Here is a 57,671-nt window from a genome sequence, read left to right on the forward strand (position 1 = left end):
TGCCTGAGGATTTTCTCCTACTGAACGATAGCTCAGGCCGGAACGGAACTTAGTAAAGAAGATAATCGAAAGCGGGATGGCAAGATACGCAAGATATGCGAGAAGAGACTGCCTAAAGAAAATCTTTCCGATAAAAGGAATATCGCTCAAGAACGGAATGGCAATAATGGGCATTGAAGCACCCTGGACAAGTCCTGAACTATCGCCAAAGATAATCTTATATGCAAACATCGCGATGCCGGGTGTAAGAATATTGATCGCCATGCCCACAACTACCTGGTTCACGCAGAGCGTAACGGTACAGAAGGCATAAATCAGATTTACAAGCACTCCTGAACATGCTCCGAACAAAACACCAAGCCAAAGATTGCCGCTCTTATATGCGACGACAAAGCCAATAAAGGCGCCGATGGTCATAAGACCATCAAGACCAATATTTACAAGACCTGCACGCTCAGAATAAAGCTCACCAAGAGCCACCAGCAGAAGTGGTACGCACATTCTTACTGAGGCAGCAAAAATATCAGGAAGTGCAGCAATAAGAGCATCCATTATGCCTCCACCTCCGCTTTCTTAGAATCGTTACTTTTCTCGTCTGTCATCTTTCCCGTAATTGCAGGAAGAAGGACAGCCTTAATCTTGGGCAGCTTCAGCATAGCAATACCAGAAACCGCAAAGATAATGATAAGAGCGCGAATAATCTCGGTAATGGCAGTAGGTACCATAATGCCAACCTGCATGGAAGTAGCTCCGGTAGTAAGCATTCCAAAGAAAAGCGCAACTACCATAGAGCCTATAGGATTAAGTTGGGCAATAAGCGCAATAGCTACGCCATCAAAGCCAACTCCCACTCCAAAACCGGCGAGCAGACGGTACTGCTTACCTAAAATCTCGACAGATCCTCCAAGGCCGGCAATGGCACCGGAAATGATGAAGGAGAGCACCATGAGTTTGCCAACCGAAAAACCATTCACGCGAGATGCAATGGGGTTAATACCAACCGCACGGATCTTAAAGCCAAACGAGGTCTTGAAAATGACATACCAAAGGAAAAATGCAAGAAGAATTGCCAAAATGACACCTACATGAAATTTGGCAATACGGGGCAGTTGTGCGCTATCGGGAATAGGAAGTGTCTCGGGGTTGTCTCCGCCACGGAAAGGCCCCGTATAAACCCAACTCATAAACAAGACGGCCACATAGTTCAACATGATTGACGTAATCATCTCGTTGAGGCCTCGAGTTATTTTCATGATACCAGGAAGCAAGCCCCAGATGCCCCCAACCACAATTCCCACGAGAAGTGCGACAACGATGGCCACTATGCCTTCAAGATGAAAACCAAGAACCGTCATAATGGCACACGTAGCACCCATGACAAACTGGCCTTCTCCTCCCAAGTTAAAAACACCGCACTTGTATGCAAAGGCAGCGCACAATGAGGTAAAGATCAAGGGGCATGCACTCATGAGTGTCTGTGCAATACGTGACTTACTTCCCACAGAACCTGAGAACAAAAGCGCATATCCTTTAATAGGATTTTTTCCCAAGCACGCAATGATAATGGCACCGATTATGAGCGCCAAAATAATGGAAATAACCGGAACGAGCGCAGAAATAAGATGCTCTCTGTTGGTTCCCCCAAAAACGCTAAACGTTTTCTTACTCACGAGACTGTCCTCCTGTCTGGCCTGCCATAGCAAGAGAGATTTCTTTGACAGGTGGATTATCACCGGGATAGATTCCCATAATTTCGCCCTCAAAAAGAACAACGATTCTGTCAGATAGCTTCAAGACCTCGTCAAAGTCCGCACTAATAAGCAACACCGCACAACCCGCATCACGTTGCGCAATAATCGAATCATGCACAAACTCGGTAGCCCCAATATCCAAACCACGTGTTGGATACACTGCAACCATAAGCTTGGGATTTCCGTCAAGCTCACGGGCAAGAATAACCTTTTGCTGATTGCCGCCTGAAAGACTGCGGGCAGACTGATTTACGGAGACGCAGCGAATATCGTTCTTCTCACGCATATTTTCTGCATATTCCTGAATCTTATCGGTTCTCAGCCATGCACCATGACCAAAGGAAAAGCGCTTTGATGTAGTCTGCTTAAGAATCAGGTTGTCGGCAATAGACATGTCTCCCACAAGACCCATTCTGTTACGGTCCTCCGGGATGTTTGCCATTCCAAAATCGATGAAATCTTGCGGCGAGAAAAGCGCAACTTTACCCTCTGTTGTCTCTACCTCACCACTCTCAGGAGCAACAAGACCGGTAATTACCTGTGCAAGCTGAGATTGGCCATTTCCGTCAATACCTGCTACGCCTAATACCTCTCCTGCATGGATGGTTAAAGACACGTCCTTAAGACCTCCATGCTTGATTTCTGGATGGAGCGCCACGTGTGTCAAGGTCATGATTGGCTGATCGGAGCTGGTGTGTTTTTCGTAATAGCTTTCCGTAAACTCTCGGCCAATCATAAGATCGGCAAGTTCTTGTTCGGTCGTATCGTTGATATTCACCGTTGCAATGGAACGTCCGGCACGAAGCACGGTTATGCTGTCAGAAATGCGCATAACCTCACGCATTTTATGAGAGATGAAGATAATGGATTTACCTTCAGCCGTCAGGGAGTTCATGATATCAAAGAGACCTTCGACTTCAATGTCAGTAAGTACGGCGGTTGGTTCGTCAAGAATGAGGAGGTTGGCACCGCGATACAAAACCTTGAGAATCTCAATTCTTTGCTGTTCGCCAATGGACATCTCGGAGACCTTTGCGTCAAGGTTAACCTCAAGGCCATAGCGAGCAGCTAAAGCTTCAATGTCTTTCTTGTCTTGCTCTTTTTGCATAATAGGAGACGCGTGCACCTTGGTTCCAAGAATGACATTTTCCAGCCCTGTCATGGCCTCTATTAGCATGAAGTGCTGGTGCACCATGCCAATTCCCTGCTCAACCGCGTCACGGGGAGAGTCTATCTTGACTTCCTTCCCGTGCATGAAAATCTTTCCCGCAGAAGGAGTATATAGGCCCATAAGGCAGTTCATAAGTGTTGACTTGCCCGCGCCGTTTTCTCCTAAAAGGGTATGCACCTCCCCTTCTTGGATAGACAGGCTGACATCGCGGTTTGCATAAAATGAGCCAAACCGTTTGTCAACGCCTTCCATCCTGAGAAGCTCTCCCATACCGTACCTCCTCTTTTAACGCATATCGATCAGGTCACACTGCAATGTATGAACATCATGAAAACACGCGAAGCGCGTCTCACCTTTTATCACTTTTGAGCTTTTGGCTTACGGTAGTACGAATCTTCCAGGGGCAGCTTGGTGCGCATAACGTGATCCAGCGCATAGTAGGCATTCGCAACAGCAGGCGCCGTTGGAATCGTTGCAATTTCACCGATACCCTTGCCGCCATAGGCGACCGGCAGCAAGTGTTCCTTCTCAACGTAGATTGCCTCAATATGCGGGATATCAGGCGCATGGAAGAGTCCGAGTGTGGCGTATCGAGACTTGGGCACGCAGTCCTGGAGTTTGAAATCCTCCGTAGTCGCGTAGCCAAGAGACATCAAAACGCCGCCTTCAATTTGACCCTGGATAGCAATCGGGTTGATAACCTTTCCGGAATCGTGGGCCGCGTAGACGTCAGTTACTTTGCCTTCATCGTCAAGCACAACGCAGTTGGTGGCAAAGGCATAGCAGATGTGGCTCTTCGGGTTGGGCTTATCGGCGCCGAGCTTGTCGGTAGGCTCAAAATACACGTAGCGAAATTCATGACCTTCAAGCTGCTGCAGTCCGGCAACGGGATCTTGTGGATAGATGCCTCCACCTGCAACCAGCGCCTTTCCGTCCGCATAGCCGACACCTTCATAGGGGCGGCCATCGGAATAGACAATAGTCTTACCATCGCCGTTTGCCTCAACAGGCTCAGCAGACACTTCTTTACCGGCTTCCAGATCTAAAAGAGCGTCACGCAGCAGAAACGCCACACCACGGACGGCTTCACCGGTAACCACAGTCTGGCGCGAACCGGAGGTGGTACCCGAGTCAGGGGCATTTTCCGTGGAGCATTCGCCATTGACGATGACTGATTTGGGAAGCCCTGTCGCTTCCGCTACGTCCTGCAAAAAGACCGTATTGCAGCCTTGACCGATGTCAGAGGTAGCAGAATACACGACGACCTTGCCATTTTCAATGCGGATGTTTGCGCGTCCCGCGTCAGGCAGTCCGACGCCAACGCCTGAGTTTTTCATGGCACACGCGAGACCAGCATGGTCTTTATGTGCCTCATATACGTCTTTGACCGCCAGAAGCGTCTCTTTGAGAGCCGTTGACTGATCGCAAATCTGCCCGTTGGGGAGTACGTCTCCGGGGGCGACGGCGTTGCGCCAACGCATTTCCCACGGAGTGATGCCTACCTTTTCAGCGAGAAGATCAATAAGTTCTTCGAGGGCAAACTCGGTCTGGCAGACGCCGAAACCGCGGAATGCGCCAGCCGGCGGATTATTGGTGTAATAGCCAAAACCGCGGATATCGGTATTTTGGTATTTATAAGGGCCGACCGCATGTGTACAGGCGCGCTCAAGTACGGGGCCACAGAGTGACGCGTAAGCGCCGGTATCAAAATTGACTTCACAGTCAAGACCGGTCAGATGACCTTCGGCATCGCAGCCAAGGGTAAAATCAGCCTCCATGGCATGGCGCTTCGGATGAAAGGCTAAGGATTCGTTTCGGGTAAACTTGCACTTCACCGTTCTGTGGAACTTGTAAGCGGCAAGCGCTGAAATGTGCTGGACCGTAACGTCTTCCTTGCCGCCAAAGCCGCCACCCACAAGCATGGTCTCGACTACAACGCGATTGGGCGTCTTATCCCACCCAAACATATGCGCAACCTCTTTGCGCGTATCGTAGGCGCCTTGGTCAGTGGAAAGAATCTTCACGCCATCTTTATAGGGAAAGGCGACGGCGCATTCAGGTTCAAGAAACGCGTGCTCGGTAAAGGGTGTCGAGAAGTGCCTGGTAACCGTAAAGGCGGAATTTTTGAGCGCCTCTTTGGCATCGCCGCGCGTAATATGGCGGCTTTGGCACAGATTGGTGTCGGCTTCCTCATGAACGAGCGGCGCTCCCTCAGCGCGAGCCTCATAGATATCACGTACCACGGGAAGCTCTTCATACTCAACCTTGACCAGCTTTTTTGCAGCTTCAAGGGTCTTCTCGTCTTCCGCGACAACCATACAGATAGCGTCGCCCATATCGCGCGTAAGCGAACCCTCGGCAATAAAGACATCCCAGTCCTGCTGGATATGGCCGACCTTATTGACCGGCACATCCTCCGCCTTGAGAACGCCAAGAACACCAGGAAGGGCTTCCGCGGCGGCGGTGTCTATCTTAATCACACGCGCACGGGGATACTTTGAGCGGACACACGATCCGTATACCATGTCGGGGTACTCAACATCAGTGACATCATCGGGATATTTACCGTAACCGAGTACCTTGGGACGAACGTCTACACGAAACGCCTTGGAGCCGACGCCGTAATTATCGCCCCGCTCAAGGTCAGGATCGATTTCCTCTTCACCGCGAAGAATACGCGCGGCTTTCAGAATGCCTTCGATAATTTTCTTGTAGCCCGTGCAGCGGCAGATATTGTTTTTGATTGCCTCTTTGACCTCATCCTCAGACGGATCAGGGTTGCGGCGTATTAGAGCCGCACCACTCATAACCATACCGGGAATACAAAAACCGCACTGGACCGCGCCGACAGAGCCAAAAGCGTATACAAAGGCTTCCTGCTCTTCATGGGAAAGACCCTCGACAGTCTCTATAACCTTGCCGTTTGCCCGTTTTGTGTTCATAACGCAGCCGCGCGTGGCAACACCATCGATAACAACCGTACAAGTGCCGCAAGCCCCTTGCGAACAGCCGTCTTTAACGGACAACAGATGCAGATCATCGCGGAGAAAACGGAGCAGCGACTTGCTTTCAGTCGTAGTAACCGTTTCGCCGTTCACCGTAAAGGTGTACTGCTCAACCTCTTCAGCCATGTACCTCTCCTTACGCGCCCGGGAGAATGTTGTGTGTCGTACCCCGAGCCCGTTTACCAAGAAATCATCTCACAGCGCAATGCCATCAGACAGCTATTACACTAAAACAAAAATTTAGCCTACCTAACAGCTTTTCGGTGACCGTATGCAAGTAAGCGGTTAGCGAGAAAAACGTATCTTCTCGCTAACTATACTTACTCGCTATGCTCGCCTTCTCTCCTGCTCCCCTCTATACATTCAGGAGATACCGGTAATCATCTCTGACTGTTACCACCATCTTGCGGATATGTTCCGGAAGACCACAGGCCTCATCATCAACATTGTAAATTCCCACGCCGCCGTCAAGACGAATCAGGAAGCCGTCTTCAGTCGGAAGGAAGCCCTCATTTTCAGAATTGTCAAAATCTTCACGGCTCCAGAAGGCAGTGAATTTGTCCTTATAGGGGCGGCCCTCAGAATACGGACAGAAGACAGCGCAATTACCACATTCATTACACATGCCGTCAACGTGAATGATTTGCTGCTGGCGCAGGCCCAAAACTTTGATTGCAACGTTTGCGCGGTTCGGGCACACCTCAACGCAGGCTTCACACACCGAAGGACATGAGAGGCAGCGGGACTGATCGCATGAGGCGGGATCTCCGCAGAGCTGCCCGCGCTTGCCAAAGATCTTGGCGACATCTTCCTCAAGATTGGAGTTCTCTTTACCCGAGAAATTGAAGCCTGCTATGGCAACAGCCACAGTCATGGCGTCGGCGATGCCTTTCACCACCGTTGCGGGACCGCGGCGGCCATCGCCAACAGCAAACACATGGTCAACGGAGGTCTGAAGGTTTCCGTCAACAACAGGACGACTCTTCTCGTCAAGGGCGATGCCGGAAGCGGTATACAAGCTGGAGTCAATCTGCTCTCCCACGGCTGTAATCACTGCGGTTGCGGGAACCGTAGTGAATTCGCCGGTACCCTCAGGACGGCGGCGACCAGATTCGTCAGGCGCGCCGAGTTTCATAATCTCACACGTCAGTTTCGCGTCAGCAAAATCTCCCGGGGCGAGAAGTTCCATGAACTCTACGCCGTCGTCGAGAGCCATTTGAAGCTCTTCCTCGTCAGCCGGCATATAGCGCTTAGTGCGGCGGTACACAAGACGCACGTTTTGAACGCCTGCCACGCGCTTCGCCGCACGGGCAACATCCATGGCCGTGTTACCGGCTCCGATAACAACAACGTCGGTGCCAAGATCAACAGACGCCGGATCGCTCTTGAATTGCTCGAGGAACTCAAGGGCGTCAAGGGCCTCACCGGACTTCAGTGTCTTGCGGCCGGGAGCCCATGCTCCAATGGCTACGACCACATCGGTATAGCCTTCAGAAAGCAAGGTGTTGACATCCTTGATTTCGACGCCTGTTGTAAAAGCGGCGCCGTATGCCTGGCAAAGTTTCACATCGTTGTCGATTGCCGCCTCAGAGATGCGGAAATTGGGAATGACGTGGCGTACAATGCCTCCGAGCTTGTTCGTACGCTCAAAGACAGTGACCTTGACACCCGCGCGCGATAAAAACGACGCTGCGGCAAGACCGGCCGGACCGGCACCAACGACAGCAACGTTCTTGCCTTCGACTGCGCCGCGGGATGCGAGCGTTGGAAGAACCTCCGCCAGGCCCTTCTCGGCAGCGGTCAGTTTGCAGCCGCGAATATGGACATGCTCGTCAACATAGTTGCGCATACAGGAATTAGTGCAGGTATGCGGGCAGATGGTACCCGTAATGAACGGCAGCGCGTTGCGCTCAAGAATAATGTAAAGCGCGTCAGCGTAACGGCCTTCATCGACCGCCTTAAGATAGCCGGGGATATCCTGATGGATAGGACAGGAATCGCGGCAGGGCGCAATGAAGCAGTCAGTTAAGGGCAGCTTACCGCGCACATGGCGATCAGGCTGAGGCTTGATTTCCTTGTGATAGCGCGCGTCTTTAAGCGACCGCTCAAGCAGCGCAGCGACTTTCTCGGCATCAACGCCAGAAAATGGCCTGGTATCGCCATCGGTAAAGAGCCTGGCAATCTGTGTCATGCGCTCATAGCCGCCCGGCTTCAAAATGGTGGTTGCCATGGTAACGGGCCAAATGCCGGTATCCACCAGCTCCCTAATGTTGTTGTAATCCGCTCCGCCGGAATACGAAATACGAAGCTTGCCGTCAAACTGCTCGGCTATACGCTTCGCCAGGGACAAAGAGAGCGTCCAGAGGGAACGGCCGGACATGTACATCTCTTCGCTGGGAAGTTCGCCGCGGGTAACGTCCACTGGGAACGTATTGGTCAGCTTGACGCCAAACTCAACGCCGCTTTCCTCGCACAGCTTCATGAGACGCTCAAGCATGGGTACCGCATCGTCCCACTGCAAATCCTCGAGGAAGTGGTGATCATCAAAGGCGATGTAGTCGAAGCCCAAAGCGTCAAGCGTCTTGCGAGCGTAGTCATACCCCAAAAGTGTGGGATTGCACTTGATAAACGTGTTGAGACCCTTCTCGGTAATGAGATAGGTAGCAATGCGCTCAATTTCATCCGGCGGGCAGCCGTGAAGCGTAGACTCGGTAATGGAATCAGAAATACGCGCCGGAATGGAATCAATGAAGGTAGCATCAACGTTACGGAAGCGACCAATATTGGCTTTTGCCCAAGCGATTGCCTCCTTGAAAACGGGTGTCTCGGAGGCGTCCTTCATGTCATTGATGTACTTATCTACCTTGGGTGTCTTTATGCCCTCAAGGTCATAGCCGACAGACATGTTAAAGACGAAGCCATCAGGATCTCCCAGACCAAGCTCACGGGCAAGGATATGGCAGATGACCCAGGCTTTGACGTATTCATCGAACGCCTGGGGTACCGTGAGCTCCGTAGACCACTCGCAGTTGTATCCCTCGTCTGACGCGAGGATGCAAGGTTTATTGACACAGGCGGAAAGCTCTTCGCCATCCATCTTCTGAACCGTCTTGAGCTCAAAGAAGCGGGCGCCGGTAACGTAGGACGCTACGATGTTTTGCGCGAGCTGCGTATTTGGCCCTGCGGCAGGTCCAAACGGAGTCTCAATCTTCTCCCTGAAGATGGGACGGGCGGCCCCTGTCGTCTTGGCGAAAGCACGCTCACCAAAAATAGTCTTTTGAGCCTCGTACTCGCCGAGAATCCAATTCATCAGATGGTCAAATCTCATGGGACGCATAATGTCGCTCATTTGGTTTCCTCTCCTTATAACCAATGTGAGTTATAGTCCCCGCACTTATGGCGTCCGCGGGCGACGCCCTACCCTCTTGTCATGCAAACACATGTGTCGAGAAGCGCTTCTCAAAAGCACTTCTCGCCATACCCTACCTTAGTACTGGCGATTGTTGAGAGCTCCCCAGAGCTTCTTCGCCTCAACCATGGTCCAGTTGTTAATCTTGTCTTCGTCATACGCTACAAATTCGCGGTCCTTGTAAAGAACCTTGCCGTTGACAATGGTGGTGCGGCAGTTCTTGCCCTCAAAGCCAAAGAGCATATGACCGTCGATGTTCTCGTCGGAGAACGGCGTGAACGGCTTGTAGTCAAAGATTGCGATGTCAGCAGCGGCGCCAGACGCAAGTTTGCCTAAGGGCTTGCCGTTGGACTTTACAGAGAAGTACTTTTCCGCCATCTTGACGTTATTCTTAAAGAGCATAGTCATAGCCTCAACCCAGCCAACATTTGGCATACAGGCGTTGTGGCGCTGGATGGGCAAAAGAACCTTGAGCGATTCCAACATATCGTGCGTGTAGGCATCTGTACCCAGGCAAACGTTGATGTTGCGCTTGAAGAATTCGAGTACCGGAGCGCAGCCAACCGCATTGCCCATATTGGATTCCGGATTGTTAACGATGCTGGTATTGGTGGCGGCAAGAATATCCATATCGGCGGGAGTTACATGAATGCAGTGTCCAAGCATGGTCTTCTCGCCCAAAAGTCCGTGATCGAGCAGGCGATGCACGGCGGTAGTGCCGTAGTTCAACGCGGAATCATAGACGTCGTCCATGCCTTCACAGACGTGAATATGAAAGCCAGTCAGGCCGTTGTTGGCCTCAACCATCTTGTCCAGCGTCTCATCGGAGAGCGTAAAGAGCGCATGGCCACCAAACATAGCAGCGATCATATCATCGTCTTCAGCTTCTGCCCATGTGGCGAATGCAACGTTTTCGGCGATAGCCTCATCGCACTTGGTCTGCCCGTCGCGGTCTGACGTCTCATAGCAAAGACACGCGCGGATGCCGAGTTCCTGAGCAACGTCCTTGATGGCAAAAAGCGAACCCGGAATCTCGTAGAAGCTGGCGTGGTGGTCAAAAATAGTTGTAACGCCATTGCGCAGCGAATCAAGAATAGTTGCATACGCGCAGGCGCGAGTACCGTCAAGCGTAAGATGACGGTCGATGTTCCACCATTGCTGCTCGAGATTTTCAAGGAAGTTATGAGGGTTGCAGCCTGTAATGGCAAGACCGCGGGCCAGGCCGGAATAAATGTGGGTGTGACAGTTGATAAGACCCGGCATAATAACGCCGCCATGCGCGTCAAGCTTCTCCGCGTTGGGATACGCGGCTTCGAGCTTCGCGCGCGTGTCAACGGCAACGATCTTCTCGCCCTCGATTGCGACAGCGCCGTCTTCAACGTAAGGATTTGCCTTGTCGCGCGTAATAACACGACCGTTCACAATAAGCAGCATAGGAACCCCTTTGCCACGTGCCGCAGATCAGCTACGGCTTATAAAATGACGGATGTGCCCTCTCCGGCGCTCCGTTCGGACATATCTAAAGGGAGTCCGACTGCCCCATCCCGCAGAGCGTCCAGATGCTCCTGCAGGCATTTTGCAAACAGTTAGTTATTAAACCTAACTTTTAATTAGTCTTCATATTCTCACAGTTTTTTTGTATGTAAAAGAATTATCGGTGTACGGTCATTTATCTGGGTAAGCGGTCTTGTTAAACGCATTGCTTCGCAAAAAGCGCAAAATGCTAGGATATAGATTGCTCTGTGAAACAGATAGTGCTTACAAGGAGTATTCGGATATGAACAATCAGCAGATTGAATTTCTAAAGCGCCTGGCTCACGGCATAGCCCTGCAATTCGGCCCTGATTGCGAGGTTGTCGTTCATGACCTGCGCTCCGATGACCCTGCCAGCACTATTGTTGCGATTGAGAATGGTCATATCACCGGTCGCAAGATTGGCGACGGCCCCTCAAACGTAGTGCTCAAGGCACTTCACTCCGATTCCGGGAAACTCCATGATTCTTACTCCTACCTTACTAAGACCGAAGATGGCAAGATTCTCAAATCTACTACCATCTACCTGCGCGACGATGACAATAAGCCCATTGCAATCTTTGCCATTAACTATGACATCGCGCTCTTCTCGGCAATGGAAGAAGCTTTGCACGCGTTTACCACACACAGTGACCCTTCCGATGCAGCTCCGCAAACCATTCCGCATAACGTTACCGATCTTTTGGATGAGCTCATTGATCAAAGCGTCCGCTTAGTCGGCCGTCCGCGCGCACTGATGACAAAAGACGACAAAATCAAGGCGATTCGTTTTCTGAACGACTCTGGCGCCTTCCTTATCACGAAATCAGGACAGAAAGTCTGTTCCTACTTTGGCATCTCAAAATATACGCTCTACAGCTACCTTGACGAGGCAAAAAACCAGGACTAGATTGAGGTATATATTGGGGCGATTACCTGAAAATTTACCTGAAACGGCACGACTTACCGCTCAGTTGATAGCCATCGAAAGCACTGATCCCGGTACCTATGAGGCGGCTATCGAAGGCTTCATTAAGCAGTGGATTATTAAACACTGCTCGTTCAAGCTTGCAGGACATTCTTTTCCTCTGATACAAGAACTTGAAGCCCTTCCCGGCCGCACCTGTCTGCGCGCGATACTCCCTGCCACCTGTGCCGATGGCGATACCGATAGCCGGCCTGCCGGTGACAAAACCTCCCCTGCCGCCTGCAGCGTAGCTTCTGATAGTGAGTCTCTTTCCCCTTCCTACCTCACGTTCATTTGCCATATGGACACCGTGACCGACGGGGACAGCTGGGATCCTGAAACGCCCGCGTTCACGCCCGTTTACAAAAGCGGTCTCCTCTACGGTCGCGGCTCATGCGACATGAAAGGCGGCCTCGCCTGTGCGCTTCTCGCCTTCCGCGACGCGTGCCAAGCCGCCGCTCGCACAGGCTCGCTTCCTAAAAAATCTCTCTCCGTCATCTTTACCGTTGACGAAGAGGCCGATATGCGCGGTGTTGAACATGCCATCGATGCCGGCTGGCTTGGCGAGAAGGGCTGGGTGCTTGATGCCGAGCCCACCAACAACTGCATCCGCGGCTCGCACAAGGGACGCACCTGGTTCAAAATCACAGTCGATGGCATCACCGCACATGCCAGCACACCGTGGGAAGGCGCTGATGCCATTGCGGCTCTGGCCGTAGTAATCGACGAGATTCGCACGGGCATACAGGCGCTGCCCAACCATCCTGAACTGGGCCGCTCAACGGTTACGTTTGGACAGGTCAAGGGAGGATATCAACCCTATGTTGTTCCCGACAAGGCAGAGCTCTGGATTGATATGCGCCTGGTGCCGCCCGCGAACACTAGAATCGCCGAAGAGATAGTTCAAGCCGCGTTGTCGAGCGCGGAGGAACAGGTGCCCGGCGTACATGCCCACTACGACATCACCGGTAACCGACCACCCGTAGTACTTCCCGCTGAGTCAGAGCTTCTCGCCGCAGTGCGTTCCTGCGCTCAGGCATGTGGAACACCGGCGGGGCTTGCTGTCTTCACGGGCTACACAGATACGGCTGTTATAGCGTCTACATGCAAAAACACTGACTGTCTGTCATACGGACCGGGTGAGCTCGAACGAGCCCACAAACCCAACGAATACGTTCCTGTCGCCGATCTTGAGCGCGTGTATCATGTGTTCAGGGAGCTGACGTCAAGACTATCTGATGACACGACTGCAAGCGACTAAGGCTTTTTCCGTTTGCACAACAAGCCCCTCTCGCCAATAAGACGAGAAGGGCTTCGCAGTACTCTGAAACAATGCTACCTGTCACATTGCCATAAAAGACGGCCTCTCCATTATCCTAGCAAGAAGACTCTACATTGCCATCGTAGGTGCGGTGTAGACGCGAGCGGCATTTTCACGGTCAAGATCAAAGAGGTTCTTGGCATCGCCGCCAAAAAGCTCGACGGCCTTGATTTGGTCGGACGCGTTTGCCTCCTCTTCACCCTGCTCTTCAACGTACCAATCGAGCAGTTTCATCGTGCGGTAATCGTTAACGCTCTGCGCAACGGCATAGCACTCGTTAATGCTTGCCGTGATGTACTGCTCATGCTCAAGAGCGGCCTTAAGCGGTTCAATGATTTCCGTAAAGGTAAGATCCGGCTGAGCAATCGCCTCCATCTTGGGCATCCAGTCGTTGTCAAGCAGATAGCGGCGCAGGATACGAGCGTGCGCCACCTCTTCCTGAGACTGGATGACATACCAATTCGCAAACCCCTTGAGTCCTTTGTCCTCAAAGAAATCAGCAAAGGTCAGATAGAGATAGGCAGAGTAAAACTCCTTGTTGATTTGCTTGTTAAGAATCTCTCCAACTTTAGCGTCAAGTGCCATCATACGCCCCTTTCAAAGGTAGTTGTTCTGGCGAGAAGTGCTTGTATTCGGCTCGCCATTCGTTGTATACGGTACCCGCGCCGCACTGATTTAGACAGCTCGGCACACACCTAATCGCGCGTAAGTTTGCGGCGAAGGCGATGCGGGCGGGATGCCTCGGGACCCAGGCGCTTCTCGCGATCAGCTTGATAGGACTCAAAGTTACCCTCAAACCAATGCCAGCGGCCCGGATTTTCGTCGTCTCCCTCCCACGCCAAGATATGCGTGGCAACGCGATCCAAAAACCAACGGTCATGGCTGGTAACCACCGAGCAGCCCGGGAAACGCTCAAGAGCGGCCTCCAGGCTTTCCAACGTTTCGATATCAAGGTCATTCGTAGGCTCATCGAGCAACAGCAAGTTTCCTCCCTGCTTCAGCGTAAGAGCAAGGTTAAGACGGTTCCTCTCGCCACCCGAAAGCACGCCAGCACGTTTTTGCTGATCGGAACCTTTGAAGCCAAAACTTGCCACATACGCGCGGCTGGGAATTTCAGTAGTTCCTATCTTGACGAAATCGTTGCCATCGGAAACCACTTCCCAGAGAGTCTTATTGGGATCAATGCCGGAACGCAGCTGGTCAACGTAGGAGAGTTTGACAGACTCCCCCATTTCAAGCGCGCCTGAATCTACGGATTCCTCTTTAACGATCATCTTAAACAACGTTGATTTGCCTACGCCGTTGGGGCCAATCACGCCAACAATGCCGTTACGCGGCAGACTGAACGAGAGATCGTCGATAAGCATACGCTCGCCGAAAGCCTTATGCACGTGGCTGGCCTCCAAAACTTTTTGGCCAAGACGTGGACCGACGGGAATCTGAATCTCAGTAAAATCAAGTTTCTTTGACGCGCGGGCTTCTGCTTCCATCTGCTCATACCGATCAAGGCGAGCGCGGCTCTTGGTTTGGCGAGCCTTCGGAGATGAGCGAATCCAATCCAACTCAGAGCGCATCTTTTTGGCGCGTTTGGCATCTTGCTGGTTTTGAGCCTCAAGCCGCGCGGCTTTATGCTCCAGGTACGTTGAATAGTTACCCTCATATGGATAGAGCTGTCCCCGGTCAACCTCACAGATCCACTCCGCAACATCATCGAGGAAGTAACGGTCGTGCGTAACCGCCATAACGGCGCCAGGATAATCATGCAGGAACTTTTCAAGCCACAGCACAGACTCCGCATCCAAATGGTTCGTCGGCTCATCTAAAAGCAACAGGTCAGGAGCCTCAAGCAGTAGACGACACAGCGCCACACGACGGCGTTCCCCGCCGGAAAGATGCGTCACCGGAGCGTCCGGATCCGGACACTGTAGCGCGTCCATCGCCTGCGACAGCCGGCTGTCCAGATCCCAACCGTTAGCAGCGTCAATCTCTGTCTGCAGCTTCCCCATCTCAGCCATTAGCGCATCGAAATCTGCATCAGGATCAGCCATTTCTTCACCGATAGCGTTAAAGCGGGCGATTTTGGCGAGAAGGTCTCCAAACGCCTGCTCGATGTTTTCCTTGACGGTCTTATCTTCGTCAAGCGGCGGCTCCTGCTGAAGAAGCCCCACCGTAAAGCCCGGGGTAAGCCGAGCCTCTCCATTGGAGACCGTTTCAAGCCCCGCGATAACTTTGAGCAGCGTAGACTTACCCATGCCATTAGGACCGACAACGCCAATCTTGGCACCGGGATATACGCCTACGGTAACGTCATCGAGGATGACCTTGTCTCCAACTGCTTTACGTGCCTGGTACATCTGGTACACAAACTCTGCCATAGCATAGTTCCTTCGGTCAATGCCCCACGGTCCAAGCATAGGCGCTGGTGGCGAGAAGCCCATACAGAGCCACGGACGTCAAACGGGCGGACGGATTTCTCGCCCTATTATCGCATGAAGAAACAGGCGAGCAGAGAAAAGAAGAATAGAAAAAACGTCTCGCAGACCACGGGTCCAGAAGAACTATCATTGCAGTGAGTTTTGAGACATAAGGGGTGTCTCAGCGGAGAGAAACATGAGGGATACCTCGTGTTGGAAGGAGTGTATCGATGGCACGCATTTTTATCAGTCCGAGCAAGTATGTTCAGGGACCCGGGGAACTTACTAAGCTGGGAACCTACACCAAAGCCTACGGAACAACCGCTTTGGTAATCATTACTTCCGGCGGACTTAAACGTTCCGGCAACGTTATCGCCAAGAGCTTTGAAGACGCTGGAGTGGAACTTCATTACGACAATTTCAACGGAGAATGCTCGCAAGTTGAAATTGACCGTCTGATTGAGGTCCTTAAGTCTTGCGGCGCTGATATCGTAGTCGGCGTTGGCGGCGGCAAAATTTTCGATACCGCAAAAGCCGTCGCCGCAGCAAAGGATCTTCCTGTGGTTATCGTTCCGACCATTGCCGCGACAGACGCTCCTTGCTCAGCGCTTTCAGTCATTTACACCGAAGAGGGACAGTTCAAGGAATATCAATTCTTTAAACAAAATCCCAACCTCGTGCTCATGGACACTGAGGTGATTGCCAAGAGCCCCGTGCGCCTGACCGTCTCCGGCATGGGCGACGCGCTTGCCACCTTTTTTGAGGCTCGCGCCTGTCAGCGTTCCGACGCGGGCACCTGCGCTGGCGGCAAAGTGACAAGCGCCGCGATGGCATTGGCAACGCTTTGCTATGAAACCCTCATGGACGAAGGCATCAAAGCCAAGCTCGCACTTGAAGCCGGCGCTTGTACGGAAGCTGTCGAGAAAATCATCGAAGCAAACACGCTGCTTTCTGGCCTTGGTTTTGAATCAGCAGGTCTTGCGGGCGCTCATGCCATTCATAACGGCCTGACCGCTATGAGCGAAACACACGCTATGTACCATGGCGAAAAAGTTGCTTTTGGCACCCTGACACAGCTGGTCCTTGAAAATGCCGAGGAGCTCTACGATGTGCTCGACTTCTGCGTTGAAGTCGGCCTGCCCATTACTTTCAAGCAGCTTGGCGTAACAGACGTCACCTATGAGCGTGTCCTCGAAGTAGCTACGCTCGCCTGCGCCGAAAACGATACGCTCCACAATATGCCTTTTGAAGTCACGCCCGAAAAAGTTGCAAATGCCCTGCTGGCTGCTGACGCTTATGGCCGTGCGGCATTGGAGGCGTAGCCGCTGAATTTTAGTTATCGGAAATAGAGAACCGCGTTCGTTAAGACGCACGCTCATTAAAGTACACGTTTGTTAAAGCGCACGTTCGCTCAAGCACACGCTTGTCAAACTGCGCGCTGTTGTGATTGTGTTGTGATTGGTAACCCGAGCCTCTGGTTGTGTACACCCCACAACCGGAGGCTCAACTTTCTGAAATCTAGCAGCTGAGTTTATTGATCTTTCGGTCGTAAGTCAGAAGACCGTTGACTTCCTCTTCAACATCAGAAAGCTGCGTATAGATATATCCGGCAAGTCCTTCTCCCTGCAAAGATTCCGCTTTTGCAAGCTCTTGCTGAACCGCCGCTTTCCACTCATCAGCGGTAGCAAAATTACCGTAACCGTACGCATGGTTGAGCGAGGAGTGTCCGGCGACCATCTGCGCAAGCCCGCCAAATTCGGAAATCACAACAGCGCGACCATCGCCGGGTTTTTGGCCATGACCCGCGTTTGACGTATGCCTACCCCGCCAGCCCGCGCCAAGCGGCCGAAAGTAATTATGAATGCTGAGAACGTCACCGCAGCCCTGATCATACCAGCCGCTTACAGCATCAATGGGTCGTGTCGCATCGAGCGCACGAACGGATTCGACCGCTGTTTTCGCATCAAATTGCCCCCAGCCTTCATTGAAGAGCGTCCAGACTGCAACCGAAGGATGCCCGTCAAGAAGTCTGACCATCGCATGGCAGGCCGCAGTCCATTCTTGCTGATAGTTAGCATCGGCGGCAGACAGCGCTTCTTGATGACGTTTCGTCCTGTCTTGAAAACGCGCCCAGGTAAAACTAAACAGCGTCGGTTTTTGACTCGTATGCCAGGAGCTGTACGAATTTCCCCCAGAAACGCAATCCTGCCATACCAGCATCCCAAGCCGGTCGCAATGGTAGTACCAACGCTCACATTCAATCTTGATGTGCTTACGCAAGGTATTGAAGCCAGCCGCACGCATAGCCTGTATGTCGTAGAGAAGCGCGACGTCGGACGGAGCCGTCATGAGTCCGTCAGGCCAGTACCCTTGATCGAGCACGCCTTTTATAAAGAACGGTTTGCCGTTCAGGTGAATCCGCGAGACTCCATTGGCATCAGCCTCTACTTTGACCGTACGAAACGCGCAATAGCTTCGGACAATATCCACAGCGCTGCCAACATGCAGCGCGACAAGAGCCTCGTAGATATAGGGGGCCTCATGTGACCACAGACGCGGCTCGTCTATGTGCAGCCTTGCGCAAATCTCTCCATTCTTTTCTATTGGAAGTGTTGTCTCTAGGACATTTCTCCCGTCGGCGTCAAAAAGCGTCAACTCCAGCGTGGCGTTGTCGAATAGCCTGCTGTTTGATAGCGCACTGTTTTCAAGATGGACGGAACTTCTCGCATGCAGATCAATATAGCCGTTCATGTCTCCTTGTAAGGTCAGCTCTTCAAGATGAGCCGCCGGCACCGTCTCGCACCAGACGCTTTGCCAGATACCGCTCTGTGCCGTATACCAAATATCACCGCGCGAAAGCATTTGTTTGCCGCGCAGTTGCGTGCCAGTATCGCTAGGATCATAGACGCAGACAGCAATCTCAGCTCTTTCTCGCGTATCGAGAAGATCGGTAATGTCATACGAAAATGGCAAGTAGCCTCCCGTATGCGTTCCAGCAAGCCGTTCATTGACAAAGCAGGCGCATCTCCAGTCAACAGCCTCAAAATGAAGAATGAGCCGCTGTTCAGGCGCCAATTTTGGAAACTCCACCACACGCTTATACCAAAGAAGCTCATCAGGATGCAGGGTGCGACCAACGCCCGAAAGAGGCGCTTCAGGCGAGAAGGGCACCACAATCTCCCCATCCCAACGCGAAGGAATCGTTTCCTGCGCCAGCCCTTCAACATCAGACGCTCCGCTGAACGGCACCATCACATAGTTCCACACGCCGTTCAGCACCACAATATTGTCGCGCTTCATGCGCGGACGCGGATGTTCGGAAAGCACCTCCGATGGGTTAAGTGCTTCTCCCCATACGGTCATAAGAGCGTTGAGCGTTTCTTCCGTATGCTTTTTTGGTGCGCTTGCCAGAACACGGCGAATATCAAGCATCGTATCTCCTAATTCTCTGAGAACAACAAACACTCGCACTCTGTCAGCCATCCGCAATCAGCAGTCTGCAGCCGCTTACAGCAACCTGAAACGGACCGCTCACAGCCAGTGAAAGCCTTCTTTCAGCTTTGGATGCTTGCCTTATGTATACCACTAAGCGCCATCTATAAGGTACTCACCTATAAGCACTCGCGAGAAGAAATACATGAGAGCTTCACAAGTAAAGACAAAGTTCACAATCTCCCATATACTATAAAAGATTACTCGTTTCACAACCGCTTCAGTGCACACGACATTGTTTTAGCAGTAGTCGTCCGTGTCCGCCAAGAAAAGATATAAATTGGCATTTTATCCACATTGAACGACGTATCACATCGCTTAAAGGATGGTTCTTACGTGAAGGAAACAGATAAAGAAACAGCTACAACAAACAACTATGTACCACATATAGCAAAGGTTCCTGAAAAAACCGATACGTCATTGCCAATAGGATGCACTAAACGCGGTTTTATCGCCTCGCTCACCATCTTGCTCACAATCGCCCTTCTTACCGTCATGATCTTATCTATGACGCTTGGACAATACCAGATGAGTCCACAAGAAATTGTAAGCGCATTGATTCATCACTTTCTTGGTATAAAGCTTGAAGGTTTTGCAAACGTACATGAAACGGTCATTCTGTCCGTGCGCTTTCCTCGCGTTATTGCAGCCACTTTCATTGGATCAGCGCTTGCCGCTGCAGGCGCTTCTTATCAGGGACTTTTTCGAAATCCCATGGTCTCCCCCGACTTACTGGGCGCATCATCAGGAGCTGCTTTTGGAGCGGCAATAGCGCTACTGCTTGGAGCCAGTGATATCGGTGTACAGCTTTCCGCGTTTGCCTGGGGTTTGATAGCTGTCGGACTTTCATATTCTGTCAGCAACGCAGTAAGCCGAGGACAAAATATTATTTTGTCCCTTGTGCTCACTGGCATGATTGTAAGCAGCATGTTTTCGGCATTCATTTCCATCATAAAATATGTGGCAGATCCTGATACAAAACTACCATCAATAACGTATTGGCTCCTAGGAGGCCTAACTGGTATCCATACAAACAATTTACCTCTATTATTGCTTCCTATCTTTTTGGGACTCGTGCCCATCCTTCTTTTTCGTTATAGACTTAATGTTCTTTCATTCGGCGAAGAAGAGGCTCGGGCTTTAGGGGTCAATACAAAACTGATACGCCTTATATATGTTGTCTGTGCAACGCTCGTTACATCAGCTTCTGTTGCCGCAGCCGGCATGGTCGGATGGGTCGGCTTGGTCATCCCGCATCTTGCCCGTTTCATTGTAGGGCCGAATTACAAGGTTCTCATGCCTATCTCAATTTTGATTGGTGGATTATTTCTGCTCGTCGTGGATAACGTCTCACGCATCTTTTTTTCCGTAGAGGTTCCTTTAGGTATCCTCACCGCTACGATTGGAGCGCCTTTCTTTTTGTATTTGCTAACCAAAGGAAAGAAGACTTGGACATGATATTTGCCGGCACTCATATGGACTGTGGATATGGAAAAATTCGTATCCTTCATGACATCTCGCTCAACGCCACGTCAGGTCAAGTCTTTTGTCTGCTTGGACCTAACGGCGTAGGTAAGACCACCCTGTTCAAAACTATGCTGGGCTTTCTTCCTCTAATGGCGGGATCCATCACTATAGACGGAGAAGATATTACTTCCTGGTCAGACAGACGCAAAGCTCAAGCCATCGGATATGTTCCCCAAGTACATACGCCACCATTCCCTTTTACCGTTATTGACGTCGTCACCATGGGACGCACCGCACACTTGAGCCCAGTGGCATCACCGAGCAAAAATGATACTAAAATTGCCAAAGAGGCCCTTAAAGAACTTGGCATCTCATATCTCTCTGATAAGATTTACACCGAAATCTCGAGCGGCGAAAGACAGATGGTACTTGTAGCACGTGCCCTCGCTCAACAGCCTAAAATCCTTATCATGGATGAACCGACAGCCAACCTTGACTTTGGAAACCAAGTGCGTGTACTCGAGCAAATAAATCGCCTGGCAGCACAGGGGCTAGTTGTTATTATGACCACACACTTTCCTGACCACGCATTTCTCTGCCCTGGTACTGTAGGACTTTTAGAACACGATCGCTTTACCGTCGGAACTGCTAAAGAAGTGGTTACTGAAGAAAGACTTCAGCGAGCCTATGCCGTTGATGTCAGAATCGTTCACCACACGTATCTGGACATAGGTTTGCTGCACAGCTGCATCCCCGTTGTCAGCGGCATCCCAAAAAGCAAGATTGCCGAATATGCAGGCTCTATAACACGATAATCTCATCAGCCTGCAGGCAGATGGAATTATAGAAGGTTAGGCACTACAAGGTATGAAAGGAACAGTTGTATGGATGAGAAAAGGATTGATCAGGAAAGAATTGAGCAGGAAGGCAGGTTGAGAAAGAGTTTCTCGCACAAGGGTTTCTCGCGCAGAACGTTCATGGGCTTGTCAACAGTATTCGGCTCATCACTGCTGCTGACAACGATGGCCGGCTGTAACCAAAAATCCGAAACTTCAACGGCAGATACGCAGGAAGCCAACAAGGAAGCGCCAAAGGATCGCACTTACGTTGATGATGCCGATCGTAGTGTCACCATTCCGGCAACAGTTGAGCGCGTATACTGCGCTATTCCAACCGCACAGGCCGCAGTAGTAGCTCTGACTCCTGAAAAGCTTGTTGGCTGGGTCAACGAAGTCTCCGATGCCGCCAAGAAATACCTGCCCGAAAGCACCCATAATCTGCCCGTTCTTGGAGGTTGGATGGGTCAGGTACAAACAGCTAACATAGAAGCAATTATCAATGCCAAGCCAGATTTGATCCTCTATTGCTATGGCACAAGCACTGTAAACGAAGATACGTCCACATACGTTAACGCTGCCGATACGATTCAAAATGACACAGGTATTCCCGTCTACGTCTTTAAAGGCAATTTGAATCTAATCCCCGAGAAATATCGCACTCTGGGAGAGATTCTCGGCGTTTCCGACCGCGGAGAACAGCTTGCCGCATACGCCGAGCAAAAGCTCAAGGCCGTTGGGGATGCAGTAGCCAAAGTTCCTGGTGACAAGGTTGTTACTTGCTATTATGCCGAAGGCAAGGGCGGTCTTGCTACCGATCCGTCAGGCAGTATGCACACGGAAGTCATCGATTATTGCAATGTTAAAAATGTTGCCGTTGTAGATGGATTCATGGGTGCCAAAGGCCAGGGCATGATTGAGGTTTCCATGGAGAGTGTTATCAAATGGAATCCTCAAATGATTCTGGTTTCCGGTACAAAACCCGACAACTATGAGCTCATCAAAACCAGCCCGTCGTGGCAAGATATTGATGCAGTTAAAAACGGTGCCGTCTATCAAACGCCTATCATACCCTTTGGCTGGTTTGACCGTCCTCCCAATATGACTCGTATCATGGGTATACAGTGGTTTGCTAACCTGGTATATCCGGATTATTACACCGCAAACGTCCGAACGGACATGAAAGAGTACTTCAAGCTGTTCTACAACGCCACTATTACTGACGATGATGTAGACACGATCTTGGCCCCTAATCCAAAGCTGGCATAACATGCAGTCGGAAAACATACTGGGTGATCAAGAGTATTGGAATAAACGAGCGGCAACTTTTTCATGTGGATCAGACGAAGCCTACAAGCAGCGCTTTTCTGAGCTTCTTTCTCTTGAGCCAGGTCAATCCATACTTGATATGGGCTGCGCAACCGGGACTTTTGCCATCCCCTTTGGAAGGAAAGGACACAGTGTCCACGCATGCGATTTCGCAAAAGAAATGCTCGAAATCCTCGATAAGCGCGCAGCTGCTGAGAATCTTCCTGTCACTTCGCATCTTCTGGCTTGGGACGATGACTGGCAGTCAACAGGCCTTGGTGAGAAGAGCGTTGATGTTGCTATTGCATCACGCTCCCTCGGCTTCAAGAATAAGCACGAACGCATTCAAAAACTTGATGCCGTAGCGCGTCATAAGGCTGCAATCACCGTTTCCGCAAGCGTTTTGCCCTCTCGAGAGCCCCAGCTGCTCACGCATTTAGGACGTGAAATCCCACAGTCCGGCGAGGTATCCGAACTAGTAACTCTTCTTATTACTATGGGAAGACTCCCCGTAGTATCCTATATGCTTACGCTCCGTCCTATGATTTTTTTGACATTGGCAGACGGGGCCGCTGAGCTGCGCAAAATGGCAGGACCCGAACCATTCAACGTGCGTGAGCAGACACTATTTGACGCCTTTGTCGCCAGGCACTTCAGACACATGCAAAATACCGACCCTAAAAGCCAGATAGCTGACGGCTGGGAGCTTGACTATCCGCTTCCTGTAATATGGGCCTTTATCGGGTGGCGCACTGACGGTAAGGTTTGGCTGTAACGCACAATGAACTATCAAAACATCTGAGGAGTGCATATGGGCAAGAAGATTATGACGGGGTTTCCCACAAGAGAGAAAGCTTTAACAGACTTCTTTCAGGAATGGGAACCAAAAAGAGCGGAAGAACTTGTCAGTCTCAATGACTGTATAGGACGCGTTCTGACCCGTAATCTTTTTTCGTCTGTCACATTGCCCGTATGTCGCTCCTCAGCCTGCGACGGAATCGCAGTCCGTTCGTCGGATTTTACAAATGGGCTACCCGACACTACCTCTTGGCAGCCGAACGTCAACTATATACGAGCCGACACAGGGGATGATTTTCCGGATACCTATGACGCGGTCATCATGATCGAGCAAGCACATATACAATCAGACGGTTCGGTCATACTTGATAAAGACATTCAGGTCTTCCCTGGCTCAAATGTAAATCCGGCAGGGTCAACTATTTCTACCGGACAGCCTCTCTTGTCTGCCGGCCATCTCATACGCCCCACTGATGCAGCAGCCCTATGCATGGGAGGCATCTCCGTTGTTCCTGTTAGAAAAAAGCCGCTGGTGGCATTCATTCCCACTGGCAGCGAACTTGTCACGGCAGGCATGCGTCCGCGACGAGGAGAAATGATAGAATCAAATGCGATTATGGTTACGCACATGCTTGAGCAATACGGTGCCGAAACCTTAGCCTTCCCCATCGTACGCGATGATCCGTCAGCACTTGAAGCTGCCTTCACCGAAGCATTAAACATCGCCGATGTTGTGGTTATCAACGGAGGCTCCGCTGTTGGAAGCGAAGATTTCAATGTTCGCATGATTGAAACATACGGGCAGGTCATACACCACTACATTGCTGCAGCACCTGGACGCCCTCTTATGATGGCCGTCGCAGACGGAAAACCGGTCATTGATCTTCCTGGTCCTATGATTGCCGCATTCTATGGCACTACCTGGTGTCTGCAGGCTATTGTCAAACGTATATTAGATATTCCCATGTCCAAGCGGCAAACAATAACAGCTACCACAGCAACACCGGCCGGTGCGCATCCTTCTATTGCTATGTTACAGCGCTGGAATGTCACCCGCACCGATACAGGATACAAAGCTTATTATTGCAATTTTCAAAAAGGAGAAACGGAGGCTGCACTCACATCAAATGCTTTACGCATTTCACCGCTTGGCGAAAAAAGCCTTGAGGTAGGACAGCAGATTGAGCTTGAATTGCTTGAAGGAACCGAATTTCTTGTTTCTGAGACTACAACACTACCATCCGGCTTTGCCTTGCCCTTTGACGATGAGGCACAAGCAGTGGGGCCTCACACGGCAGTTGGACTACGTGCATCAATGAACACCGGCGCGCAAACGACCGAAATACCTGCAAACGCGGGTGAGGTTGGTGACTTCTCTGCTGTACGGATTACCAATGCCATACAGTTTTCTGATAACCGAAGCTGAGCATCACTTGAGAGCAAGAGGAGCCGGTCTTACATAGTACGTAAAAGCATGATTGTACACGGCAGTGACAAAAGTCATAAGCAGGTTGCATGTAACGTTTCCACTTCTCCAAATGAGATAACAACGGTGCATTTACTTGCTGTCAATCCAAAGCCGCAGATTCAGTCCTACCTATACCAAGACGGGAATGTCTCGCGACATTCCCGTCTTGCTTCGTACGCTGTCGAAAAGCGATTACTCGCTTAATATTACCTAGGAGCGTTTAAGATCCATCTCATCTAGGGGCATTTGCTATGAGCGCTTGCGCAGAACAGCACCGGTAGCGATGGTGCCGGAGGCAACGGCTGCAAAACCAAGCGCTGCCGAAAGAGTAGCCGGATCAGACATGTCAGGAATAATGCTCTTCTTGCCTGACTTTGCCTTCTTACTCGACTTGCTACCTTCGTTAGTCTTGTTTTGCTGCTGGTCGCCACTCTGATTGTTTCCCTGGTTGTTGTTCTGATTGTCAGGCTGAACCGCCGCTTTAGTAACCTTGAGCGTTCCTGAAACATAGGTGAAATCGTAGTCGCCAGCAGCTCCTCCCACCGGAGTCAGCTCATGATCACCGACACTTACATCAGAAGCAGTAAGTGTGGGAGCAGTATAGTTGTATGCTGTCTCAGGCGTCTCACCATTAACGAAACCGGTAACGTTAAGCTTAAGTTCAGGCGTCTTTCCTTCTGTAATGGTCTCACCGTCATACGCAGCGGTCAGGTGCGCCTTACGAATGGTCCAACTGGCTGTCTTAGTGCTGGTCGTACCATCTTCCCATGTATAGTTAACGGGGTCGATAAGATCCATTACAACGTTATACGTACCGGCATGTGTTGCGGCGACGGTTCCATTGATAGCCACATTGAGATGAGCAGAAATGTCATAGCCGCTGTGCTCCTGCCCGTCATAATCGTAATGTGTAGCCGTAGGAACGGCAACGGTGCCCTTCTCGACATCCATCATCATAGGAATCGTAAAGTCATAGGAGGAGCCGTTTTTGATAGTCGCACGAACCACACGATTCTTCTGAGCAGTCGTCGGTGTACCGGAAATGGTAGCCGTACTCTTGCGTGCAGCGGCATCATTTTCCATCGGACTCAGTGTCAAACCGTCCGGGAGATTGTCCATCGTAAACGTATCGTAGCCCTTAGAAGAGACTGCCCATGGAATGGTAACAGTCTCATGATAAGCCGCACCAGCCTTAGCGGGAGAAATCTTATTTGAGGGCAAAGTAATTCCGGCGGAATTGTCGGAATTTTGGAATCTCGTGTTTTCAATGTTAAGAACGCCGTCATCGGTGGTAGTCAGATCAAGCTGAACAACGGTGGAATTCTTGACGGTGGAGGTTCCTTTGTTGTCAAGGCCCTTGTAGAACGTAACATTATCAAAGGTCACGTTTGCCCCTGCCTCAACGGTCACCTCTCCCTCAAAAATCATGTTCGATACGGTTCCGTTAAAGCCGGCGGGAAATACCACACGCGTACCTTTTGCGATATAGCTGCTGTATGGCTGCACGCGCGTACCATCGCCAAGATAGCTGCTGGTATACGTGCTGGTAACGTTAGTAACGGTAGTAGGGAACACAAAGTCTTTCTCGGTTGACGAGCTGCCGCCGACAGTGACTCTTGACGTAGTGAACTTCCAAGTAGACGCCGCGTCCATTGCCGACTTATTATTCCTGTAAATTGACTGGAGACTGCTGGACCCGTAACCGGACAGCCAGTCGCTGATTTCAAACGAACCGTCCGCCAAAGCCTTTGTGGCAAATGGCGAAAAGAACAGGCAGCAGACAACAACTGCCATCGCAATGGCAAGTGAGGTGTGCAGCCTCTTCAGTGCGTGCATTTTGTGCATACATTCACTCCTAACCTTGACTCTTTGGTGTCGATTGCAGGCAGGCCTGCAAGACCTGAACAGAGCCACGTATTCTTACCGTTTTTGAGCGGTAGTATCGTATCAGATAAGTTAACTGAGGAAAACTAAAAAGAAAAGAAATTTTAAACGTCAGTGTTCAGAGTATTGTTTTCATTAAAAGACTAATGATGGCGTGTTCCTATAAGGCACAATTATGTTCTCAGCGAGGGCGGAGAGGCTTCCAAGACAGAAGCAACAAAGGCTGCTCTCATAGGCCTTCGTACCATAATTAGAATTTACGCGCCGGGAGAAGAAGAGACAGATAGAGCTCTTGAATCAACTTGGAGCGATTTTGAAGATGCTTTGCTCTATCAGACAGCGCTAAGCCTAAAAGCTCGATGCATCATCACCAGAAACACGAGAGACTTTATCCTTAGTTCACTTCCCGTACGCACCTGCCGACAATTTTTTTCCTGGATGGAGCAGAAGAACCATCTTGCCTACGAAGAGCTCATGTTTTAGTGTGGCTCCATTGCTGCGCCCTCATTGTTGAGGCTCCGTTAATGCGCCTTCGCACCTGTACTACGAGGCCCCCCTATGACGAGGGGATCGTTTTGACTATAAAGACAAAATAGATGAGATGAAACACCCAAACACACAACAATACGACACAGCCGATTACGATGCCTTTGAGCCCCATGAGTATCAAACCGATGCTCATGAGCAAGGTAACCGTACTCATAATGCGAATCTTGGCCTTTTTGGTCATACCGCGACCCGCCGTATAATCAGCAAGATTATCCCGGTACAGCTTTGTACCGACAAACCATGTATTGAGTCTCTCGGAACTTCTCGCAAAGCAAAAAGCCGCAAGAAGTAAGAAAGGCACCGAAGGAATAAAAGGCAGGACGGCGCCTACTGCGCCAAGCGCGACGCTGACGCACCCGACTATGATATACAGAATTTTTTTGATATTCATGCGTTTTTGCCAATCGTTTCTACTAATCGTTAACTCAGTTATCTCTCTCTTTTTGATGTCAGCACATGACGAATCGCCATGATTGGATGGTGAAAAAGCATGCGCGGTCCGGAAAACTTCATGACTTCTCTAATCTTTTCCCGCATCTCGGGCCGATAACAATGCACCTTGCAATTCGAGCAAAACGTCTTTGTTTCCATAAAAGGACACCTGTCGATTTGCTGGCGAGCATAACGGTCCAGCTCGGCACATTCAGCGCAGAGGACAGAAGTGTCCGCACGATGCCCCTTCAAAAAGCCGCCGCACTTCTTGCCACCGTGTTTCTTGCGACAGTAAAGCGAAATCATGAGCGAAACTATGTTCTTTTCCCGCTCGCATTTGGCGTCCACGCAGCCGCCATCTGTCCCTTTGGACATCCGATTCGGCCCCGAATGCTTCTCGTCCGCTTTCTTGTCAGAGGTATTCCTTGCCTGCATCAGCTTGTTCTCCCGTGCTCAACGGAATAGACCGTATCTGCAATGCCCATGGTTGAAGCGCGATGCGATACCAATACGACAGTCCTGCCCAACCTTTCCTCGTGAAGCGCCTTCAGGATCACCGCCTCATTGAGACTATCAAGGTTGCTCGTCGGCTCGTCAAGCAGCATAAACGGAGCATCATGGAGAAACGCGCGCGCAAGCCCCAAACGTTGTCGCTCGCCGCCGGAAAGCGTATCTCCCAACTCTCCCACCGGCGTATCGTAGGCCGCCGGCAACGACATGATGAAATCATGAACAGACGCTTTTTTGCAGGCGGCAATAATTTCATCGTCAGTAGCGTCAAGCCTTGCAAGGCGTACGTTATTACGGATTGAGTCGTGAAACAGATAGGTGTCCTGCGTGACGAAACTCTCCATATCTCGCAGGTTCGAGGTATTAATCTCATTCACGTTTGTATGAGAAATCTGAATGCTCCCCTGCTGAACCTCCCAGAAGCGCATAAAAAGCTTAAGTAATGTTGATTTGCCGCTTCCGCTTTTTCCTACAATGCCAACAACCTTGTTGGAAGGCACTTCAACGGAAAGTCTGTCAAGGATTCTCTCTTCCCCGTAAGCAAAGGTGACCTGCTCTGCCGCAACGCCGTCAAACTCCACCAAAGCCTTGCCCTTGATCTCCTCCACAACAGGCTCTTCTTCAAGAATGGCGAGTACGCGACTACCGGCTGCAAGGGTGCTTTGCAAGGTCGCTCCCAACGCCGACAGTGCTACAACAGGGCCAAAGGAACTCATCAAAGCCAGCGTAGCTATCAAACATCCCTCAAAGCTGCACAACGATGCGGACAATGCCAGCATGGCGAGGTCAAAGAGAAGGATAACGCTGTTTGTCACCGCGCTGTTGCGTCCGGCTATCCGCTTCAGCTGCTCCTGATTTTGAGCAAGCGCATCAGTCATGCGGTTCATTTCTGACAGGCGAACGCCGCCGCGCCCGTACTGAATGGTTTCAGAGAGGCCGCGAAGGCCATCAAGCACAAATGACGACAGCTCTCCGGATTTACGACGAAACTCTAAGCCCTTGTCGCCACTGAGTTTTGCCGTCGCCACTGGAATAACGACTCCTATCGTGCTATATGCGACAGCTGCCAAAACTCCAAGCACAACGTGGAACGAACCGATAAACACCACCATGATGAGACTGAATACGCAGGCGATACAAACCGGCGAAATGGTATGCGCGTAAAACACTTCAAGAAGCTCAATATCCGAGGTAATAATGCTGATCAGATTACCTTTATCTCTGCCCTCAAGCTTTGCAGGACAGAGCCTTCTCAGAGCGCTGAATACCTTGTCGCGAATAAGCGCAAGCAGCTTAAAGGCAATAAAATGATTGCAGGCCTGCTCCGCGTAACGCAACAATCCGCGAGCTACCGCGAAAACACCCAGGCAGATGAAGATTCCCGTCAAGGAGAGTTCCGCGCCAAACGGCAGCGCAACTTCCTGCTGCAGCGCAGCCAGAACCGCGTAACCTCCGAATATCGTGATGCAAGCGGCGAACAGGTGACCGATAACACCCATACAAACAGCCGCCACCATATACCCTGCAAGCGGTTTAACAAGGCCGATAAGCGACGCCATTACCGCAAGGCCTTTCCTGCTGCTACCCTCATGCCTTCCGTCCTGTTTCATGCGGCGTCACCCCCTTGCGCATAACGCTCAAGCTCTTGTTGAGCGCCCCAAAGCCTCGCGTATGTTCCCTCTTTAGCGAGAAGATCCTCGTGGACACCCTCTTCAACAACGCTCCCTTGATCGAGAACGTAGATCTTATCTGCGTCCGTAACGTTCGCGAGTCGATGAGAAATCAGAATGACCGTCTTTTTCTTCGCCAGCGCATGGATCTGAGCTATGATGTCATTCTCGCTTTCAACATCTATGTTTGACGTCGCTTCGTCAAAGATATAGACGGGACTGTCATGCAAAAGAGCCCTTGCGAGCGCCAGCCGCTGCCGCTGTCCTCCGGAGAGGTTGGAGGCCATCTCGTCAAGTTTCATATCGAGGCCCTTCTCGCTTTGTAAAAATCCCGCGAGATTGACCTGTTCAAGAACGCGCCAAAACGTCTCATCCTGAGCGGTCGAACATGCCATCAGAAGATTATCGCGGACCGTGCCTTTGAAGAGGTAACTTTGATGACCAACATACGTAACGCTTTGCATAAGGCTCGCTTCAGAAATTTCAGTCAAAGACCTGTCGCCAAAAAGCACCGCTCCCTCATAGCCTTTATTGCGACCCATAAGGATGGAGGCGATGGTGGATTTTCCGCAGCCCGATTCGCCGACCAGCGCCGTAAAGCTCCCTTTTGGAAAAGCCATATCAATGCCGTGGAGAATCTCACGCTCCGACTCGTAGGAATAGTGAACATCCCTGCAGGTAATCGTAGCGCCTGTGGGAACTTCGCCTGTTTTTGCTTCCGCCTCGGGAAGATCAAGCAAGCGAAAAATCTTCTCGGAAGCCGCCATGCCATTCATGGCAATATGGAAGAAACTGCCCAGCATTCGCATGGGTAAAAAGAAATCTGCCGCCAAAAGGATAATCAACAGGCAACCCGCCAAATCAACGGCGCCCGCCTGAAATTGCGTCACGGCAAGGCCAACACCAAGCGCCGCGCCGCCATATGCAATAAGGTCCATTACGGTAATGGAGTTCAGCTGCATGGTCAGCACTTTCATGGTGATACGCCTGAACTGTTCAGCCTGTTCGTTCATCTCGTTGTGCTTGAACTCATCGGCTTGATAGATTTTTGCGGTGGTCAAACCCTGCAAATTCTCCAAAAACGTATCGCCAAGAGCGGTATATCGACCCCAATATTTTGCCAGCAATTTCTTCGCAAAGCGCTGCACCGCTACGATGGTGAGCGGAATGAGCGGCACACAGATAAGTAAGACCGCAGCGGATGGCAAATTTACAAAGCCAAGTGCCACAAAGAGTGTCAGTGGAGCAAGCAGGGCATAGAAAAATTGCGGAAGGTACTGACCAAAATAGGTTTCAAGCTGGTCAACACCCTCGACAGCCACCTGAACAACTTCGCTGGTCTGCACCTGCTCGTTATAGGAGCTGCCCAGCCTGAGTAGTTTTTTGTAGATGTTCTCCCGCAGAATTTTTTTGACCGATTTTGAACTGAGGTATGCCATACGGCTTGATATGACGCTACACACAAAACGCACGATAACAGCAATCGCAGCTATAACCGCCACAAAGATTACCTGGTTCTGGCTGAGTGTCTTTTCATATAGACTCTGCAGCAGATGAGCTATCTCCCACATCATGACGATGTTTGCCAAAAGAGAGATCCACTGCAAGGCAACGTGTGCGGCAATATATTTCTTACTTTCGCCGATCATGGCGATAAGTCGCTTATTAAACATCCAAACAAGGCTTCCAATGAGAGTTTACAGTTTCTAACTCTCTATTGTAGGTATCGTCGCTAAAAAAGCTACCTTGAACAGGATGGCAACCTTTCGCGCTCCGGGGACTTCTCGCCCTCTTTTTGGCGATTTTCCTCTTTTGGCGGTTTCCTATTCTCTTTTCAGTAGTTTTCTGTCCTCTTCCAGCGGTTTATTGCTCTCTACAGTTGCAGGTGCACAAAGATAGCGCGCTTTTTGTCGTCACAGACCTTCATGGCAATTCTGGTATACAGCTTCAATTTCTTGCCAAGAAGCTGTCGAGCCTCCGTGTAAAATACCCGCTCATCAAGAAGACGCATGCCAACCTTGTGAGCGAATTCTTGAGCGTCATTGATATAAAAACAAATTTCCGCCGACACGTTGCCCGTCTTTTTCACATACCGATTAGCATACTTGGCGCCAACTTCGTTGGTGGAGTCAAAAATAATCTCGCTGTCCGGAAGATGTCTACTCAGAGCCTGAATGAACGATGTGTTTTTCTCCTCTGAGAAGTATTGAAATACACCGGAGACGATGATGAGTAGTGGCACCGTTGTGTCAATCTTATGTATCCAGCTCAGCTCAAACATATCACCAGCAATAACAACCTCGTTTGGCAGCGGTTCAAGAAAAGCCTCTCTCAATTCAACGGTCTCGGGCAGATCAACCTCATAAAACATAACTTTCGGCAGATTAAGCCTTGCTGCCATAGTTTCAAGCCCCGCGCCAAGATTGATAATGCCGCAGCCTTCGGGATGCTCTGACACAAACGTGCGCACTACCCTGTCAAGCACATGATAACGAGCTACCGACGCGATCATCGCATATTCCGAAGATTTTTTTCTGATTCGATTGAGCGCTTCAGGAGGAATCTTCTTCCCTACCTCGACAGCCTTCTCGTCACAAAAGAACTCAGGAAAATGCTCAGTGACATAGATTCTGGCAACCAGAGGAATATAGGTCGTATCCGCAACGCCTTGTAGATTTTGCATTTTGTGCCCCATACCATTCCGTGAAACCCTTAGTGTCATGCCCTAAGCGCTGTATATTTTCAGCCTGTCCCAGACCACCTTTATGCGGTCAGACCACCCTTATACGGTTGCAATTTCCTTATAAAACTCTACGGCGCCTCGGATTTCTTCCGCATTTGGATGACCTTTTCCCTTTCCGCCTATCAACTTCAAGGGACCAAAGGTGTCAAATCCAATACATCCGTATTCGCCCAGAATCTCCGCATGCTTCTCTTCCGCGATCTTTCGTATGCTATTGGTGTGAGCAGCTCGCACTATACCGCAGGTATACATAAAAAAGACCTTTTTATGTTCAGGGAGGTTCTTCTCAGCATACTGAAGCACTGCTTTGTGCATTTTTCCGTAATAAATCCCTGAGGCAAAACCAACAAAATCGTACTCTGACAAGTCATCCGTCTCTGGACATGTCACATTGATCAGAGTTACTTCATATTTTTGCGCTATCGCGTCAAGCAGCTTTTTTGTATTCTCATGATGCTTGGAGTAATACACTATCGCAGTTTTCATGTTTCCTCCTACCGCTTCCGACTGAAAACTTTCTCCTTTGAAGAATCTTTTAGCATACCGGAGAAGATGCTCTGAGAGAGCGGCGTGAGAAGATAGAACCTGCGCCGCACTACTTAGAAGTGATATTTACCCCAGCATCGCGCAGACATTGCTCGGTATCCCCAAACGCTTTCTCGTTTTTTGAAACAACCGCACGCGTATTGACCGTTGTTTTTAGCCCGTTTTCCAAAGCGCCAAGAGCTGTTTCTTTGATGCAATAGTTGCCGTCAATGCCAATAATCTCAACTTCATCAACGCTCAACTTTTGAAGTTTCTGCAGCAATTCGGGATTTGAAAAAGCGTTACTTTCGCGCTTGTCAAACACGCAATCCGAAACAACTGCAAGCCCAGCGCCAAATTCTTTCTTTTTTGAGGCGCGTTCCCAGGGAAGCTTGTGTACCACATATATAACCTGCTCAGGAGTATAGCGACTGATTATGTCATTACATGCCTCAATAAGACCTTCAGTATTGCGGCGCTTCATAACATTAGTTTGCACATCAACAACAAGTAGAACTTTCATGACGTTCCTTCCTGTATGGACTCACAAAAGTTACCTCATGGCAACAGCTGTTTGCAGTGTACCAGAAACCCACGGCAGGTATGCTATTATCCCCTTTTAAACGAACAGTCCTCAGAATCTGCAGAGGACTGCCAACGTACCTTTGACGAGGAGAGGTATGACTATCATTCCAAAAGGCTACGAATCACAGCTGTCGCTTTACGACACCCAACGTGCCATAGAGCGTATCAAGTACATCTTTCTTGCAAAACTTTGCGCCGCGCTCCACCTTGTACGTGTCACGGCTCCCCTCGTGGTAGACCCGACTACCGGTATGAACGACAACCTTAGCGGCATTGAACGACCTGTGCATTTTGACACGCCGGCTGTAGGCAAAAATGCCGAAGTCGTGCAGTCGCTTGCAAAGTGGAAACGCTATGCACTCCACCGCTACGACTTTAATGTGGGAAAAGGCCTCGTATGTGACATGAACGCCATCCGTCGTGACGAAGAGCTCGATAACTTGCACTCCATTTATGTTGATCAGTGGGACTGGGAAAAGGTCATTGACGAGAAGGACCGCTCTTCTGCCTATCTTCAAGATACCGTCAGCCGTATCGTCACCGCCATCTGCGGAACGCTTGACGAGCTGAAATGGCATTATCCCCAGCTGGAAACAGAGCTGGACCGCGCGGTTACCTTTGTAACCGCACAGGATCTGGAGGATCTCTATCCTGAGCTTACGCCCGCTGAGCGAGAAAACCGTTTCGTAGCCACGTACCATACGACTTTCATCAGCGGCATCGGAGGAGCGCTTCGCTCAGGCAAACCGCACGACAGGCGCTCTCCCGACTATGATGACTGGAATCTCAATGGAGACCTTCTCTTCTGGGACGAGGTCCTCGGTTGCGCTCTTGAAATCAGCAGTATGGGCATTCGCGTAAATCCCGCGACACTTGATCGACAGCTGTCTGTCTCCGGTTGCGATAACCGCCGAGAGCTGTCATTCCACAAGATACTCCTTGAAGGCAAGCTACCGCATACTATTGGAGGAGGTATCGGACAGAGCCGCCTTTGCATGCTGCTTTTAGGCAAGGCGCATGTGGGAGAAGTACAGGCATCCATTTGGGATAGCGATACCATCCAGGCATGCCAAGAGGCCGGAGTTCAGCTGCTGTAGGATCTCTATTGGTAGCGGAGCGATTCTATCGGATTGAGCTTTGCTGCCCGTCGTGCGGGCCACCAGCCAAACACAAGCCCAATTCCAATACAAATTCCTGAGGTCACGGCCACGATTGACGGGGTAATGATAGGCGTAATCGCGGTCTCCAAGTGCATAAGGGTTGAAGCCGATCCCGCCAAAGCCAACGCTCCGGCGTAACCGAGAGCAACTCCAATAACACCACCCGAGATGCAGAGCAGTATCGATTCACATAAGAACTGCTTTGTAATATCGGCGGCACGCGCGCCAAGCGCCTTACGCAGGCCAATCTCACGAATTCGCTCCGTCACATTGGTAAGCATCATATTCATGATGCCAATACCGCCAACCAAAAGTGAAATACTGGCGATGGCTGTTACAAGTATCTGAAATGAAGCCATTGTGGAGTTGAGCTGGTCAATGATGGAGGACAATGTCATGACGTACACACGATCGTCTTCCCCTTCAGGAATGGCAAACCAATCAAACAACCAGGCCTTTGTTTGATCCGCCAGAGACTTCATGTCAACATTTTCGCGTGCATATCCAAAAATCTGACTGATTGTTTTGGTACCCGAAACGCGTGTTGTAAACGTTGAATACGGCAGATAGCACAGAAGAGTATCACTTCCTCCTCCCATCCTTTGACCACTGTCGCATACGCCGATTACGGTATAAGTATTGTCATCGATACGGACTGTCTTACCAATGGCATCTTTCTCATTTCCGTAGAGCTTCTCGGCAGCCACTCGATCAAGAACAACGTTTTTTGCCACATTGTCCACATCCGATTGCGAGAAGAGCGAGCCGGCCGAAGCCTTGAATCCCATTGCAGTGAAGTACTCAGGCTGACAACCGATAATCTGCGTGTCAAACTGCTTCTCGATAGAATCAATGCGACCGGCACTGGAGTCAATACCGGTAACAAATTCATAGCCGGGAACACTCATTGCCAGCTGATCTAAATCCTGCTGCGTCACCCCTCGATCAGGCCACGCATATATGCTCACCATCCTGGATTGATTGAGACCCAGTGAGCCCACCAGGGAGTATTTAATGCCATCGATAAGAGCCGTCATGGCAATGACCGCACTGATTCCAATTACAATTCCAAGCACGGTCAATAGACTGCGCGCACGATTGGCATTGAAAGCAGAGAGGGTTTCATGAAGCAGGTCGCGAAGCCTCATAGAGATGCACCTCCTGCCATCCTCTGCACACCATGATGCAACACATATTCTTGTTCCTGCTCAGCCGTAAGCAAGCGTCCGTCGCGGATATGCACAACGCGATCAGCCCATGTGGCAATTTCGGGATCATGGGTAATGAGTACGATGGTCTTGCCGCGATCCTGCATGGCTCGAAACGTTTTGAGCACCATTTCGCCCGTTGCGGAATCAAGATTGCCCGTGGGTTCATCGGCAAGAATCACTGCAGGATCGTTAACCAAGGCACGCGCAATGGCCACACGTTGAATCTGACCGCCGGAAAGTTCATTGGATTTATGGTCATAGTAATCCTCAGGTAAGCCCACCGATCGCAGCGCCTTCCAGGCACGCAGTTCCCTTTCTGCAACAGGTATATCGGAGTAGATGAGCGGAAGAACAACATTGCGCAACACGGTAGTTCGGGGCAGAAGATTAAACGACTGGAATACAAAGCCAAGACGCGTTGCGCGAATCTCAGCCAGATCATCATCGGAAAGATTGGCAACCTCAAGACCTTCAAGCTTATAAGAACCCGAGGTAGGCGTATCAAGACAACCGAGGATATTCATAAGGGTTGATTTGCCCGATCCTGAAGGGCCCATAATGCAGAGAAACTCGCCCTTCTCGACGCTTAAAGATACGCCACGCAACGCATGAGTAAGTCCTGCAGCTGTCTCATATATGCGGTGCAGCTTATGTGCCTCGATTACCTTTGGCATCTTATCTACCGCCGCCTGCCACGTCTTTATCGCTCGAAGAGTCACTGCTTGAGCCGTTTGAGGTGCCACTTGCGCCACCGCTTGAGCCGTCTTTTTCGCCGCCATCGGGATTGTCCAAAATCCCAACATCAGGGTTTTCCCTACCGCCGGCGAGAAGTACCTCGGTGCCGTCATTGATGCCCTCGCCCTCAATGACGGCGGTAGTCGAACTCTTTGCCTTGACCGTAACGGGCACTCGTTTAACCTGAGGATTGTTCTTGTCATCACGAGAAGTGACGACGTTCACATAGGTTCCCGTCTCGTCCTCTGCCAATGCAAAGAGAGGTACCGTGAGCACGTTTTCCATATGCTGGATCATAATGTCTGCATTGGCGGTCATACCGGGCTTTATGGAGGCATCGGGGTTTTCTATCAGAAGTTCAACATCATACGTAACAATGGCGCGTCCCCTACCGTCATAGCTCATCCCTGAGGTGTCCCCACCTGAAGACGATACGGTAGAGACGTGCGTCACGGTTGCTTCACAGCTAAGTTCCCGAAGGGCCGCAAATGTTACCTGTGCTTTTTGATCAACGGCAATACGGGAAATATCCACTTCATTTATCTGAACATTTACCTTCATTTTTGAGAGATCGGCAATGGTAATCAAAGACCCTGACGCACCTGATCCGGAATTCGAACCTACCCCGGCGCCTCCGGAAGATCCAACCGATGCACCGTTGACCGCATTCATGACAATGACCGTACCATCGCAAGGAGCCGTTACCGTGCGTTTATCCGCTTGAGCAACCGCGTCATTGTAGGCTGAACGAGCCTCTTCAAGAGCGATTTGCGCACTTTCAAGGTTTGCCTGCGCTGTTTCAACTGATGCCTCGACCGAAGAGGCATTGGCGCCACCGTTTTCCTGATCATCTTCGCCAACACCCGCAGCTCCACTACGGGCAGCTGCCAAAGCGGCTTTTGCCTTACTCACTTCATTCTCTGCCGCTTTCACTTGCTGCGCGGCTTTACGTACAGCTTTATCAAGCTCGTCGTTTTTAATGGTAAAGAGCTTATCGCCCTTTTTAACAACAGATCCCTCCGTAACTTGAACATCCTGTATGATGCCATCGACTTCAGGAGTCACCACTGTTGAAGAGATGGGTTTGATGGAGCCTGAAGCCGATACGGAATCGCTGAATTCCCCGCGCGTAATGAAAGCGGTGCTTGCGGTAGGGGCGTCAACCTGTTTGTCACTCTCGAATAAACGCGCAACAAACGCAATGCCGATAAGTACAACAACGCCCAGCGCAATGCCCACTTTTATGAATTTCTTCCTAAGGCGGATTTTACGATGACGCATAAGGCTTTCATAGGCTTCACGAGCTTCGGCATCCTCTTCATCCTCAGCTGAAGTTATGACCTCTATGCGGGAATTGATATCCGCCGTTTTGTCGGAAATATCCGGCACCTTGTGAGCACTAACGGTATGTCGCTCGTTGTCGGGCGACGCATTGCCATCTGGCGGAGTACTGCGGTCAGATGAAGGGTTATCGCCAGATGACGTATCAACTTTTTCCTGCTGGAGCTTACGATCAAAATGAAACATAACTCCTCCGAACACACACCTCGTAATGACTGTTCAACCCATATAACATTTTATAGAACATATACTATGCCTGTCGAATCATCTCTTCATACCGTTGAGAATTCTCAGGAGTAAACCCAACCAAAACCGTTGGATTTTTGGCACTAACAGCAGCAGAAATCAGTTGAGTAACTTCTTCAGAGCTCTTCTTTCTAGTCTTAAGCCCAAGGCCGACCGTTTGGGAACCATTCAGTCGGCATATCAAACTACGACTGGTTACTACAAAGTTTCTCCGCACAACATGCCGGTAAATCCAGAGAATATCCGTATAGGCCATAATCGCCCCGTCCTGTCTGGAAATAATAAAATTCTCGGACAGTAACATTCCCGGCAATTCCGGAACCATAACTGAATCCTTCAGGCATACTTGCAACTCATCCCACGCTTTCTGGGTGAGCCCTTCCGCATCAAGACGATCCAAGCACGTACGAATCGTTTTTACGTGGCTGAAGTGGCTTGCAAGCATGATAATCCCCACAATGGCAGAAGCAATCGCAGCCGCAAAGAGCGGAAATGATAGGGAATCCTTCGCAGTAACCATCGTGTTAAGGTAGAACGTACCTACCTTGTTGGTTAGCGTGGTAGAGCTTATACCATACGTACTGGAAAGAACACTGATTAAATTGCCTGGCATCTTGGTTACGGTGCCATACACCCGTATCGGCGACGGAACCGTAGCAGTCGTTCCGTCTTTGGTGTGCTGTGCCCAGTATTCTTTCTGACTACTGAATTTACTTTCATCGGAGGGTTTCATACAGAGGATTGACAGTTGACCATCCTTATCCACACACAAATACATGTACTTGTCATCAGAGCGCGCTGACCATTCATCAAGACCCACTACATCAACATAGGCGTATTTTCCCTCCTGTACGCCGCTCATAGCGCCAAAGGGCACGGCATCAGCCTTACTTGTTGCGCCGATGATCCCAGCATTGATAAGACCACCGAGAAGGCCAAGAACAACCGCAATGATACAGCCGGCCACGCCCACCATAAAACGGAACTTTCCGGGTCTTAGATACTGCTCGAGGTTGTTTCTTGCGCTCATAGTATGACTACCTTCTGCATCAATATGCACTAATACAGCACTTCAAACATATACTTTGTCTACCACGATTGATTGTACTACAGCGATTTCCATACGAAATGAGCAGTGCTTCTAACGATAAACACAGTAAGTCTTCCAACTCTATTACTACATGAATTTCTGAAACGTTATCAGCATAAAAGCAGCATTATTTGGAATCAGTTGAAAGACGCGCGTGAGATTGAAACATTAGAGTTACGTCCCAAAAAGTGGTCTGGAAGCCAAAATCCACCAACTGTAGGCCATTCTTTAGCAGATTTTGAAGAACGAGGATCACTTAGAAGTTATCATGCTTCAAAAGCGACACCTGTGTAGTAGATTTCAAAAAGCTGTGTAGTACATTTTACGGCGAGAAAAGAGGTCTTCTCGCCACGTCAACTCAATTAGCTGGGACTTTGCAAATGAAGGCTGTAACAGAGCTCGAAAAAAGTACTACACAGGTTTTCAAGAAGTACTACACAGCTCCACTTTTGAAGCGAAACCAAGTCAAGTCCAAATATCACTGCGCATCTTCGATCATCCTCACTGCAAGATGATCGAAAAATTGGCTGCTTCGTTCTCAGTTCTAAAGGGTTCAACCATATTCTCAGGAAGTCTTACATCAAAGGGAAAGTCCCGATGTTGCATTAAATGCAGAAACAATGATGATACTTGCTACAATTATCAGAATGGAGGCGTCCAAACTGCTGTACAACATTGCCACATGGATTTCTGAAACGTTATCAACATAAAGGCAGCAGCAAGGCTACCCTGCTGCTGCCCATTTACCCAAAGAGTACAGACAAGTCCAAAGTACAATTTACGCTCTAGGCCAAGAAGCCAAAGTACGCTCCAATGACTCCCAAAACCATGGTGCCTAAAATAAGCCACATGGGATTGATCTTCTTGGCAAGAAGCCGGTAATAGATCCAAAACGCACTCATACCAACGATACCAGGCATGATGCTGTCAAGTACGGTTTGAATGGTGGTTGGATCCTGGCCCTCAACGGCCTGACCGATCTGCACGGGAATAGTTGCCCAGAACATGTCTTTTGTCATACCACCAATAACCATCGCACCCACGATGCCAATGGCAGCTATGACCTTCTGCATCAGCCCGTTTTCCGATGCCTTCTCAAGAAAGCCCACTCCCATTGAGTAGCCCTTCTGAACACCCCAAACACGAAGCCAGAACGCGGGAATGTTGTAGATAAGCAAAAAGACAATAGGTCCGGCTGCATTACCGGCCTGACAAAGTGAAATGCCTACGGCTGCCGCAACAACACGGATGGTAGTAAGGAAAATGGCATCTCCAATGCCGGAAAGCGGACCCATGAGAGCGGCTTTGACATCGTTGACCGAATCGGGCTCAATCTCACCTCGAGCAACACGCTCCTCCATGGCCATTGCAATGCCACCGACAAACGGGGCGAACTGTACCGTAATATTGAAGAATGCCGCATGACGACGAAGCGCCGCCGCATAGTCATCGGGACGGCCGTGATAAATCTTTTTGAGCATTCCGGCAACCATAAGACAAAATGCAAGGTTCATCTGCTTATAGTACGTCCAAGAAAACTCCATACCCAAAGCACCCGTGTTGAGCGAAGACTTGATAAGATCGCTCTTGGTAATCTTATACTGATTATTATTCGCAGATACGTCAGTTTGAGCCGTAGCAGTTCTGGTCTCATTAGAAGTCATCGTCGTCATCTCCTTCCGTTGCAAGCTGGGGACCACCGGAATTAGTACCAAAGTTCAGCAGGCCGAACTTCTCGATACCAATAATAATCGCGATAAGAGCAACACCCAGCGACGGAACGTTCATATACGAGGCAAGCAAGAAGCCCAGGAAGAAGAAGGGCAGGATCTCGCGCTTGAGAACAAGTCTGCCAAGCATAGCAAAACCCATGGCAGGAAGAATATTGGCGGCAATACCAAAACCGTCCATAATGAACGCCGGAATCCAGTCAAGAAGGTTCTGTACGGCACCGGCACCCAGATAATATGCCAGACCAACAAGAAGAACGTTCTTTGCAAGGCCGATAAGACCAATCGCCCAATGTGCTGCATAAATGCTTTTAAGATTACCTTTGGATGCACATACGTCGGCTTTGTCAACAATAATTGGCATAACACCATTGATAACATTGCTGATGGCAAGTGAAAGCGTAGCAATAGGCATGGCCAGTGCAAGCGCTGCCTCAGTACCCTTACCCAACGTAATGGCAAAAGCACAGGCGAGAATACTACCTACCTTTTCATCAGGCGGCAGATATGCACCGATGGAAATATTTCCCATAAAAAGAAGTTCAAGACTGGCTCCGATAGCCAATCCCGTCGGCAGATCTCCCAGAATAAGACCAATCAAGGGACACGTGACAATGGGTCTGAACGCATAGAGTGTGCCGAGCTGATAGTCAAACATCGCAAATGCCGTGACGAGCGATATCAGCAGTGTCTGTACAAGCATCTTTCCTCCAATCAAACTGTCTCAAACGTTACGTTGGTCGTGCAAAATCATGCGGGACTACCTACCAAGGACATCTTTGATATCAACCTTGGGATCGTCAGCAAGGGGTCGTATCTCCACCTCCACCCCCTTATCAAGCAACTCGTAGATGATCTTCTCCTCTTCAGGTTCAAGGAAAACCTGACGCGCAACTTCACGCGTAGTTGGGCTTCCCTTGGTATTGCCTAAATTAAGACTTGTGATCTGTGGACAGCCGTCAATAAGCTGCTTGGCTTCTGCAATGGTCTGCACACAAATGAGCATGCGATATGCATCCGTTACTCCTGAATTAATAGCTTCGATTGCGTGAGCCATATCCTTAATAACCAGCTTGCAATCGGCTGGTTTGCCCATCTTAAGCGTCATTTTCCAAATAGGATCATTTGCCACATGATCCCCCACACAAAAAATGCAGTTGGCCTGCAGGCCCTGAACCCAGGAAACCGCAACCTGCCCATGCAATAGGCGATGATCGACCCTCGTAAGCAAAATCATATTCAGCCTCTTTTCCTAAAAGCTAGAAGGTTTCATCTTCTTCAACTATCGATACATCGTTTACAAACTTCGGGCGTACATCGTTGTCTGCTACAAGTTGTCTCAAAAGATCTGCTGTATCCTCAGTCTCACTGGAGAGAAAGAGTGTAAGTACCAGCGGAAGATTTATATTTGTGACCAGATACACATTCTTGCGAGAAAGCATGAGTTTGGTGAACTCATTGTTTATGCTTCCTCCCATAAGGTCCGTAAGTACCACCACATCCACGTTGTCGGAACAAGCATCTACAAGAGCCAGAGCTTCTTTCTCAATGTCATCATTTCCGTCTACAAATGCGTTAAGTATGTCTACGTCAGCATGCTCCCCAACCAAAAGTTTCACGCTCTCGTAAAGACCTTTGGCAAAGTGTGCATGAGAAGCAATGATATAGTGCCTGTTCATGAATGAATCTCCTCCAGTGCCCTTTTATAAGCCGCAAGTGATCTTCTGTCCGCAGATGCGGGATCGGCGTAGTATTGCGAACCAACAATCTCAAAACTCAGGTAGCCTTTGTAGTCATTTCTTGTCAAAGCGAGAAGATCGGCCTCCAGGTTCCTCTCGCCATCTCCCCACGCCAAATGCGATACGGTTCCCGCATCTGTGAAATGACAATGCACGACATCCTTTCCAAAGGCATCAAAATAATCCTGCATCGTTTCATGGGCTCGCCACATGGCGCCCGTATCAAGTAGAACCTTGAGGGCGCTGCTTCCAACCTCATCAATCAGCCTGCGAAGATCCTCACACCTGTTGCAAAGATTTGACTCTTCCGGCTGAAGCGCCTCCACGGCGAGTACGATGCCTTTGCAAGTGGCATACGATGACAAATCACCCAACATATAAACGCTGCGCTTCCAGGCTTCCGTGCGTTCTTCATCCAGAAAGCCCCAGCCCGGAGTTACGACAACTATCCCCACTCCCAGCTCGGAAGCAACGTTAATGGCACGGAGAAAGTAATTCTTGGTTCTTTTAATTGATTCTTCTCCTCTGGCAGCAATGTTGGCCGGTTTGGGATTGTTCTGCTCGGGACAGAGCGCGCATACATCTAACCCAAAGCTATTAGCAAGACGGGTAATCTTTTCAGGCGTATCGTTTGAAGCATAATCAAGAAAGAAGTGCATGGGCCCGGTCCAAAGTTCAACGGCTTCAAACCCCGAATCTGCCGCAGATGCAAAAAACGCTTCCAGCGAGAAGAACCTGTGGGAGCAATTCATTGCCGCAGGACGAAATCTCACATCAGAACCCATACCAACCTCCTTTCCAATCTCCGAACCACTCGAACACTAATACTCAAACTGATGGTAGTAGCGGCGATATTTGAGATTGTGCTTGGTTACCATCTCATAGTGTCTGGCTAAACGATCAGTCGTAAGAAGCGAGATAATATAGGACGAAACGATCGTACGGAATTTCTCGTCAAGGCCGGGAATGGCGTATTCTTTGGTATCGATAACGGTAATGTCGGTATCACCGGTACGACCGCTCATAAGGAATTTCTCGACACGTTCGTCCAGCGCACGGCACTCGTCCTCGCCTTTGAAGAGAACCACGGGTACGCCGGGCTCCACAAGCTCAAGCGTTCCATGGAAGAAATCGGCTGAGGTGATATAGCGCGTACGCTTCCACTGCATTTCTTCAAGAATGCACATGGAGAAGAGGATTGTCTCGCCCCACAGCGCTCCGGAGCCGATAAACATGGTGTACGGCGCAAGAGCATACTTTTTGGCAAACTCTTCGGCTTTTGGCTCAAATCTTTTACGAATGTCGAGAAACGCTGACCATATATTCTTGGTTTGCTCGATAAAGGCATCATAATCGGGGAAGAAGCCTTCACGGTTAAGAATGCGCAGGCCAAAGCAGTCGGCCAGATAGTAGCCCTTTTCGCAACCGCCGCTTCCGTGATCGTTTTTCATAGACACACATCGATCGACGCCAACAACTTGTCCGATAGGACTGTCTGCCTGAGTCATGGCGTATATTCTCACGCCCTTGTTTTTCATGGTCTTGAGCGCCTGCAATACCTCGGGAGTGGTGCCGGACTCGGATGAAGTGAGAACAACGGACTTCTCGGTCATGGTTTTGTCACCCATGACATTAAACTCGGCTGCGTGAAGCAGCGTAACTTGATGGTTAGCATCCGCATATTTATTCATAAGATACTGCATACGCAAAAATTCATCCCATGTGCCGCCCACACCCAAAAGATACAGCCGATCAAACCCCTCGTTACAGACATCGTCGGCAAACTGTTTCATACGCTGACCTACGGCGTAGAGCTCTTCTCCGTCTTCAAGATAACCTTCTTGGTCAAAGTGCATAATCTCTACTTTTTCGGTTTCTTCCATATTGCTTTCCTTCCCCGCAAAACATCCCAATTGCTCTTCCTCATAACCGCACTGTCTTACCAATTAAAGCGCCTTGTGGATGCGTGCGCATGGCCTTCAAAGCGCTTTGACCTTCCAAAGAACCATAGAACTATAAGTTCGTACTTTTTATTACCACTTTTGTGTATAAGATAGCAAAATACCGAACCACTTTAACGAAAAAAGATCATATACACGTGCCCATACGGGTAAATGGTATTAAATTGTCGCTCAGTGGTATATATGGGATTGGCTGCTTGGCAAAATACCCGAACATCAGTGGGAAACCGAATAGCCGCCTAGATCTCCCCTTCTGAATGCCGAAACGTATTCAACAGCCTTGCCGTCTTCATCATAGCTCACGCATTCGTATGAAATAACAGGCGCACCCTCGCTCACACCTAAAAGATGTGCATCTCTCACACCCAAACGAACCATATCCAAGTGCTCAACTGCAGATACTACCGGATGGCCAAACATGCTGTAGGCTTCATACAGTGAAAACACTCCGACATCCACACTCTCTATCTGGGGAAATAATGGGATGGGAATATAGGTTTTTTCTATCATAAGGGGAGCATCGTTTGCATAATTCAGGCGCTTGATGGCGAGAAGATCAGCATTACAATCTATTTCAAAAAGATGTGCAAAGAACTCGCCTGCCGGCCTCACGGTCTTTGAAAGAACCTTGACCGAAGGTACCGCACTACGTGCACGAACGCTCTCACGAAATCCCGCAAGCTTTACCGCATCCGACTCCCCCAAATGCTCGTTCATGACATAGACACCCTTGCCCTGAACACGTCGTAAAAGACCTCCCGCCACAAGTGCATCGACAGCGTTTCTCACGGTCAAACGTGTTACGTCAAAGCGCTCGGCAAGTTCATTTTCCGAAGGTATGGCACTCCCAGGCTGATAGAACCCATCCTCTATTTCGTCGCGGATAGCTTCACGTATTTGAAGGTATTTGGGCTTCTCGATATGTTGTAAGTTCACCTGCGTCACCAAAACGTCCTCTCAAGGCTCATTGGCCTACCGCATAAGCTGACAAACGTATACCTGTCGGGCCGTATGACGGACTTGTAGTACTCAAGAGGCTCTTTATCTCTCCCAAAGTTAATGCCCGATTGGAAAAAGACCGCATCTCCCTCGTACATGTCGAGAAGATCAGCTTCTTGAGAATCAAGATGAGTAATGGAAAGGGTATCCGTGCCGTGTGTGAGAGAAAACCCGTATTCGTTTCTCATCACATCAAAGAGAGATTCTTTTGAGAAATCATGACTCTCGATACCGGGACATAATGCTTCATTCACATAGGAGGTCTCAATCATACAGGGGAGGCCATCCACATAGCGCAAACGCATAAGCTGCAGGACGTTGCAACTTCGATCTATAGTCAGTTTTCGAGCGACGTGAGCATTACCCGAACAGATTTTTTGCCTAATCACCATAGAGTTAGGTGTATGTCCGGATTTTCTGACATTGTCGCTAAATCCGTATGTTTCTACCATTCCCGTAACCGAGATTGGACGTTCCGGAGCCACATACGTACCCGACCCCTGACGGCTCTCTAAAACATGCATGGTAGTGAGATAGCGCACGGCACTCCGTAAGGCAGAACGCGAGATTTCCCACATTTCGCACATATCCCGCTCGGAAGGAAGCCTGTCACCCTCCTTAAGATGGTTGACCATGATGTAATTCTTAACACTCTCAAGTGCATTATCAAGAGGCGGGATCTTCTTGCGTGACACTATCTGCCTCCCGATCTACCCTTATCCGCTTGATCTCGCATAGCGAGTATATCTTTGCAGACGTTGTCGGCTCCTTCACGAAGCAGCTTATACATACGCGATGCACGCAGTATTTCTCGCCTCACCAAAGGAATGCCCAGGACAAACCCTTTACCGTCGATTCCTTTAACGGTGAGCATGACGTTCATTGAGGTGCAATACTTGCCGTCTTTTCCTGCATTGGCACGAGAAACGGCCGCGGGGTTCATGAGCACACTCTCAAACAAATCTTTACGGCTCATATCCTTATTGACATCGATGCTTTCGTTTTCGATGACCTTGCAATCCAATATGTCAGCATACTCGTGAATGGCAGGTTCCATTCCCGGAAGCGACACGGCCCATTGCTGATGTGTCTCATCTTGATAGATGGACGGCACCGCAGAGAATTTAGGTGCTTCAAAGATGGCTTTTGTAACTGAAAAGCCCTTATCGGCCAGTTTTTTAGAAACTGATTTTCCAAAGAGTGTCACGTCTTCTCCGATTCGTATCCCGTATAAGAGGGTCAAGCAAGTGCCGCATGAATTTCATTATATACAAGACAGCATTATTTAGAATCAGTTGAAAGACACACGTAAGATGGAGACGCTAGAGTTCAAACGCGCTTTACTCGAATATTCCTCCCCACAATCTCTTATGCCCCCAAAGTATCAATCGGAATAACATATATCCCATCCGAGCGCCGTCTACGCGCCATCGTCCCCTTACCGAGCAACACAGCCATAAAACTAGGCTTAGGATTTCTTGCTGCAGGATTAGCAGCCACCTTTCTCGCAACTCTTATGAGATTCGCAGCCGCATCTTCCACTTTAGATTCCCCCATCTTGATTTCAATGGCTGCCCATCGACCATCCATCAATTCAATAATGGCGTCAACCTCAAGCCCGTCGGCGTCCGCATAATATCGTAAAGATCCCCCATACGATTTAGGCAAAGCAGAAACGTAAACGGACAAATCATGAATGCAGAGTGACTCAATCAATAAACCAAAAAGCTGTCCGTCTTTAAGTAAGCGTGAAGAGTCGACACCTAATAAACTGGCCACGAGAGACGTATCACAGAAATATCGTTTTGGTTTCGTGCGCAGCCTTGACTTTGACCTGATTGGCGCATCCCAGCCCGAGAGCTCCTCAATAAAATAGTTGCACCTAAACTCTTCAAGGTATGAGGATATGGTCCCATCCACCGGAGCTATATTGTCAAAGGCAGCAATATCATCTCTCACGGTGCCCAGCGTTGCACTCGTTGCTACATTTCGTGCAAGAGATGCAGCTATGCGGCGGGACAGAAGTGGACTTTTTCCCGCGCGAGGCATGCTTACATCAAAAAGTGCATTAAGATACTCGTCGGCAACGGCCCTTGGATCCGTCAATTTTTTTGTTTGAAGAGCCGGCCACCCACCGCGGCATACAATATTGGCTAAATCGGCAAGATCAATATGAGATTGTGCCGGCTGGAAGGAATCTTCAAAGAGTCCCAAAAGGGATACTGCTCCCGTAGAATCTCCAGTCTCTGCAAGACTCATAGTATGCATACGCAACCGTGCAATGCGTCCTGCTCCACTATGTCTTTTTTCATCCTCGGGAGAAGTAGAGGAGCCTGTCAAAATAAACTGGCCCGGCTTATTTGCACTATCATCAATTCTGTGACGTACAATATTCCATATAGCAGGTATATCTTGCCATTCGTCAATAACATGAGGGGTATCACCAACAAGAGCAAGTTGTGGATCATCCATATAGATCTGTTCGGATTCATCCACACGTGTCACACTCTCGCCAAATGACTGTGCCGTCCAGGATTTCCCCGACCAGCGAGGACCACAAAGTTCTATACCACCAAAGGTATCCAGAAGGACCTGCACCTGTGAATCGATAATACGAGGAATGTACGTTTTCGGCTTAAACTTTGAATATCTCATAAGACCCCCTCGTAAGAACTATTGTAATGCCTGATGATAGCATAAATTCAACTCTTCATTGATGATTTTCGAGGGATTCCATTTATGATTTTCGAGCAAACTCAACTATGTTTTTCGAGCCATTACATTGATGATTTTCGAGGGATTAACCGCAGTGACGGTTCACTGAACGCTATTGCTTTTTCTAAAGTCCACCGGCGAGAAGCCCTTGTTTCTTCGAAATGCTTCCGTAAACGCACCTGGTTTGCGGTAACCGACCGCCTTACCGATGCTTGCGATCGGAAGATCGGTTTCCTTGAGCAGCCGAACAGCCTCTTCCATTCGTTCCCGTATGACATAAGCAGAAGGTGAAAGCCCCGTCGCTGTTTTGAACAGTCTTTTCAGCTTGGTTTGCCCGATGTACAGCTCTGAGGCAAGCCGTGCACAGGAGAGGTCTCCACTCAGGTTGTCGGCAATGTAGGCACTGATATGGCGGATAGCGCGTGTATCATCCTGAGACAGAGCCTTATGTTCTTCGCTTCCATCTTCTCGGGTAGCGTATTCCATAACAAGAGCGACAGCCTCTGCAATCACGCCCTCATAGAACAGCTCCGCGGCAATTCCCTTGCCCTGATACGCACGTGCCTTGCGGAGCAGATCGACAAGTTCGGGAAGATCATGTTTTCCGTCAACTTTGATAAAGGCTTCCCGGACATCTCTGATGTCCCCAAACCTGCTTTGTAGATAATCCCGATAGTAGTCGGGAGAAATAGTGATAGACGAAGCCCTTGCTACGGCCCCTTTTGAGAATCGCATCTCATATTCTTCATTCTCACCCCCAAGATATACCATGATGGCCCCCGGAGCGAGCGGCGCACCCTGACGTTGCACCATACCCTTGACATCATCGTAGCATCCCAGGCAGATGTGCTCGGTACAGCGGTACCGCATGATCCCGCTTTTTGCAAAGTTCATCCTGAATGCATTCACGGCAAAAAGATTTCCGCGAAAGTACGCCCAGTACTCACCGGATCCCAGCTCATTTTCAAAGGTGTGTAGGACGCCTTCAGGGCCATAACCACGAACTTCCTTCAAAAGCTTGAGATCCCATCCTTGAAACGCCCCACGGTAAAGATCTGTCTCAATACTTTTCATCTTCCCTCCTTTCCGCTCGTCCGGTTCCCAGGCTTCTTCCTTGATCAGGCCTCCTCATTCCGTATAGGGACGCATCTCATCAATGCAGTTGTCAGGAACATGCTGTTTATCCATTATAAAGCAGAGTTTCCTATAGCTAACAATTGATCGGCGAATCGATCGATGTGCATCGATATAAAGAGTCGACAGTAAGGAGGATCATCTATGAAAACGGAAGTTGAAAGCTCCAAAAATACCAGGTGGACCATGCACGACATCCTGACATTTGTAATATTCAATCTCATCATCATGATACTTATCACGGTGGCAAAAGTAGTCGAAGACATGGTGTTGACACCACAAAATACGTTCTTCGTTGGCTCATGGCTGTTTCCGTTACTGGCAACGCCGTTCTATCTCGTCATGGCCGACCGCATCGGCAAACGTGGCGTACTTTCCGGATCGATCCTCATATTTGGTGTCCTCTACACCTTCACGGGCGGACTCTACTGTGCACCGGTCGCTATTGTGGGCGCAGTCATAGGCGAGCTGGTTATGTGGGGTAAAGATTCTTATCACGATATCAAACGCGTCATCGGCGGCTATATCGTCTATTGGGTGACGTTTGGTTTTTATGGAATCATACCGTATGTACTGTTCAGAGAAGCCTACATGAAACAGTTGGAAATCTACTACAATGCCGCCGACGTTACCGCGATGATCGCCCAATATACCGAACTCCCCTGGATCCTTCTGATGATGGCTTTGTTTGCAGCGGGAACGATTGTTGGCGGCCTTATTGGATCAAAATTCTTGAAAAAGCACGTCCGTAAAGCGAAAATCGCATAAACGACATGGAAGAGACGGACATCAAGTGCGGTCTTCTCGGCCTTGATCCAAGAACACATCTGTTGTCGTTCTTTCTTGTGGGGATCGTATCCATGCTGATAGTGAACCTCCTTGAGACGGTGCTTTTACAGGCATTCGCTACAGCTTATCTCGCCGCAAACGGACGGACGAGAAGTGCGACAAGGACCTGTGTGAGCTTCACAGTCATATGCGGCCTGAGCTTCCTTCCCCTCCCAGGGCTATACGGAGTTCTTTTTGTAAGCATGCTGCACATGATTCCCCCGTTTACGACCGGCTGCGCGTTCTTCTCGCTTTCTCCTTTGGCGATCATGTGCGCACTCGACCGGTGGCATCTCCCGCAAAAATTCCTCGTTGGGATCTGCATGATATTCAGATTTGCCTCGATCCTTCCGTTTGAGATGCGCTCAATACTTCGCGGAATCCGCATGCGGGGCATCTTCCCCAGCTTACTGGGTATTGTGAGACACCCCGCGCTCGCATACGAATGCTTTTACACGCCGCTTGTCATGCGCTCGCTGAGACTCTCAAACGAACTCGCCGCATCGGCCGAACTGCGAGGGATTGGGATAGGTACAGGACGAACGTCGGTATATCACGTGGGATTCACCTTGCGCGACGCAATGTGCGCTCTTGTTGTAACTGCAGCCGTCGCCGGCATATATGCGTTGGAGGCGGTTTTGTGAGAGGTACGGAAACCGTCGCTTTGAAGAACGTTTCGTTTTACTACCTCGACGAGTCTGAGCTTTCAGATGAAACATCAGCTGATAGTGAGGTATCAGCCGGCAGATACGAATCTACGGAAAGCTGTGTACAGGATATCTGCCTCAACATCCCGGCAGGCTCATGCACCGTACTCTGCGGACGCTCCGGCAGCGGAAAATCAACGGTTCTGCGCCTGATCGACGGCCTCGCAGGAACCTTCTTTCCCGGCGAGAAGAGCGGAGTGGTCCTTGTACACGGAACGGACGTGTTTGATCTGTCCCCGCGCAATCGCACGAAAAGCATAGGCGTAGTCACACAAGATCCGAGAAGTCAATTCTTCATGAGGACGGTAGGCGACGAAATTGCATTTTCCCTGGAAAATCTGGGTACTGATCCCTCTGATACCGTTAGGCGTATCCAAGAGGCGGCAACACTCAGCGGTGTCAGCCGACTTCTTGCCGAGAAGCTCACCGAGCTCTCAAGCGGACAAAAACAGCGCGTCGCTCTTGCGGCTGCAATAGCCAACCGTCCGCAGATCCTGATACTTGACGAACCCACCTCGAATTTGGATGCAGAGGGGTCTCAGTCGCTTATCAAGATCCTCGGAGAGCTTAAAAGAAACGGCGTGGCACTGATCATCTCCGAGCATAGACTCCATCAATTTTTGCCTGTAGCCGATGAGTTTGTATATCTTCAGGAAGGACGCATAGCCGCTCGGTGGGATGTCGAGAAGTTCACGTCTCTTTCCGAACACGAAACGGCAAAGTTTGGGCTTCGACACCCCGACATGAAATCCGACTCTGAAATCAAATCCTATCCCGCAAAGGATGCGGACGGTTGGCACATGACAGATGTGACCTATCTATACCCTTCAACAAAACGCGGAATCAAGGGCATTACCGCTGAATTTCCATTCGGATCCGTAACGGTCATATGTGGTGAAAACGGAACAGGCAAAACTACGCTCGCAAAAGTCCTTGTAGGAGCCGCTCGAGAGCAGAGAGGCATCGTCGCCAGAAACGGGAAACATCTTTCCCGTAAAGAACGCCGCCTCCTCAGCTACTTTGTCATGCAGGACGTTGACTATCAGCTGTATGCCGGCAGCGTAGCGGACGAAGTGGTGCTTGGCCGACAGGTGGATGATGCACTCAAGGCACGCGCCTGGGAGGCACTGGCAGCTTTTGGTCTGACGGATTTGGCCGACCGACATCCGGCCAGTCTTTCCGGCGGGCAGAAGCAGCGCGTCATACTTGCGACGGCATACTGCTCAGATGCCGAGCTTATTGTACTTGACGAGCCCACAAGCGGACTTGACGGACACGGGATGCACGAGGTGGTGCATTGGTGCCGCAAACTCGCATCCGAGAAAAAAGCAGTTGTGGTTATAACGCACGACGAACTGTTGGCGCAACTGGCAGGCGATTACATCGTTGACTTGTCATTGCAGAAAAGAGGTTGATGTCTCCATGAGTCACATTACGCCAAAAGACCGGACGGCACGTCCCAGTGCATTTTCAAAGCTTTTCTATTTTATGCGGCCCGACAGGAATCGAATGCTCTTCTCGCTTCTTCTAGCATGCATAGGCGAGGCGGCAGGCATGGTTCCTTATATTGTCGTTGCCTTACTTGCCGCGGGATTGGCGGAAGGGACGCTCACGCTTGAGTCAGCTGCTCTCCTATCAGCCGCAGCAGCAGCGGCCCAGATTGCAAAGTTCCTGTTCACCTGGCGCTCTTCCATGATCAGCCACGGGATCGCCTTCAAGGCTCTACGCACCATGCGTGAGCAGATGGCAGAGAAGATGGCTCGTGTGCCCATGGGGACCATCGTCGACACGCCGACGGGCACGTTCAAGAACCGGTTCGTAGACAACGTGAACCAACTTGAGGACGCCATTGCGCACTTCATGCCCGAGCTTCCAAGCACGGTATTTGCGCCGCTTTTGGCAATGATCATCGTATTCGCCATCAACTGGCGTATGGGACTTGCCGGGATTGCCACGATCCCCTTATGCCTGCTCTTCTATCTTGGCATGATGCGGGACTATAAGCCCAAAATGGCCCGCTATATTGCGAGCGAACAGCGGATGAACTCAACGCTGGTAGAGTATGTCAACGGTATCCAGGTGATCAAAGCGTTCGGACGCACCGCATCCTCATACGGCTCGTTTTCCGAGGCGGTAGCCGAATATCACGACTCCACGCTTGCATGGTTTCACCAAAGCTGGATATGGATGGCGGCGATACGGGCTATCGTCCCCTGTACGCTGCTCTTCTCGCTACCGCTCGGCGTTTGGCTGCTTTCGGTCGGACGGATCACATTACCTGCCTTCATGGTGTGCATCACCATCCCATTGGGATTCATCGGAGGAATACTCAAGTTCTCCCAGGCGGCAGGCCAAATTTCACGTATGGATACCTGCCTGAACGTAGTCTGGGACTTTTTAGGAGAGCCTGAGCTCTCACGGCCAAGTGAGCGCGTAATGCTTGACGGCAAGTCATTCACTTTTGAGAACGTCTCTTTTTCTTATCATGAGGGTACGGAGGTGTTGCACGATATCAACTTTAAGACGGAGCCGGGGCAGATCACGGCTATCGTAGGACCCAGCGGATCGGGCAAATCAACGGTAGCTAAGCTTATGGCCGGTTTCTGGGATGTACGTTCCGGATGCATTTCATTCGGCGGTACCGATGTGCGAGACATTCCCTTCGAGCAGCTTATGGAGCACGTCTCGTATGTGGCACAGGACACGTTTTTGTTTGATAGGACCATCGCCGACAACATCCGCATGGGCATGCCGGATGCAACCGATGAAGAGGTCGAGACTGCTGCACGTGCAGCCGGCGCTCATGAGTTCATCAGCCGGCTTCCTCAAGGGTATCGCACTCCTGCCGGTGAGGCAGGTGCAAGGCTTTCCGGCGGCGAGCGCCAACGCATCACCATTGCCCGCGCCATCTTAAAAGATGCTTCCATCGTCATTCTTGATGAGGCCACTGCCTATGCCGATCCTGAAAACGAAGCTCTGGTAGAGCGAGCCTTGAGCAAGCTTGTAGCAGGAAAAACACTTGTTACTATCGCCCACCGCCTATCAACGATCACAGGCGCCGACCAGATCCTCGTCATGGACGGCGGACGCATCGTTGCGCGCGGACGTCACGGTGAATTGCTGAAAACCTGTCCTTTGTATGCTCGCATGTGGAAAGAACATATGAGCTCTACCGTCAACGCAGAAGAGGAGCCCTCATGTTTGCAATAATGAAACGCATCCTTGACTTAGCCGGAAGCTTCTCACCGGCATCACGCCGCAGCCTCATGGCAGGCATGGTCTGTAATGTCATTAAAGCGTTCTTCATGTCCGGAATGCTCATAGCGGTATGGTGGGCCCTTGAGATGCGAAGTCACCTGAGCGCCGGAGTTGCCCTGCAATGTTTAGGGATCCTCGCCATCAGCGTAGCGGGTCAGTTTGCCTTCCAATATCTCGTGGACATACAGATGGACGCCGAGGGGTTCCACATCTTCCGTGATCTGCGGCTACGGGTGGGCGACCGCTTAAAAGGCGCTCCCATGGGCTACTTCTCAGAGCAGCGTCTCTCGGCGATAACCACCACACTCACTACCACGGTGCACCAACTCGAAGAGTTCATGACCATCTGTCTCACGGGACTCTCGGGCGGCGTAGCCATGGCAGTGATCATGAGTCTGTTCTTCCTGTTTCAAGCGCCACCGGTTGCCTTCATTACCTTTGTCGGCATTGCCGTAGGCCTTATTGTTTTGGATTGGCTGAGAAGACGCTCGACCGCCGTCACACGGGAGGTCACTGCCGCACAGGAGGAAATGACTGACAAGGTGATCGAATACGCCCGCGGCATGGCTGTATTGCGGGCATTCGCGACACCCGATGACGCACTTGCCGCAGCAAAGGCATCCTTTGAGCGGAAACGCCAGGCAGATTACGATCAAGAGCAGGCGGCACAAGGTATCCTCAAGCTCTATGCGCTCGTGTTCAACCTTGCAAGCTGCGGAGTTCTTCTCGCCGCATGCACACTGTATCTGACAGGCGCTCTGTCTCTCTCGTGGGCGCTCACGCTGCTGGTTGCCGCTTTCATGATCTATGGAGAGCTTATCAGCGCGAACAACAGTGCGTTTCTCACCAAGAAGATCGAAGGAGAGCTTAACCGCATTGACGAGGTATGCTCGGTGCCAAAGCAAGACCTTACGGATGAGACGCTCTCTCCTGACGGATTTGCCCTGGCCATGGAGGATGTCTCATTCGGCTACGGAGACGGTCGTCGTGTCATAGACGGAGTAACGCTTTTTATTCCCGAAGGCTCAACCTGCGCGCTTGTCGGCCCGAGCGGCTCGGGTAAAACAACGCTGGTAAACCTGCTTGCGCGCTTTTGGGATGTCGAGAGGGGCAGCATTACCATAGGCGGCATTGATGTCCGCGAAGGAACAGCGGAAAGCTTGCTTGTCAACATATCGATGGTGTTCCAGAACGTATATCTGTTCAATGACACCATCGAGAATAACATCCGCTTCGGTTGCCCCGATGCACCGCGTGAAGAGGTCATCGCTGTGGCCAAACGCGCACGCTGCCATGATTTCATCATGGAACTTCCTGACGGCTACGACACGGTGCTTGAGGAAGGCGGGGAAAACCTTTCCGGTGGAGAGCGCCAGAGAGTATCCATTGCACGCGCCATCATGAAGGATGCACCGATCGTCATCCTTGACGAGGCTACGAGCTCGGTCGACCCGGAAAACGAGCACCTGCTTATGCAAGCAGTAACGGAACTGACACGAGGAAAGACCCTTGTTACCATTGCACATCGCCTGAACACGGTGCGCGATGCTGACCAGATCCTTGTGATCGACGGCGGGCGCATCGTTCAGCGTGGTACACATAATGAGCTAATGAAGGAGGCGGGCATCTACCGGCGCTTCATTGAGATGCGCCGGGAAGCTGCTGGATGGCGTATCATACGCTCTTAAACTTCATGGCTACAACTCTATTGTCACTTATAACTTTTCATCACAGTGGCAATTGCTGCAGCAGTCTCTCCAGCAACTGTCTGTAAGAGTGCACGGTCTGCTTTGGTACCTCCACGGCGAGACCATTCGCACAAGGTTTCGACCCAGTACATTACCATGGCTGACGCCTTAAGGTGCATTGAGAAAGCATCATCATGTGCCGTACGTAGTGAATTGGTAAGAAGAGCATCCACGACCCGTATCCACTGGGGAATGCGCGCATACAGAGCCTTCAAGAGTGTAGGATTTTCGTGAACGATGGAAAGTCTAAGGGCAATATCAGAGAGTCCATCGGTACCGAGTTCCTCCACGGCCGCATCTAAGACAATGCGAGCAATCTCAAACGGCTGCAGGCTTTTGTTTGTGCCAGTAAGCACATGCTCGGCAACTACGATACCGGCGCTATCGGGAGGCAGTCCAAGAACGACACCCTCTTTGGAGGGAAAATGGCGAAAGAAGGTCATGGTAGGACTCCGGCAGCCTGGACTGTATCCTGAGCCGCCGTTTCATCATACCCATGCTCAACAATAAGCTTGAGTCCACAAGAGCACAAACGGGAACGTGTGGAATGAAGACGCTATTCTTGCCATGCCTCACGAGCCTGTTTAGCCAGTAATGAAATACCACGTTTATTAACTTTTTCGTTTTCCTGCATGTTCTTCTCGCTCTAATTTCGATATATATGCGACAAATCCTGCCACCAGAAGGAGCAGAGAGCAGCCGTCACACAGAACGCAATTAGAATAGCATAGGCATACGCACTACTTGCGGCGGAGCGTAGTGCCTGCGCTTGCATAGCATCCTGCCCATGTGCCGTTTCAAAGGCAAGTGAGATGGATGCAAAGCCTTCTGCAGTGGTTCCCTTACATGTTGCTGTATACCATGATTCCGTGGGCGACCAAGAATTCCGATTCCCAAAAGACACTCCAGCTGCTGGAAAGTAGAAATGAGAGTAGCTCCACCGTCTGCTTGTTGATTGAGAACGCGTTCCATGCCCCAGCTTTGCATGGCGGGCAATCCCATGCCCACCCCCAAACCACAAATACACTGACCGGCAGCCATGAGATAATAATTTGCAGACGTCGTCGACAAAGCCATAACGGCCAAACCTACTACTATGAAAAGGAGAAGAGTCATTGCAATGGCGCGTATGGTAAGGGCACGGGTCACATCCCCAAAATGGTGTAAAAGATGGAAATGAGTCAGAGGTCCACTTCCAAGTAAACTTGTAATCGTCAGAAAACAGAAGAGGCTTGGAGGTAAAACATGGCTT

48 protein-coding genes (1 of these 48 only partly in view) are annotated in these 57,671 nt (G+C 50.3%); 15 read left to right on the forward strand and 33 right to left on the reverse strand.

Annotation, left to right across the window (positions count from 1 at the left end):
• The 6 genes from HMPREF1527_RS06555 to ssnA all read right to left on the reverse strand — a co-directional run.
• Positions 1-552, reverse strand: the 5' portion of a protein-coding gene (locus HMPREF1527_RS06555) for an ABC transporter permease (protein ID WP_016477908.1). 384 nt of this gene lie to the left of the window's left edge; the window shows 552 of its 936 coding nt (coding positions 1-552); it begins with the start codon at positions 550-552; its stop codon lies beyond the left edge, outside the window.
• Positions 552-1,670 (reverse strand): ABC transporter permease, encoded by a 1,119-nt coding sequence (locus HMPREF1527_RS06560; protein ID WP_016477909.1) that lies wholly within the window; start codon positions 1,668-1,670, stop codon positions 552-554. The genes HMPREF1527_RS06555 and HMPREF1527_RS06560 overlap by 1 nt, the downstream gene beginning before the upstream one ends.
• Positions 1,663-3,192 (reverse strand): ABC transporter ATP-binding protein, encoded by a 1,530-nt coding sequence (locus HMPREF1527_RS06565; RefSeq protein WP_016477910.1) that lies wholly within the window; start codon positions 3,190-3,192, stop codon positions 1,663-1,665. The genes HMPREF1527_RS06560 and HMPREF1527_RS06565 overlap by 8 nt, the downstream gene beginning before the upstream one ends.
• An 89-nt stretch (positions 3,193-3,281) precedes the next feature.
• The gene (gene xdh, locus HMPREF1527_RS06570) at positions 3,282-6,053 is read right to left on the reverse strand and encodes a selenium-dependent xanthine dehydrogenase (protein ID WP_016477911.1); all 2,772 of its coding nucleotides are present in this window, start codon (positions 6,051-6,053) and stop codon (positions 3,282-3,284) included.
• Positions 6,054-6,282: 229 nt separating this feature from the next.
• A complete protein-coding gene (gene ygfK, locus HMPREF1527_RS06575; RefSeq protein WP_016477912.1) occupies positions 6,283-9,276 on the reverse strand; it encodes a putative selenate reductase subunit YgfK in 2,994 nt (997 codons plus the stop codon).
• A gap of 138 nt (positions 9,277-9,414) precedes the next feature.
• Positions 9,415-10,770 (reverse strand): putative aminohydrolase SsnA, encoded by a 1,356-nt coding sequence (gene ssnA / locus HMPREF1527_RS06580; RefSeq protein ID WP_016477913.1) that lies wholly within the window; start codon positions 10,768-10,770, stop codon positions 9,415-9,417.
• Between the two features lie 343 nt (positions 10,771-11,113).
• Between ssnA and HMPREF1527_RS06585 the strand changes: the two genes are divergently transcribed.
• Positions 11,114-11,758 carry a transcriptional regulator gene (locus HMPREF1527_RS06585; protein ID WP_016477914.1) on the forward strand — a complete coding sequence of 215 codons (645 nt, stop codon included), beginning with the start codon at positions 11,114-11,116 and terminating at the stop codon, positions 11,756-11,758.
• 13 nt (positions 11,759-11,771) lie between these two features.
• Positions 11,772-13,076 (forward strand): M20 family metallopeptidase, encoded by a 1,305-nt coding sequence (locus HMPREF1527_RS06590; RefSeq protein WP_232209545.1) that lies wholly within the window; start codon positions 11,772-11,774, stop codon positions 13,074-13,076.
• Between the two features lie 129 nt (positions 13,077-13,205).
• Here the strand turns inward: HMPREF1527_RS06590 and HMPREF1527_RS06595 are convergent, their stop codons facing one another.
• Positions 13,206-13,721: a ferritin gene (locus HMPREF1527_RS06595; RefSeq protein ID WP_035434176.1), complete on the reverse strand. Its 516-nt coding sequence runs from the start codon at positions 13,719-13,721 to the stop codon at positions 13,206-13,208.
• Between the two features lie 110 nt (positions 13,722-13,831).
• Positions 13,832-15,511 carry an energy-dependent translational throttle protein EttA gene (gene ettA, locus HMPREF1527_RS06600; protein WP_016477917.1) on the reverse strand — a complete coding sequence of 560 codons (1,680 nt, stop codon included), beginning with the start codon at positions 15,509-15,511 and terminating at the stop codon, positions 13,832-13,834.
• A gap of 269 nt (positions 15,512-15,780) precedes the next feature.
• Here ettA and HMPREF1527_RS06605 point away from each other — a divergent pair, with 269 nt between their 5' ends.
• Positions 15,781-16,872 carry a glycerol dehydrogenase gene (locus HMPREF1527_RS06605; protein ID WP_016477918.1) on the forward strand — a complete coding sequence of 364 codons (1,092 nt, stop codon included), beginning with the start codon at positions 15,781-15,783 and terminating at the stop codon, positions 16,870-16,872.
• A 196-nt stretch (positions 16,873-17,068) separates the two neighbouring features.
• On the opposite strand, the gene HMPREF1527_RS06610 is transcribed toward HMPREF1527_RS06605, so the two are convergent.
• Positions 17,069-18,982 carry a glycoside hydrolase family 2 protein gene (locus HMPREF1527_RS06610; RefSeq protein WP_016477919.1) on the reverse strand — a complete coding sequence of 638 codons (1,914 nt, stop codon included), beginning with the start codon at positions 18,980-18,982 and terminating at the stop codon, positions 17,069-17,071.
• A gap of 357 nt (positions 18,983-19,339) precedes the next feature.
• On the opposite strand from HMPREF1527_RS06610, the gene HMPREF1527_RS06615 reads away from it, so the two are divergent.
• The 5 genes from HMPREF1527_RS06615 to HMPREF1527_RS06635 all read left to right on the forward strand — a co-directional run bounded on the left by HMPREF1527_RS06615 (position 19,340) and on the right by HMPREF1527_RS06635 (position 24,877).
• A complete protein-coding gene (locus HMPREF1527_RS06615) occupies positions 19,340-20,500 on the forward strand; it encodes an iron ABC transporter permease (protein WP_198009258.1) in 1,161 nt (386 codons plus the stop codon).
• Positions 20,497-21,324 (forward strand): ABC transporter ATP-binding protein, encoded by an 828-nt coding sequence (locus HMPREF1527_RS06620; RefSeq protein WP_016477921.1) that lies wholly within the window; start codon positions 20,497-20,499, stop codon positions 21,322-21,324. The genes HMPREF1527_RS06615 and HMPREF1527_RS06620 overlap by 4 nt, the downstream gene beginning before the upstream one ends.
• 69 nt (positions 21,325-21,393) lie before the next feature.
• Entirely contained in the window at positions 21,394-22,614 is a 1,221-nt protein-coding gene (locus HMPREF1527_RS06625) for an ABC transporter substrate-binding protein (protein ID WP_016477922.1), read from the forward strand.
• Position 22,615: 1 nt separating this feature from the next.
• Complete coding sequence (locus HMPREF1527_RS06630; RefSeq protein WP_016477923.1) at positions 22,616-23,428, forward strand: class I SAM-dependent methyltransferase; 813 nt, start codon at positions 22,616-22,618, stop codon at positions 23,426-23,428.
• 36 nt (positions 23,429-23,464) lie between these two features.
• Complete coding sequence (locus HMPREF1527_RS06635; protein ID WP_016477924.1) at positions 23,465-24,877, forward strand: molybdopterin molybdotransferase MoeA; 1,413 nt, start codon at positions 23,465-23,467, stop codon at positions 24,875-24,877.
• A gap of 291 nt (positions 24,878-25,168) precedes the next feature.
• Here the strand turns inward: HMPREF1527_RS06635 and HMPREF1527_RS06640 are convergent, their stop codons facing one another.
• Positions 25,169-26,764, reverse strand: a complete 1,596-nt coding sequence (locus tag HMPREF1527_RS06640) for an MBG domain-containing protein (RefSeq protein ID WP_016477925.1) — start codon at positions 26,762-26,764, stop codon at positions 25,169-25,171.
• 288 nt (positions 26,765-27,052) lie between these two features.
• Between HMPREF1527_RS06640 and HMPREF1527_RS08040 the strand changes: the two genes are divergently transcribed.
• Complete coding sequence (locus tag HMPREF1527_RS08040; protein ID WP_369745456.1) at positions 27,053-27,286, forward strand: PIN domain-containing protein; 234 nt, start codon at positions 27,053-27,055, stop codon at positions 27,284-27,286.
• 73 nt (positions 27,287-27,359) lie between these two features.
• Here the strand turns inward: HMPREF1527_RS08040 and HMPREF1527_RS06645 are convergent, their stop codons facing one another.
• The 7 genes from HMPREF1527_RS06645 to HMPREF1527_RS06675 form a co-directional block, all read right to left on the reverse strand.
• The gene (locus tag HMPREF1527_RS06645) at positions 27,360-27,743 is read right to left on the reverse strand and encodes a YbaN family protein (RefSeq protein ID WP_016477926.1); all 384 of its coding nucleotides are present in this window, start codon (positions 27,741-27,743) and stop codon (positions 27,360-27,362) included.
• Between the two features lie 38 nt (positions 27,744-27,781).
• On the reverse strand, positions 27,782-28,159 hold the full coding sequence (locus HMPREF1527_RS06650) for a nitrous oxide-stimulated promoter family protein (protein ID WP_035434265.1): 378 nt from the start codon (positions 28,157-28,159) through the stop codon (positions 27,782-27,784).
• Positions 28,160-28,218: 59 nt separating this feature from the next.
• A complete protein-coding gene (locus tag HMPREF1527_RS06655; protein ID WP_016477928.1) occupies positions 28,219-29,904 on the reverse strand; it encodes an amino acid ABC transporter ATP-binding/permease protein in 1,686 nt (561 codons plus the stop codon).
• The gene (locus tag HMPREF1527_RS06660) at positions 29,901-31,637 is read right to left on the reverse strand and encodes an ABC transporter ATP-binding protein/permease (protein WP_016477929.1); all 1,737 of its coding nucleotides are present in this window, start codon (positions 31,635-31,637) and stop codon (positions 29,901-29,903) included. The genes HMPREF1527_RS06655 and HMPREF1527_RS06660 overlap by 4 nt, the downstream gene beginning before the upstream one ends.
• A 200-nt stretch (positions 31,638-31,837) precedes the next feature.
• Complete coding sequence (locus HMPREF1527_RS06665) at positions 31,838-32,647, reverse strand: class I SAM-dependent methyltransferase (protein WP_035434181.1); 810 nt, start codon at positions 32,645-32,647, stop codon at positions 31,838-31,840.
• A 99-nt stretch (positions 32,648-32,746) separates the two neighbouring features.
• Positions 32,747-33,193, reverse strand: a complete 447-nt coding sequence (locus HMPREF1527_RS06670) for a flavodoxin family protein (protein ID WP_016477931.1) — start codon at positions 33,191-33,193, stop codon at positions 32,747-32,749.
• 109 nt (positions 33,194-33,302) lie between these two features.
• Positions 33,303-33,755 carry a cysteine hydrolase family protein gene (locus HMPREF1527_RS06675; RefSeq protein WP_016477932.1) on the reverse strand — a complete coding sequence of 151 codons (453 nt, stop codon included), beginning with the start codon at positions 33,753-33,755 and terminating at the stop codon, positions 33,303-33,305.
• Positions 33,756-33,912: 157 nt separating this feature from the next.
• On the opposite strand from HMPREF1527_RS06675, the gene asnA reads away from it, so the two are divergent.
• Complete coding sequence (gene asnA / locus HMPREF1527_RS06680) at positions 33,913-34,914, forward strand: aspartate--ammonia ligase (protein WP_016477933.1); 1,002 nt, start codon at positions 33,913-33,915, stop codon at positions 34,912-34,914.
• 5 nt (positions 34,915-34,919) lie between these two features.
• On the opposite strand, the gene HMPREF1527_RS06685 is transcribed toward asnA, so the two are convergent.
• From HMPREF1527_RS06685 to HMPREF1527_RS06755, 15 genes are all read right to left on the reverse strand, one after another.
• On the reverse strand, positions 34,920-36,125 hold the full coding sequence (locus HMPREF1527_RS06685) for an ABC transporter permease (RefSeq protein ID WP_016477934.1): 1,206 nt from the start codon (positions 36,123-36,125) through the stop codon (positions 34,920-34,922).
• Positions 36,122-36,862 carry an ABC transporter ATP-binding protein gene (locus HMPREF1527_RS06690; RefSeq protein ID WP_016477935.1) on the reverse strand — a complete coding sequence of 247 codons (741 nt, stop codon included), beginning with the start codon at positions 36,860-36,862 and terminating at the stop codon, positions 36,122-36,124. Before HMPREF1527_RS06690 ends, HMPREF1527_RS06685 begins: the two co-directional genes overlap by 4 nt.
• A gap of 1 nt (position 36,863) precedes the next feature.
• Positions 36,864-38,450, reverse strand: a complete 1,587-nt coding sequence (locus HMPREF1527_RS06695) for an efflux RND transporter periplasmic adaptor subunit (RefSeq protein WP_016477936.1) — start codon at positions 38,448-38,450, stop codon at positions 36,864-36,866.
• A 64-nt stretch (positions 38,451-38,514) separates the two neighbouring features.
• The gene (locus HMPREF1527_RS06700; RefSeq protein ID WP_016477937.1) at positions 38,515-39,540 is read right to left on the reverse strand and encodes a DUF6709 family protein; all 1,026 of its coding nucleotides are present in this window, start codon (positions 39,538-39,540) and stop codon (positions 38,515-38,517) included.
• Positions 39,541-40,385: 845 nt separating this feature from the next.
• On the reverse strand, positions 40,386-41,264 hold the full coding sequence (locus HMPREF1527_RS06705) for a PTS system mannose/fructose/sorbose family transporter subunit IID (protein WP_003149919.1): 879 nt from the start codon (positions 41,262-41,264) through the stop codon (positions 40,386-40,388).
• Positions 41,254-42,033, reverse strand: a complete 780-nt coding sequence (locus HMPREF1527_RS06710; RefSeq protein ID WP_016477938.1) for a PTS sugar transporter subunit IIC — start codon at positions 42,031-42,033, stop codon at positions 41,254-41,256. Before HMPREF1527_RS06710 ends, HMPREF1527_RS06705 begins: the two co-directional genes overlap by 11 nt.
• A 57-nt stretch (positions 42,034-42,090) precedes the next feature.
• Complete coding sequence (locus HMPREF1527_RS06715) at positions 42,091-42,567, reverse strand: PTS sugar transporter subunit IIB (RefSeq protein ID WP_016477939.1); 477 nt, start codon at positions 42,565-42,567, stop codon at positions 42,091-42,093.
• Positions 42,568-42,589: 22 nt separating this feature from the next.
• A complete protein-coding gene (locus HMPREF1527_RS06720) occupies positions 42,590-43,009 on the reverse strand; it encodes a PTS sugar transporter subunit IIA (protein ID WP_016477940.1) in 420 nt (139 codons plus the stop codon).
• Positions 43,006-43,854: a sugar phosphate isomerase/epimerase gene (locus HMPREF1527_RS06725; RefSeq protein WP_016477941.1), complete on the reverse strand. Its 849-nt coding sequence runs from the start codon at positions 43,852-43,854 to the stop codon at positions 43,006-43,008. The genes HMPREF1527_RS06720 and HMPREF1527_RS06725 overlap by 4 nt, the downstream gene beginning before the upstream one ends.
• Positions 43,855-43,890: 36 nt before the next feature.
• Complete coding sequence (locus HMPREF1527_RS06730; RefSeq protein WP_016477942.1) at positions 43,891-44,952, reverse strand: SIS domain-containing protein; 1,062 nt, start codon at positions 44,950-44,952, stop codon at positions 43,891-43,893.
• A gap of 294 nt (positions 44,953-45,246) precedes the next feature.
• Positions 45,247-45,966, reverse strand: a complete 720-nt coding sequence (locus HMPREF1527_RS06735; protein WP_232209546.1) for a GntR family transcriptional regulator — start codon at positions 45,964-45,966, stop codon at positions 45,247-45,249.
• A 5-nt stretch (positions 45,967-45,971) separates the two neighbouring features.
• Complete coding sequence (locus tag HMPREF1527_RS06740) at positions 45,972-46,724, reverse strand: GntR family transcriptional regulator (RefSeq protein ID WP_016477944.1); 753 nt, start codon at positions 46,722-46,724, stop codon at positions 45,972-45,974.
• Complete coding sequence (locus tag HMPREF1527_RS06745; protein WP_016477945.1) at positions 46,724-47,236, reverse strand: hypothetical protein; 513 nt, start codon at positions 47,234-47,236, stop codon at positions 46,724-46,726. The genes HMPREF1527_RS06740 and HMPREF1527_RS06745 overlap by 1 nt, the downstream gene beginning before the upstream one ends.
• 161 nt (positions 47,237-47,397) lie before the next feature.
• Positions 47,398-48,684: an ATP-binding protein gene (locus HMPREF1527_RS06750; protein WP_016477946.1), complete on the reverse strand. Its 1,287-nt coding sequence runs from the start codon at positions 48,682-48,684 to the stop codon at positions 47,398-47,400.
• Between the two features lie 162 nt (positions 48,685-48,846).
• Positions 48,847-49,818 carry a helix-turn-helix domain-containing protein gene (locus tag HMPREF1527_RS06755; RefSeq protein ID WP_016477947.1) on the reverse strand — a complete coding sequence of 324 codons (972 nt, stop codon included), beginning with the start codon at positions 49,816-49,818 and terminating at the stop codon, positions 48,847-48,849.
• A 204-nt stretch (positions 49,819-50,022) separates the two neighbouring features.
• Between HMPREF1527_RS06755 and HMPREF1527_RS06760 the strand changes: the two genes are divergently transcribed.
• The 5 genes from HMPREF1527_RS06760 to HMPREF1527_RS06780 are packed head-to-tail and all read left to right on the forward strand — an operon-like array spanning position 50,023 to position 56,359.
• Positions 50,023-50,646: an MptD family putative ECF transporter S component gene (locus HMPREF1527_RS06760; RefSeq protein ID WP_016477948.1), complete on the forward strand. Its 624-nt coding sequence runs from the start codon at positions 50,023-50,025 to the stop codon at positions 50,644-50,646.
• Between the two features lie 5 nt (positions 50,647-50,651).
• A complete protein-coding gene (locus HMPREF1527_RS06765) occupies positions 50,652-51,350 on the forward strand; it encodes an energy-coupling factor transporter transmembrane protein EcfT (RefSeq protein ID WP_035434184.1) in 699 nt (232 codons plus the stop codon).
• On the forward strand, positions 51,347-52,828 hold the full coding sequence (locus HMPREF1527_RS06770; RefSeq protein WP_016477950.1) for an ABC transporter ATP-binding protein: 1,482 nt from the start codon (positions 51,347-51,349) through the stop codon (positions 52,826-52,828). Before HMPREF1527_RS06765 ends, HMPREF1527_RS06770 begins: the two co-directional genes overlap by 4 nt.
• Positions 52,829-52,835: 7 nt before the next feature.
• A complete protein-coding gene (locus tag HMPREF1527_RS06775; protein WP_035434186.1) occupies positions 52,836-54,623 on the forward strand; it encodes an ABC transporter ATP-binding protein in 1,788 nt (595 codons plus the stop codon).
• On the forward strand, positions 54,611-56,359 hold the full coding sequence (locus HMPREF1527_RS06780) for an ABC transporter ATP-binding protein (protein WP_016477952.1): 1,749 nt from the start codon (positions 54,611-54,613) through the stop codon (positions 56,357-56,359). The genes HMPREF1527_RS06775 and HMPREF1527_RS06780 overlap by 13 nt, the downstream gene beginning before the upstream one ends.
• A gap of 23 nt (positions 56,360-56,382) precedes the next feature.
• Here the strand turns inward: HMPREF1527_RS06780 and HMPREF1527_RS06785 are convergent, their stop codons facing one another.
• A complete protein-coding gene (locus tag HMPREF1527_RS06785) occupies positions 56,383-56,862 on the reverse strand; it encodes a hypothetical protein (protein ID WP_016477953.1) in 480 nt (159 codons plus the stop codon).
• Positions 56,863-57,671 lie beyond the last annotated feature (809 nt).

Source organism: Atopobium sp. oral taxon 199 str. F0494, from assembly GCF_000411555.1.
GTDB lineage: Bacteria > Actinomycetota > Coriobacteriia > Coriobacteriales > Atopobiaceae > Lancefieldella.

What these genes read in the sequence shown, in the direction of transcription:
- HMPREF1527_RS06670 (WP_016477931.1), bottom strand. Translation starts at nt 33,193, where the DNA reads ATGAAAACTGCGATAGTGTATTACTCCAAGCATCATGAGAATACAAAA.
- HMPREF1527_RS06695 (WP_016477936.1), bottom strand. Translation starts at nt 38,450, where the DNA reads ATGTTTCATTTTGATCGTAAGCTCCAGCAGGAAAAAGTTGATACGTCA.
- HMPREF1527_RS06655 (WP_016477928.1), bottom strand. Translation starts at nt 29,904, where the DNA reads ATGAAACAGGACGGAAGGCATGAGGGTAGCAGCAGGAAAGGCCTTGCG.
- HMPREF1527_RS06780 (WP_016477952.1), top strand. Translation starts at nt 54,611, where the DNA reads ATGTTTGCAATAATGAAACGCATCCTTGACTTAGCCGGAAGCTTCTCA.
- HMPREF1527_RS06750 (WP_016477946.1), bottom strand. Translation starts at nt 48,684, where the DNA reads ATGAGATATTCAAAGTTTAAGCCGAAAACGTACATTCCTCGTATTATC.
- asnA (WP_016477933.1), top strand. Translation starts at nt 33,913, where the DNA reads ATGACTATCATTCCAAAAGGCTACGAATCACAGCTGTCGCTTTACGAC.
- HMPREF1527_RS06640 (WP_016477925.1), bottom strand. Translation starts at nt 26,764, where the DNA reads ATGCACAAAATGCACGCACTGAAGAGGCTGCACACCTCACTTGCCATT.
- HMPREF1527_RS06595 (WP_035434176.1), bottom strand. Translation starts at nt 13,721, where the DNA reads ATGGCACTTGACGCTAAAGTTGGAGAGATTCTTAACAAGCAAATCAAC.
- HMPREF1527_RS06645 (WP_016477926.1), bottom strand. Translation starts at nt 27,743, where the DNA reads ATGAATATCAAAAAAATTCTGTATATCATAGTCGGGTGCGTCAGCGTC.
- HMPREF1527_RS06755 (WP_016477947.1), bottom strand. Translation starts at nt 49,818, where the DNA reads ATGAAAAGTATTGAGACAGATCTTTACCGTGGGGCGTTTCAAGGATGG.
- HMPREF1527_RS06620 (WP_016477921.1), top strand. Translation starts at nt 20,497, where the DNA reads ATGATATTTGCCGGCACTCATATGGACTGTGGATATGGAAAAATTCGT.
- HMPREF1527_RS06660 (WP_016477929.1), bottom strand. Translation starts at nt 31,637, where the DNA reads ATGTTTAATAAGCGACTTATCGCCATGATCGGCGAAAGTAAGAAATAT.
- ssnA (WP_016477913.1), bottom strand. Translation starts at nt 10,770, where the DNA reads ATGCTGCTTATTGTGAACGGTCGTGTTATTACGCGCGACAAGGCAAAT.
- HMPREF1527_RS06725 (WP_016477941.1), bottom strand. Translation starts at nt 43,854, where the DNA reads ATGGGTTCTGATGTGAGATTTCGTCCTGCGGCAATGAATTGCTCCCAC.
- HMPREF1527_RS06685 (WP_016477934.1), bottom strand. Translation starts at nt 36,125, where the DNA reads ATGAGGCTTCGCGACCTGCTTCATGAAACCCTCTCTGCTTTCAATGCC.
- HMPREF1527_RS06650 (WP_035434265.1), bottom strand. Translation starts at nt 28,159, where the DNA reads ATGTCCAAAGGGACAGATGGCGGCTGCGTGGACGCCAAATGCGAGCGG.
- HMPREF1527_RS06760 (WP_016477948.1), top strand. Translation starts at nt 50,023, where the DNA reads ATGAAAACGGAAGTTGAAAGCTCCAAAAATACCAGGTGGACCATGCAC.
- HMPREF1527_RS06785 (WP_016477953.1), bottom strand. Translation starts at nt 56,862, where the DNA reads ATGACCTTCTTTCGCCATTTTCCCTCCAAAGAGGGTGTCGTTCTTGGA.
- HMPREF1527_RS06585 (WP_016477914.1), top strand. Translation starts at nt 11,114, where the DNA reads ATGAACAATCAGCAGATTGAATTTCTAAAGCGCCTGGCTCACGGCATA.
- HMPREF1527_RS06720 (WP_016477940.1), bottom strand. Translation starts at nt 43,009, where the DNA reads ATGAACAGGCACTATATCATTGCTTCTCATGCACACTTTGCCAAAGGT.
- ettA (WP_016477917.1), bottom strand. Translation starts at nt 15,511, where the DNA reads ATGGCAGAGTTTGTGTACCAGATGTACCAGGCACGTAAAGCAGTTGGA.
- HMPREF1527_RS06630 (WP_016477923.1), top strand. Translation starts at nt 22,616, where the DNA reads ATGCAGTCGGAAAACATACTGGGTGATCAAGAGTATTGGAATAAACGA.
- HMPREF1527_RS06765 (WP_035434184.1), top strand. Translation starts at nt 50,652, where the DNA reads ATGGAAGAGACGGACATCAAGTGCGGTCTTCTCGGCCTTGATCCAAGA.
- HMPREF1527_RS06705 (WP_003149919.1), bottom strand. Translation starts at nt 41,264, where the DNA reads ATGACTTCTAATGAGACCAGAACTGCTACGGCTCAAACTGACGTATCT.
- HMPREF1527_RS06625 (WP_016477922.1), top strand. Translation starts at nt 21,394, where the DNA reads ATGGATGAGAAAAGGATTGATCAGGAAAGAATTGAGCAGGAAGGCAGG.
- HMPREF1527_RS06675 (WP_016477932.1), bottom strand. Translation starts at nt 33,755, where the DNA reads ATGAAAGTTCTACTTGTTGTTGATGTGCAAACTAATGTTATGAAGCGC.
- HMPREF1527_RS06565 (WP_016477910.1), bottom strand. Translation starts at nt 3,192, where the DNA reads ATGGGAGAGCTTCTCAGGATGGAAGGCGTTGACAAACGGTTTGGCTCA.
- HMPREF1527_RS06610 (WP_016477919.1), bottom strand. Translation starts at nt 18,982, where the DNA reads ATGCTTGATATTCGCCGTGTTCTGGCAAGCGCACCAAAAAAGCATACG.
- HMPREF1527_RS06690 (WP_016477935.1), bottom strand. Translation starts at nt 36,862, where the DNA reads ATGCCAAAGGTAATCGAGGCACATAAGCTGCACCGCATATATGAGACA.
- HMPREF1527_RS06775 (WP_035434186.1), top strand. Translation starts at nt 52,836, where the DNA reads ATGAGTCACATTACGCCAAAAGACCGGACGGCACGTCCCAGTGCATTT.
- xdh (WP_016477911.1), bottom strand. Translation starts at nt 6,053, where the DNA reads ATGGCTGAAGAGGTTGAGCAGTACACCTTTACGGTGAACGGCGAAACG.
- ygfK (WP_016477912.1), bottom strand. Translation starts at nt 9,276, where the DNA reads ATGAGCGACATTATGCGTCCCATGAGATTTGACCATCTGATGAATTGG.
- HMPREF1527_RS06710 (WP_016477938.1), bottom strand. Translation starts at nt 42,033, where the DNA reads ATGCTTGTACAGACACTGCTGATATCGCTCGTCACGGCATTTGCGATG.
- HMPREF1527_RS06730 (WP_016477942.1), bottom strand. Translation starts at nt 44,952, where the DNA reads ATGGAAGAAACCGAAAAAGTAGAGATTATGCACTTTGACCAAGAAGGT.
- HMPREF1527_RS06700 (WP_016477937.1), bottom strand. Translation starts at nt 39,540, where the DNA reads ATGAGCGCAAGAAACAACCTCGAGCAGTATCTAAGACCCGGAAAGTTC.
- HMPREF1527_RS06635 (WP_016477924.1), top strand. Translation starts at nt 23,465, where the DNA reads ATGGGCAAGAAGATTATGACGGGGTTTCCCACAAGAGAGAAAGCTTTA.
- HMPREF1527_RS06605 (WP_016477918.1), top strand. Translation starts at nt 15,781, where the DNA reads ATGGCACGCATTTTTATCAGTCCGAGCAAGTATGTTCAGGGACCCGGG.
- HMPREF1527_RS06715 (WP_016477939.1), bottom strand. Translation starts at nt 42,567, where the DNA reads ATGATTTTGCTTACGAGGGTCGATCATCGCCTATTGCATGGGCAGGTT.
- HMPREF1527_RS06665 (WP_035434181.1), bottom strand. Translation starts at nt 32,647, where the DNA reads ATGCAAAATCTACAAGGCGTTGCGGATACGACCTATATTCCTCTGGTT.